The 56,871-nt window shown below is 66.7% G+C and carries 55 protein-coding genes and 1 pseudogene (1 of these 56 cut by a window edge); 21 read left to right on the top strand and 35 right to left on the bottom strand.

Annotation, left to right across the window (positions count from 1 at the left end):
• A protein-coding gene (locus B4U45_RS26705; RefSeq protein ID WP_023373419.1) for a dodecin crosses the window boundary here: on the top strand, window positions 1-130 show its 3' portion. It extends 83 nt beyond the left edge of the window; only the last 130 of its 213 coding nucleotides appear in the window; the start codon falls outside the window, past its left edge; the stop codon is at window positions 128-130.
• Window positions 131-133: 3 nt separating this feature from the next.
• Here the strand turns inward: B4U45_RS26705 and lipL are convergent, their stop codons facing one another.
• The 4 genes from lipL to mutA all read right to left on the bottom strand — a co-directional run bounded on the left by lipL (window position 134) and on the right by mutA (window position 6,683).
• Window positions 134-1,423: an esterase/beta-lactamase LipL gene (gene lipL / locus B4U45_RS26700; RefSeq protein WP_075546106.1), complete on the bottom strand. Its 1,290-nt coding sequence runs from the start codon at window positions 1,421-1,423 to the stop codon at window positions 134-136.
• A 64-nt stretch (window positions 1,424-1,487) separates the two neighbouring features.
• The gene (gene meaB, locus B4U45_RS26695; RefSeq protein ID WP_075546105.1) at window positions 1,488-2,459 is read right to left on the bottom strand and encodes a methylmalonyl Co-A mutase-associated GTPase MeaB; all 972 of its coding nucleotides are present in this window, start codon (window positions 2,457-2,459) and stop codon (window positions 1,488-1,490) included.
• A 100-nt stretch (window positions 2,460-2,559) separates the two neighbouring features.
• The gene (gene scpA, locus B4U45_RS26690) at window positions 2,560-4,812 is read right to left on the bottom strand and encodes a methylmalonyl-CoA mutase (RefSeq protein WP_075546104.1); all 2,253 of its coding nucleotides are present in this window, start codon (window positions 4,810-4,812) and stop codon (window positions 2,560-2,562) included.
• A 5-nt stretch (window positions 4,813-4,817) separates the two neighbouring features.
• Complete coding sequence (gene mutA / locus B4U45_RS26685) at window positions 4,818-6,683, bottom strand: methylmalonyl-CoA mutase small subunit (RefSeq protein ID WP_075546103.1); 1,866 nt, start codon at window positions 6,681-6,683, stop codon at window positions 4,818-4,820.
• A 191-nt stretch (window positions 6,684-6,874) separates the two neighbouring features.
• Between mutA and B4U45_RS26680 the strand changes: the two genes are divergently transcribed.
• Both B4U45_RS26680 and B4U45_RS26675 read left to right on the top strand, forming a co-directional pair.
• Entirely contained in the window at window positions 6,875-7,642 is a 768-nt protein-coding gene (locus B4U45_RS26680; RefSeq protein WP_075546102.1) for a TVP38/TMEM64 family protein, read from the top strand.
• Window positions 7,643-7,785: 143 nt separating this feature from the next.
• Complete coding sequence (locus B4U45_RS26675; RefSeq protein ID WP_219859554.1) at window positions 7,786-9,219, top strand: PE family protein; 1,434 nt, start codon at window positions 7,786-7,788, stop codon at window positions 9,217-9,219.
• Window positions 9,220-9,291: 72 nt separating this feature from the next.
• Here the strand turns inward: B4U45_RS26675 and B4U45_RS26670 are convergent, their stop codons facing one another.
• Window positions 9,292-9,651, bottom strand: coding sequence for an Rv2640c family ArsR-like transcriptional regulator (locus B4U45_RS26670; RefSeq protein WP_083155220.1), 360 nt, complete (start codon window positions 9,649-9,651; stop codon window positions 9,292-9,294).
• Between the two features lie 100 nt (window positions 9,652-9,751).
• Between B4U45_RS26670 and B4U45_RS26665 the strand changes: the two genes are divergently transcribed.
• The 3 genes and pseudogenes from B4U45_RS26665 to arsB all read left to right on the top strand — a co-directional run bounded on the left by B4U45_RS26665 (window position 9,752) and on the right by arsB (window position 12,131).
• Window positions 9,752-10,201, top strand: coding sequence for an ArsI/CadI family heavy metal resistance metalloenzyme (locus B4U45_RS26665; protein ID WP_075546099.1), 450 nt, complete (start codon window positions 9,752-9,754; stop codon window positions 10,199-10,201).
• A gap of 51 nt (window positions 10,202-10,252) precedes the next feature.
• On the top strand, window positions 10,253-10,642 hold the full coding sequence (locus B4U45_RS26660; protein ID WP_075546098.1) for an ArsR/SmtB family transcription factor: 390 nt from the start codon (window positions 10,253-10,255) through the stop codon (window positions 10,640-10,642).
• A pseudogene (gene arsB, locus B4U45_RS26655) lies at window positions 10,639-12,131 on the top strand (ACR3 family arsenite efflux transporter). The gene B4U45_RS26660 and the pseudogene arsB overlap by 4 nt, the downstream one beginning before the upstream one ends.
• Before the next feature lie 107 nt (window positions 12,132-12,238).
• Here the strand turns inward: arsB and B4U45_RS26645 are convergent.
• Together B4U45_RS26645 and B4U45_RS26640 are read right to left on the bottom strand one after the other, a co-directional pair.
• On the bottom strand, window positions 12,239-13,744 hold the full coding sequence (locus B4U45_RS26645) for a sensor histidine kinase (RefSeq protein ID WP_075546095.1): 1,506 nt from the start codon (window positions 13,742-13,744) through the stop codon (window positions 12,239-12,241).
• Window positions 13,741-14,481, bottom strand: a complete 741-nt coding sequence (locus B4U45_RS26640) for a response regulator transcription factor (protein ID WP_075546094.1) — start codon at window positions 14,479-14,481, stop codon at window positions 13,741-13,743. Before B4U45_RS26640 ends, B4U45_RS26645 begins: the two co-directional genes overlap by 4 nt.
• An 84-nt stretch (window positions 14,482-14,565) precedes the next feature.
• Here B4U45_RS26640 and B4U45_RS26635 point away from each other — a divergent pair, with 84 nt between their 5' ends.
• From B4U45_RS26635 to B4U45_RS26620, 4 genes are all read left to right on the top strand, one after another.
• Window positions 14,566-14,892 (top strand): hypothetical protein, encoded by a 327-nt coding sequence (locus B4U45_RS26635; RefSeq protein WP_158006319.1) that lies wholly within the window; start codon window positions 14,566-14,568, stop codon window positions 14,890-14,892.
• Window positions 14,893-14,993: 101 nt separating this feature from the next.
• Window positions 14,994-15,473 carry a hypothetical protein gene (locus B4U45_RS26630; protein WP_082275303.1) on the top strand — a complete coding sequence of 160 codons (480 nt, stop codon included), beginning with the start codon at window positions 14,994-14,996 and terminating at the stop codon, window positions 15,471-15,473.
• A gap of 60 nt (window positions 15,474-15,533) precedes the next feature.
• Window positions 15,534-16,151: a TetR/AcrR family transcriptional regulator gene (locus B4U45_RS26625; RefSeq protein ID WP_075546091.1), complete on the top strand. Its 618-nt coding sequence runs from the start codon at window positions 15,534-15,536 to the stop codon at window positions 16,149-16,151.
• Window positions 16,152-16,171: 20 nt separating this feature from the next.
• Window positions 16,172-16,639, top strand: a complete 468-nt coding sequence (locus B4U45_RS26620; RefSeq protein WP_075546090.1) for a nitroreductase family deazaflavin-dependent oxidoreductase — start codon at window positions 16,172-16,174, stop codon at window positions 16,637-16,639.
• On the opposite strand, the gene B4U45_RS26615 is transcribed toward B4U45_RS26620, so the two are convergent.
• Genes B4U45_RS26615 through B4U45_RS26605 form a run of 3 tightly spaced genes read right to left on the bottom strand, consistent with a single transcriptional unit; the run spans window position 16,636 to window position 18,603 of the window.
• Entirely contained in the window at window positions 16,636-16,992 is a 357-nt protein-coding gene (locus B4U45_RS26615) for a DoxX family protein (protein ID WP_075546089.1), read from the bottom strand. The genes B4U45_RS26620 and B4U45_RS26615 overlap by 4 nt on opposite strands.
• Window positions 16,993-17,001: 9 nt before the next feature.
• Window positions 17,002-18,147, bottom strand: a complete 1,146-nt coding sequence (locus tag B4U45_RS26610) for an SPFH domain-containing protein (RefSeq protein WP_083155225.1) — start codon at window positions 18,145-18,147, stop codon at window positions 17,002-17,004.
• Between the two features lie 21 nt (window positions 18,148-18,168).
• The gene (locus B4U45_RS26605; RefSeq protein ID WP_075546087.1) at window positions 18,169-18,603 is read right to left on the bottom strand and encodes an NfeD family protein; all 435 of its coding nucleotides are present in this window, start codon (window positions 18,601-18,603) and stop codon (window positions 18,169-18,171) included.
• Window positions 18,604-18,660: 57 nt separating this feature from the next.
• On the opposite strand from B4U45_RS26605, the gene B4U45_RS26600 reads away from it, so the two are divergent.
• Window positions 18,661-19,611 carry a hypothetical protein gene (locus B4U45_RS26600; RefSeq protein ID WP_075546226.1) on the top strand — a complete coding sequence of 317 codons (951 nt, stop codon included), beginning with the start codon at window positions 18,661-18,663 and terminating at the stop codon, window positions 19,609-19,611.
• On the opposite strand, the gene B4U45_RS26595 is transcribed toward B4U45_RS26600, so the two are convergent.
• From B4U45_RS26595 to B4U45_RS26555, 9 genes are all read right to left on the bottom strand, one after another.
• Window positions 19,577-20,620: a ferrochelatase gene (locus tag B4U45_RS26595; protein ID WP_075546086.1), complete on the bottom strand. Its 1,044-nt coding sequence runs from the start codon at window positions 20,618-20,620 to the stop codon at window positions 19,577-19,579. The genes B4U45_RS26600 and B4U45_RS26595 overlap by 35 nt on opposite strands.
• Window positions 20,621-20,625: 5 nt before the next feature.
• The gene (gene inhA / locus B4U45_RS26590; RefSeq protein WP_075546085.1) at window positions 20,626-21,435 is read right to left on the bottom strand and encodes an NADH-dependent enoyl-ACP reductase InhA; all 810 of its coding nucleotides are present in this window, start codon (window positions 21,433-21,435) and stop codon (window positions 20,626-20,628) included.
• Between the two features lie 20 nt (window positions 21,436-21,455).
• Complete coding sequence (gene fabG1 / locus B4U45_RS26585; protein WP_075546084.1) at window positions 21,456-22,223, bottom strand: 3-oxoacyl-ACP reductase FabG1; 768 nt, start codon at window positions 22,221-22,223, stop codon at window positions 21,456-21,458.
• A 119-nt stretch (window positions 22,224-22,342) separates the two neighbouring features.
• The gene (locus tag B4U45_RS26580) at window positions 22,343-23,350 is read right to left on the bottom strand and encodes a VWA domain-containing protein (protein WP_075546083.1); all 1,008 of its coding nucleotides are present in this window, start codon (window positions 23,348-23,350) and stop codon (window positions 22,343-22,345) included.
• A 34-nt stretch (window positions 23,351-23,384) separates the two neighbouring features.
• Complete coding sequence (locus B4U45_RS26575) at window positions 23,385-24,338, bottom strand: DUF58 domain-containing protein (protein WP_075546082.1); 954 nt, start codon at window positions 24,336-24,338, stop codon at window positions 23,385-23,387.
• Complete coding sequence (gene moxR1, locus B4U45_RS26570) at window positions 24,335-25,459, bottom strand: chaperone MoxR1 (RefSeq protein WP_075546081.1); 1,125 nt, start codon at window positions 25,457-25,459, stop codon at window positions 24,335-24,337. Before moxR1 ends, B4U45_RS26575 begins: the two co-directional genes overlap by 4 nt.
• A gap of 208 nt (window positions 25,460-25,667) precedes the next feature.
• Window positions 25,668-26,387, bottom strand: coding sequence for an NlpC/P60 family peptidoglycan endopeptidase RipB (ripB, locus tag B4U45_RS26565; RefSeq protein WP_075546080.1), 720 nt, complete (start codon window positions 26,385-26,387; stop codon window positions 25,668-25,670).
• Between the two features lie 10 nt (window positions 26,388-26,397).
• Complete coding sequence (gene ripA / locus B4U45_RS26560; RefSeq protein WP_075546079.1) at window positions 26,398-27,813, bottom strand: NlpC/P60 family peptidoglycan endopeptidase RipA; 1,416 nt, start codon at window positions 27,811-27,813, stop codon at window positions 26,398-26,400.
• 231 nt (window positions 27,814-28,044) lie between these two features.
• Window positions 28,045-28,623, bottom strand: a complete 579-nt coding sequence (locus B4U45_RS26555; RefSeq protein WP_075546078.1) for an Rv1476 family membrane protein — start codon at window positions 28,621-28,623, stop codon at window positions 28,045-28,047.
• A gap of 284 nt (window positions 28,624-28,907) precedes the next feature.
• Here B4U45_RS26555 and B4U45_RS26550 point away from each other — a divergent pair, with 284 nt between their 5' ends.
• Window positions 28,908-31,742, top strand: coding sequence for an aconitate hydratase (locus B4U45_RS26550; protein WP_142995478.1), 2,835 nt, complete (start codon window positions 28,908-28,910; stop codon window positions 31,740-31,742).
• 25 nt (window positions 31,743-31,767) lie between these two features.
• On the top strand, window positions 31,768-32,331 hold the full coding sequence (locus B4U45_RS26545) for a TetR/AcrR family transcriptional regulator (protein WP_075546077.1): 564 nt from the start codon (window positions 31,768-31,770) through the stop codon (window positions 32,329-32,331).
• 51 nt (window positions 32,332-32,382) lie between these two features.
• Here B4U45_RS26545 and B4U45_RS26540 read toward each other — a convergent pair whose 3' ends face one another.
• The 7 genes from B4U45_RS26540 to B4U45_RS26510 all read right to left on the bottom strand — a co-directional run bounded on the left by B4U45_RS26540 (window position 32,383) and on the right by B4U45_RS26510 (window position 38,336).
• The gene (locus B4U45_RS26540) at window positions 32,383-32,607 is read right to left on the bottom strand and encodes a helix-turn-helix domain-containing protein (RefSeq protein ID WP_075510599.1); all 225 of its coding nucleotides are present in this window, start codon (window positions 32,605-32,607) and stop codon (window positions 32,383-32,385) included.
• Window positions 32,608-32,685: 78 nt separating this feature from the next.
• Window positions 32,686-34,314, bottom strand: coding sequence for an ABC-F family ATP-binding cassette domain-containing protein (locus tag B4U45_RS26535; RefSeq protein WP_075546076.1), 1,629 nt, complete (start codon window positions 34,312-34,314; stop codon window positions 32,686-32,688).
• A 35-nt stretch (window positions 34,315-34,349) separates the two neighbouring features.
• A complete protein-coding gene (locus B4U45_RS26530; RefSeq protein ID WP_075546075.1) occupies window positions 34,350-35,159 on the bottom strand; it encodes an enoyl-CoA hydratase in 810 nt (269 codons plus the stop codon).
• Between the two features lie 62 nt (window positions 35,160-35,221).
• Window positions 35,222-35,551 carry a thioredoxin gene (trxA, locus tag B4U45_RS26525; RefSeq protein ID WP_036414816.1) on the bottom strand — a complete coding sequence of 110 codons (330 nt, stop codon included), beginning with the start codon at window positions 35,549-35,551 and terminating at the stop codon, window positions 35,222-35,224.
• Between the two features lie 43 nt (window positions 35,552-35,594).
• Complete coding sequence (locus B4U45_RS26520) at window positions 35,595-35,951, bottom strand: thioredoxin family protein (RefSeq protein WP_075546074.1); 357 nt, start codon at window positions 35,949-35,951, stop codon at window positions 35,595-35,597.
• Window positions 35,952-36,029: 78 nt separating this feature from the next.
• Window positions 36,030-38,012, bottom strand: coding sequence for a heavy metal translocating P-type ATPase (locus tag B4U45_RS26515; RefSeq protein WP_082275301.1), 1,983 nt, complete (start codon window positions 38,010-38,012; stop codon window positions 36,030-36,032).
• A 45-nt stretch (window positions 38,013-38,057) separates the two neighbouring features.
• A complete protein-coding gene (locus tag B4U45_RS26510) occupies window positions 38,058-38,336 on the bottom strand; it encodes a hypothetical protein (RefSeq protein WP_075546072.1) in 279 nt (92 codons plus the stop codon).
• On the opposite strand from B4U45_RS26510, the gene B4U45_RS29985 reads away from it, so the two are divergent.
• Window positions 38,320-39,426: a PE family protein gene (locus tag B4U45_RS29985; RefSeq protein ID WP_075546071.1), complete on the top strand. Its 1,107-nt coding sequence runs from the start codon at window positions 38,320-38,322 to the stop codon at window positions 39,424-39,426. The genes B4U45_RS26510 and B4U45_RS29985 overlap by 17 nt on opposite strands.
• A 123-nt stretch (window positions 39,427-39,549) precedes the next feature.
• Window positions 39,550-41,379 carry an acyl-CoA dehydrogenase gene (locus B4U45_RS26500; protein ID WP_075546224.1) on the top strand — a complete coding sequence of 610 codons (1,830 nt, stop codon included), beginning with the start codon at window positions 39,550-39,552 and terminating at the stop codon, window positions 41,377-41,379.
• A gap of 30 nt (window positions 41,380-41,409) precedes the next feature.
• On the opposite strand, the gene B4U45_RS26495 is transcribed toward B4U45_RS26500, so the two are convergent.
• The gene (locus tag B4U45_RS26495; protein ID WP_075546070.1) at window positions 41,410-41,697 is read right to left on the bottom strand and encodes an FmdB family zinc ribbon protein; all 288 of its coding nucleotides are present in this window, start codon (window positions 41,695-41,697) and stop codon (window positions 41,410-41,412) included.
• Between the two features lie 139 nt (window positions 41,698-41,836).
• On the opposite strand from B4U45_RS26495, the gene fmdA reads away from it, so the two are divergent.
• A complete protein-coding gene (gene fmdA / locus B4U45_RS26490) occupies window positions 41,837-43,114 on the top strand; it encodes a formamidase (protein ID WP_075546069.1) in 1,278 nt (425 codons plus the stop codon).
• Here fmdA and B4U45_RS26485 read toward each other — a convergent pair.
• The 7 genes from B4U45_RS26485 to B4U45_RS26455 are packed head-to-tail and all read right to left on the bottom strand — an operon-like array spanning window position 43,104 to window position 50,464.
• Entirely contained in the window at window positions 43,104-43,451 is a 348-nt protein-coding gene (locus B4U45_RS26485) for a metal-sulfur cluster assembly factor (protein WP_036401045.1), read from the bottom strand. The genes fmdA and B4U45_RS26485 overlap by 11 nt on opposite strands.
• Window positions 43,444-43,914 carry a Fe-S cluster assembly sulfur transfer protein SufU gene (gene sufU, locus B4U45_RS26480; protein WP_075546068.1) on the bottom strand — a complete coding sequence of 157 codons (471 nt, stop codon included), beginning with the start codon at window positions 43,912-43,914 and terminating at the stop codon, window positions 43,444-43,446. The genes B4U45_RS26485 and sufU overlap by 8 nt, the downstream gene beginning before the upstream one ends.
• On the bottom strand, window positions 43,911-45,164 hold the full coding sequence (locus B4U45_RS26475) for a cysteine desulfurase (protein ID WP_075546067.1): 1,254 nt from the start codon (window positions 45,162-45,164) through the stop codon (window positions 43,911-43,913). The genes sufU and B4U45_RS26475 overlap by 4 nt, the downstream gene beginning before the upstream one ends.
• A 2-nt stretch (window positions 45,165-45,166) precedes the next feature.
• Window positions 45,167-45,949, bottom strand: a complete 783-nt coding sequence (sufC, locus tag B4U45_RS26470) for a Fe-S cluster assembly ATPase SufC (protein ID WP_063470159.1) — start codon at window positions 45,947-45,949, stop codon at window positions 45,167-45,169.
• A complete protein-coding gene (sufD, locus tag B4U45_RS26465; protein WP_075546066.1) occupies window positions 45,946-47,109 on the bottom strand; it encodes a Fe-S cluster assembly protein SufD in 1,164 nt (387 codons plus the stop codon). Before sufD ends, sufC begins: the two co-directional genes overlap by 4 nt.
• Window positions 47,106-49,682: a Fe-S cluster assembly protein SufB gene (gene sufB, locus B4U45_RS26460; RefSeq protein ID WP_162877242.1), complete on the bottom strand. Its 2,577-nt coding sequence runs from the start codon at window positions 49,680-49,682 to the stop codon at window positions 47,106-47,108. The genes sufD and sufB overlap by 4 nt, the downstream gene beginning before the upstream one ends.
• Window positions 49,679-50,464 (bottom strand): helix-turn-helix transcriptional regulator, encoded by a 786-nt coding sequence (locus B4U45_RS26455; RefSeq protein ID WP_075546065.1) that lies wholly within the window; start codon window positions 50,462-50,464, stop codon window positions 49,679-49,681. Before B4U45_RS26455 ends, sufB begins: the two co-directional genes overlap by 4 nt.
• 53 nt (window positions 50,465-50,517) lie before the next feature.
• Between B4U45_RS26455 and mptB the strand changes: the two genes are divergently transcribed.
• From mptB to B4U45_RS26435, 4 genes are all read left to right on the top strand, one after another.
• The gene (mptB, locus tag B4U45_RS26450) at window positions 50,518-52,239 is read left to right on the top strand and encodes a polyprenol phosphomannose-dependent alpha 1,6 mannosyltransferase MptB (protein WP_219859553.1); all 1,722 of its coding nucleotides are present in this window, start codon (window positions 50,518-50,520) and stop codon (window positions 52,237-52,239) included.
• Complete coding sequence (locus B4U45_RS26445; protein ID WP_075546063.1) at window positions 52,236-53,186, top strand: ABC transporter ATP-binding protein; 951 nt, start codon at window positions 52,236-52,238, stop codon at window positions 53,184-53,186. The genes mptB and B4U45_RS26445 overlap by 4 nt, the downstream gene beginning before the upstream one ends.
• A gap of 65 nt (window positions 53,187-53,251) precedes the next feature.
• Window positions 53,252-53,962: an ABC transporter permease gene (locus B4U45_RS26440; protein ID WP_241780198.1), complete on the top strand. Its 711-nt coding sequence runs from the start codon at window positions 53,252-53,254 to the stop codon at window positions 53,960-53,962.
• 149 nt (window positions 53,963-54,111) lie between these two features.
• Window positions 54,112-55,047, top strand: coding sequence for a COX15/CtaA family protein (locus B4U45_RS26435; protein ID WP_219859580.1), 936 nt, complete (start codon window positions 54,112-54,114; stop codon window positions 55,045-55,047).
• Here B4U45_RS26435 and B4U45_RS26430 read toward each other — a convergent pair.
• Entirely contained in the window at window positions 54,997-55,851 is an 855-nt protein-coding gene (locus tag B4U45_RS26430) for an ATP-grasp domain-containing protein (protein ID WP_219859552.1), read from the bottom strand. The genes B4U45_RS26435 and B4U45_RS26430 overlap by 51 nt on opposite strands.
• Window positions 55,852-55,870: 19 nt before the next feature.
• Here B4U45_RS26430 and B4U45_RS26425 point away from each other — a divergent pair, with 19 nt between their 5' ends.
• Complete coding sequence (locus B4U45_RS26425) at window positions 55,871-56,848, top strand: quinone oxidoreductase family protein (protein ID WP_023373302.1); 978 nt, start codon at window positions 55,871-55,873, stop codon at window positions 56,846-56,848.
• Window positions 56,849-56,871 lie beyond the last annotated feature (23 nt).

Below are 56,871 nucleotides of genomic sequence, written 5' to 3'. Positions count from 1 at the left end.
TCGAGCGGCACAGACCATGCGCAGCCTGGACTGGTTCGAGGTCGAGTCGGTGCGCGGCCACCTGGTCGACGGCGCCGTCGGCCACTTTCAGGTGACCATGAAAGTCGGCTTCCGCCTGGAAGATTCGTAGCTACTAGCCTGCGACGGCTCCCGGCTCGGGCGAATACGGCGCCCCGAATCCCATCACCGGCTGGTAGCCGTGCTTGCGCGCCTTCTCGACAGCCTGCCTGATCAGGGCGTAGACGGCGACGAAACCGGCGTGGTCGGTCGCTACCAGCGGGGTCAGCAATCGATTGTGCACCAACGCGAATGCCACCCCGGTCGCCGGGTCTGTCCACCCGACCGAGCCGCCCATGCCGACATGCCCGAACCCCGGCATCAGATTGCCGATCGGGAAACTGTGATAGCCCAGGTGGAAGGCCATCGGCACGAACAGATTCCGATCCGGCCGAAGCCGCCGTTCACCTGTCAGCCCGGCGACCAGTTCCCGCGACAGGAATCGGGTGCCGTCGATCTCACCGCCGTTGGCGATCGCGCCGTACATCTTGGCCAGCGCCCGGGCAGTCACCACGCCGTTGGCGGCGGGGATCTCGGCGTCCAGCATGGGGGTGTCGCCCTGGACGGTGGCCAGGACGCCCGGGAAGTACATCGAGCGGAATCCGCCGGAGAACTGGTTGGCGATCTTGTGCATCGCATAGGTCAGCACCGGGTTGGCAGCGACATCCTGCGGCATGATGATCTGGGTCTCGCGGGTGGGTGATCCGGCCGGCGGTCGACCCAGATGGAAGCCGTCGGTGTCGAGTGGCTCGGCAAGTTCCTCGCGGAACAGGGTACGCATGCTCTTTCCGGTGACGGCCCTGGCTAGCCCGGACATCAGCCAGCCGAAGGTCAGGGCGTGATAGGCCGATTTGCCCAGCAGGCGGCCGGGAGCCGCGGCCGCCAGCCGCTCTTCCATCACGACGTGATCCATCAAATCGTCCAGGGTGGCGCCGCGCAGACCTGACAGACCGGCCTGGTGCCTCATCACGTCGCGGACGGTGAGCTTCTCCTTGCCGTTGGCCGCGAACTCCGGCCAATACGCGGCGACCGGGGCGTCGTAGTCGATCAGCCCGCGATCGGCCAGCCGGTGAATGACCGTGGCGGCCATGCCTTTGGTTGCCGAGAACACCATCGGCGCGCTGTCAGCCGACCACGGCACCTCGCCGCGCCGGTCGGCCCACCCTTTCCAGACGTCGACGACCGGCTGGCCGTCCAGATACACCGTCAGCGCCCCGCCGCCGGTCCGGCGGGACGGGAACATGCTGGAAAAGAAGCGAACGACGCACGCAAAGTGGGAGTCCGCCGCGCCGGACAGTCGATGACCTGCGTCAGGGTCATCGCGCTGAGGAACCGCGCGTCGATTGACTCCGATGTCTACCGTCACACCTTTGAATTTACTTGGATTTCACAGAGGGCAATGTCAAACCGGAATTATATTTACCGTTCCGTTAGGACGATGCTGCCTGGAGTATTTGCTGGGCAGCCAACGCCGGGGTCAACTCCCCGGCTCGGACCTGGCATTCCACAGCCGTGCGAATCTTGCGCACCTCCGGGTGCGACAGCACCCGGTCCAGCACCGCGTCGCGGACCAGCTGCCACGTCCAGTCGACCTGTTGCTCGCGTCGCCGGGCTTCGAACTCTCCCGCCTCGGTCAGCACCCGGCGATGTCGCTCGATGGTTTCCCATAGTTCGGTCAGACCCGTCCCCTCCACTGCGCTCATCGTGAGAACCGGTGGGCGCCAGAGTGTTTCATGGGGGTGGATCAATCTCATCGCCCCGGACAACTCTCGGGCAGCGATCCGCGCATCGCGCAGGTGCTCGCCGTCGGCCTTGTTCACCACCACGACGTCGGCGAGTTCCAGCACACCCTTTTTGATGCCCTGCAACTGGTCGCCGGCACGCGCCAGGGTCAGCAGCACGAAGGTGTCGACCATGTTGGCGACCGCGACCTCGGACTGGCCGACGCCGACGGTTTCGATCAGGATCACGTCGAAACCGGCAGCTTCCAACAGCACGACCGTTTCCCTGGTGGCCTTTGCTACTCCACCCAACGTGCCCGAGGTTGGTGAGGGCCGGATATAGGCATCCGGATGCATGGCCAGCCGCGCCATCCGCGTCTTGTCTCCCAGGATCGACCCACCGGTGCGCGTCGACGACGGGTCGACCGCGAGCACCGCCACCCTGTGCCCCCGCTCGATCAGGTACATCCCGAGCGCCTCGATGGCGGTCGACTTGCCCACGCCGGGAACGCCGGTGATGCCGACGCGATGCGCCTTGCCGGAATCCGGCAGCAACGCCAGCAGCAGCTGTTGCGCCCGCTCACGGTGGTCCGTGCGGGTGGACTCCAGCAGGGTGATGGCCCGTGGCAGCGCGGCGCGGTCGCCGCGCCGGATGGCCTCCGCGAGTTGTTCGGTGGTCACCGGGCCCGCCTCGTCGCAGGCGCCGAACGTAACGCCACTGCGAAAAAATGAGCCAAATTTCGCCGTGACGTCACGCTCGCGGGAAGGATTTGGCCGGCCACTAGTCCAGGTCGTATCCCAGACGTTCGGCCAACTTGTGCAGCAGGCCGATGGCGGCGTCGGCGATCACCGTCCCGGGCGGGTAGATGGCGGTCGCCCCGGCGGCGTAGAGCTCGTCGAAGTCACCGGGCGGGATGACGCCGCCGACCACGATCATGATGTCGGGCCGACCCACCTTGGCCAGCGCGTCGCGCAGCGCGGGCACCAGCGTCAGGTGGCCGGCAGCCAGCGAGGACACGCCGACGACGTGGACGTCGTTGTCGGCGGCTTGGCGGGCCACCTCCTCCGGCGTCGAGAACAGCGATCCGACGTCGACGTCGAACCCGATATCGGCGAATGCGGTGGCAATCACCTTCTGACCGCGGTCGTGGCCGTCCTGGCCCATCTTTGCCACCAGGATCCGCGGCCGGCGGCCGTCGGCATCGGCAAACTTCTCTACGAGTTCGGTTGCGGCAGCGATATTAGGGGCCCTTCCGACTTCGTCACGGTAGACGCCGGCGATGGTACGGATCTCGGCCTGGTGACGGCCGTACACCTTCTCCAGCGCGTCGGAGATCTCGCCGACGGTGGCCTTCGCGCGAGCGGCGTTGATGGCCAACGCCAGCAGATTATTGGCCAGCCCGTCTTCTCCGGCACGGCCGTGGGCGGACGCGGCGCGAGTCAGCTCGGCCAGGGCAGCCGCGACCACGGCGTGGTCGCGGCCGGCCCGCAGCTCCTGCAGCTTGGCCAACTGCTCGGCGCGCACCCGGCTGTTGTCGACCTTGAGCACCTCGATCTGTTGCTCCTCGTCGACCCGGTACTTGTTCACCCCGATCACCGGCTGCTGGCCGGAGTCGATGCGAGCCTGGGTGCGGGCGGCCGCCTCCTCGATGCGCAGCTTGGGAATGCCGTCACTGATGGCCTGCGCCATGCCCCCGTGCTCGGCGACCTCCTCGATGTGGGCCCGCGCCCGCTGGGCGAGCTGATGGGTCAGCCACTCCACGTAATACGAACCGCCCCAGGGGTCGATGGGCCTGGTGGTACCCGACTCTTGTTGCAGCAGCAGTTGGGTGTTGCGGGCGATGCGCGCCGAGAAGTCGGTGGGCAGTGCCAACGCCTCGTCGAGAGCATTCGTGTGCAACGACTGGGTGTGGCCCTGGGTTGCGGCCATCGCCTCGATGCAGGTGCGGGCCACGTTGTTGAACACGTCCTGTGCCGTCAGCGACCACCCCGAGGTCTGCGAATGAGTGCGCAGCGAGAGCGATTTCGGGCTTTGGGGCTCGAATTTGGCCACCAGCTCGCTCCACAGCAGTCGGCCGGCACGCAGCTTGGCGACTTCCATGAAGAAGTTCATCCCGATGCCCCAGAAGAAGGACAGCCGGGGCGCGAACGTGTCGATGTCCAAGCCGGCATCCAGGCCGGCCTTGATGTAGTCGACACCGTCGGCCAGGGTGTAGGCCAGCTCCAAATCTGCTGTGGCACCGGCCTCCTGGATGTGGTATCCGGAAATCGAGATGGAGTTGAACTTCGGCATTTTCGCGCTGGTGTAAGCGAAGATGTCGGAGATGATCCGCATCGACGGCTTGGGCGGATAGATGTAGGTGTTGCGGACCATGAACTCTTTGAGGATGTCGTTCTGGATGGTGCCGGCCAGCTTCTCCGGCGGCACGCCCTGCTCCTCGGCCGCGACCACATACAGCGCCAAAATGGGCAGCACCGCGCCATTCATCGTCATTGACACACTGACTGCGGACAGGTCGATTCCGTCGAACAACTGCCGCATGTCGAGGATGGAATCGATTGCCACGCCAGCCATTCCGACGTCGCCCTGCACTCGTGGGTGATCCGAGTCGTAGCCGCGGTGGGTGGCCAGGTCGAAGGCCACCGACAGGCCCTTCTGGCCGGCGGCCAGGTTACGGCGATAGAACGCGTTGGAGTCGGCGGCGGTGGAGAAGCCCGCGTATTGCCGGATGGTCCAGGGCTGGTTGACATACATCGTCGGATAAGGGCCACGCACAAAGGGGGGCTGGCCGGGAAAGCTGTGCAGCGGGTACCCCTGCGCGGCGGCGGCACGGCGATCGGCGGCGATGTAGACCGGTTTGACGTCGATGCCTTCCGGGGTGTGCCAGTGCAGTTGGTCGGGCTGGTAGGAGTGGGCGGCCGCGGCGGCGGCGACGAGCTCGTCCACCGCCTGTTCGGTGGCGGGATGCATGGCGCGATCGCCGTGCAGCGGGACATCGGCGAAACTGCCGATAGCGGGTACGGTCGTCGTCATCGTGGCTACGCTCCCAACCGGGTGAGCAAGTTCGACAAAGCTTCCAGCGCATTGATTTTCGCGGTAAGGAACTCATCGGGCCGATGAGTCGCCGGGTCCCCCAGCGCCGTTTCGGGGCCGGCCAGGCAGACGCGCTCTATGCCGGCGTTCCTCGCGGCCTGGGTCACGTCGACGGCCTCGTCTCGGTAGCGCCTGTCGGTACCGCAGATCACCGCCACTGTCGGCGACCCCCACTCCGCCACAACCTTTGCCACACCGGCCGCGTCGACTGTTCCGGGGTTGAGCGCCTCGATGCCGCCGGAGGCCAACAGGTTCGCCGCGAACGTCGTCCGGATGTTGTGCTCGGCCAGCGGACCCAACGGCAGCAACAGCGCTCGCGGTCGTGACCCGGTGCGGGCCAAGAAGCTATCCGAGCGATCGCGCAATGCTTCGAACCCGGCGGCATAGCGCACCACGGTTCCGCCGTTGCCCCGCGAATCACCTTGTAGCAGCGGGGGTTCCTCGAGATTCGCAAATTCGTTGACGCCGGTGATCGCGAGACGGCGATGCGCAATGTCGTCGGTGCGGCGGGCCGCAAGCTCGGCGATCCGGCCGGCGAGATAGTCGTGGGCGGCGACGAAACCGCCGTGCGCCTCGATGGATTGGAAATGTCGCCAAGCCTGCTGTGCCAGTTCCTCGGTGAGATCCTCGACGAACCACGACCCCCCGGCCGGATCCAGCACCCGGCCCACGTGTGATTCCTCCAGCAGCAATAGCTGAGTATTGCGGGCGATGCGGCGCGCGAAGCTGTTCGGGGTGCCGGGAAAGCCGCCGGGAATCGCCACATCGAACGGATACACCAGCACCGTGTCGGCGCCGCCGACACCCGCGCCGAAGGCTGCCAGGGTGCAACGCAGCATGTTCACCCACGGGTCTCGCTGGGTCATCATCGGCAGCGACGTCTCCGCGTGCACCCTGACCGCGCCGCCGTCCGGGTCCCCGGCGACCTCGGCGACGCGGGCCCACAACTGGCGGGCGGCCCGCATCTTGGCCAGCGTCATGAACTGGTCGTCGTCGGCGGCCAGCCGCAGGCTGATCTGCCGCAATGCCTCGCCGACCGGAATCCCGGATTCGGTGAGCAGCCGGAGATAGGCCACCCCCGCGGCGACGGTGGCGGCCAGTTCCCAGGCCGCGGTCGCGCCCAGGTTGTGAAAGGCAGGCCCGTCGACGGTGATGGCTCGCATACCCCGGTCACCCGCGACCCGCGCGGCGACCGCGACGATGTCCTCGACAGTCGGTACGGAACGGTCACTGAAAGAGGCTGTCAGCGGGTCGCCGCCCAGGTCGATCGACACGGTGGCGCGCTGGTCGGGCTCGAGTTCGGCCACCAGCGCGAGCATGGCATCGCAGGCCGCCGGGTAGTCGGCGCCGGCATCGAGGATGACCGGTGCCAGGTTCAGGTAAACACCGGCGAATAGCCGCTCGAGCTTGTCCGGTGCCACACCACCAGTACCCACCTTGATCAGCAGCGCGCTCACACCCTCGCCGAGTGCGGCCAGCACCGCCGCGTTGGCGTCTTCGGTGTCCGGGGCGTGCGCGTCCGGAAACGTCTCGGCGACCTTCCAGCCGGAATTGACGTCGCGCAGCACGTCGCTGCCGCGCACATAGGGCCATCGGCCGGGCAGGGAGGGCTCCGGCAGCTCGTCGAAAGCGGTGTAAAGCGCCCGAATGGCGAACCCGTCATAGGTCGGGGTGTCCAGCAAATGCTCGGGGTGGTCCCCGAGTTCTGTCGGGTCACGGCGAGTGGTCTTGGACAGCACACCGGAGACCGCAGTGCGCCAACGCTCGCGAACCTGTTCTAGGCCGGCGAGCCCGGGTACATCAATGGACACCGACTGCTCCTATTTATGCAGCAACTGACAACTTTGTTTCTGGTTGCTTCAGGACCGCCACTAACTAACAAGGCTAATTGATTGCGGCCGCCGCATAGGTGTCAAGGTCTGGCGACCGAGGCCGGAGCGTGACAAGAAACGCCAGCCAGGGGAAACGAGATATTCATGTTGACCCCGTACGCTTGGACAGCGTGACGGCTGCCGCCATGTGCAAAACCACCGATACGGTGCGCGGTATAGCGATCGCGCTCGGTGCGGCTGCACGCCAGGTGTCGTTAACGCGGATGGTGGGCACCGTGGTGGGAATCACAACATTGGTTGCGGTGGCGCTACTGGTTCCGCTCCCCACAGCGGTGCAGATGCGGGACTGGGCAGCATCGGTAGGCCCGTGGTTCCCGCTGGCGTTTCTGCTGGTGCACATCGTCGTCACGGTGCCGCCATTCCCGCGCACCGCATTCACAGTGGCCGCCGGCCTGTTATTCGGGCCGGCGTGGGGCATATTGATCGCGATCACCGCCAGCACAGCCAGCGCGGTCATCTCGATGCTGCTGGTGCGCGCGGCCGGATGGCGGCTCAACCGCCTGGTGCGCCACCGGGCGGTCGACCGGCTCGACGCGCGGCTGCGGGAGCGGGGCTGGCTGGCGATATTGTCGTTGCGGTTGATTCCGGCGGTACCGTTCGCGGCGCTGAACTACGGCGCCGGCGCATCGGCCGTGCGGGTGGGGCCGTACACGCTGTCCACGCTCGCCGGTCTACTCCCCGGCACTGCCGCGGTGGTGATTTTGGGCAATGCGCTCGCCGGGGACGGCAACCCGCTGGTGGTCCTGGTGTCGGTGTGCACGGCGGCGCTGGGCATGGCCGGGCTGATCTTCGAGGTACGCCACTATCGGCGCCAGCACTGCCGCGGCGTACCCCGCTACGACGACGAGCCCATACGCGAGCCGGCCGTCGCCCGCTGAACCGGCGACTGCATCAGAGCGTTCCGAACGCGCTGTAACCAGCGCATTTCATACCTGGATCACCTTCTCCGAATACCCGCGCCCCAACATTGGTGGCGTCAACAAGACGGTCCTCGACTGTGTCAGCGCTGAGGTAGCTCCGGATGTCATTGGTGATCACATCACCGGAAATGCTGGCGACGGCCAGCGCGCAGCTGGTGAGAATCGGTTCAGCCATTAGCGAGGCCAACGCGGCGGCCGCACCACCGATAACGGCAGTGCTGGCCGCGGGCGCCGATGAGGTGTCGGCGGCGATCGCAGCGATGTTTACCGCGCACGGTCAGGCATATCAAGTAATCAGCGCTCAAGCGCAGGCATTTCACGACCAGTTTGTGCAGACCATGGCTGCCACTGCGGCCGCCTACGCGAACACCGAAGCTGCAAATGTCGCGCAGACCCTCCTGAACGTGGTGAACGCGCCCTCGGAAGCCCTCACGGGGCGCGTATTGATTGGCAACGGCGTCGACGGAACCTCGCCAGGCCAGTCCGGCGGGAACGGCGGGTGGCTGTGGGGCAACGGGGGCGACGGGGCGCCGGGTGCCCCGGGCCAAGCGGGAGGTCGCGGCGGCGATGCCGGACTGTTCGGCAACGGAGGAAACGGCGGGGCCGGAGGGGCGGGGCGTAACGGAGGATCCGGCGGCGCGGGCGGAACAGGCGGCTTGATCGCCGGCAATGGCGGTCATGGCGGAGCCGGCGGAGCCGGAGTCAACGGCGGAAACGGCGGTCAAGGCGGCAATGGCGGCGCCGCCGCCGGACTGTTCGGCCACGGCGGCGACGGCGGCGGTGGCGGCGTCGGCGGCACCGGAACCGCCGGGACCAACCCGCCCAGCAACGCGGCCCCCAGCGGTGCCGACGGTGGCCAAGGTTCGCCGATTCCGTTCGGAACGGACGGCGGATCCGGCAGCGATGGCACCAGCTACGGGCAGGCCGGCGGCTCCGGGGGCCGAGGCGGGGACGGGGTCGGGCTGCCGGGTGGCGACCCAGGCCCCCACGGAACGATCGACGGACTGGCGGGGGGCAATGGTGGCGCCGGAGGTGACGGCGCCATGGGCGCGCCCGGCGGCATGGGCGGAATGGGCGGCAATGGCGGTGCCGGTGGCCACGGCGGGTGGCTCGTCGGCAACGGCGGCTTCGGCGGGCGAGGCGGTGCCGGCGGTACCGGCGGCGACGGCGCTGTCGGCGGTCAGGGCGGCATGGGCGGCAATGGCGGTGCCGGCGCCCAATTCGACACCGCAGGAGCAAACGGTAACGGCGGAGACGCCGGTGATGGTGGGCAAGGCGGTGCCGGGGGCGACGGCGGCCACGGCGGAAATGGCGGCGCCGGCGGCGCCGGCGGGATCTTCGGCCACTCCGGTGATGCCGGCGAAGCCGGTGGCGGCGGTACCGGAGGTTCCGGTGGCGCCGGCGGGGCCGCCGGCCAGGCCGGGGCGGGTGGCCATAGCGGCAATGGGATCCCCGACGGGAAGGCGGGCGCGGATGGCAAAGCCGGTGGCCTCGGTCCTAACGGCACCGCCGGTCAACCCGGAATGACCGGCTGATCCGGCTAACGCCGCCCATCGCGACATGGCAATAGCCACCCGCTAGCCCGCGTTCGGGTCCAGCCGACCGGTTCAGCTACAGCAGCGCGGGTCCAGAACCGCGCACAGTGCCTGCAGGCCCTGCGGGCGTGCGCGGTGGAAGACATACATGCCGCGACGGTCGGAGATCACCAGGCCCGCATTGCGCAACTGGGCCAGGTGATGGCTAACCGTGCCGTCGGACAGGCTGAGGGCCGCGGCCAACGCGCCGCTGGTCTCCTCCCCCGCGCTGGAGCTGAACAGGTACGACATGATCTTGACCCGGGCCGGGTCGGCCAAGGCCTTAAGCCGCAATGCCACCTCGAGGGCGTCGTCGTCGCTCATCGGCCCCGCGGCCACGGGAGCGCAGCACACCGGTTGGGAGATATCGATCACGGGCAAAGCTTTAGGCATGATCCCACCATGCCAGATTTCTTGACATATATCAAAAAGGTGGCATCATGGGCACCGGCATCAGTTCGATATATGTCTAACCCATTGGAGGTTGTTTCCGATGTCCCGTGTGCAACTGGCTCTCAACGTCGATGACCTGCAGAGCGCGATCACGTTCTACTCCAAGCTGTTTGGCGCGCAACCGGCGAAAGTGAAGCCGGGTTACGCCAACTTTGCGATCGCCGATCCGCCGCTGAAACTGGTGCTGCTGGAAAACCCCGGCTCCGGTGGCAGCCTGAACCATCTCGGCGTGGAGGTCGACTCCAGCGCAACGGTGCATGCCGAAATCGGCCGGTTGACCGAGGCCGGCATGTTCACCGAGGAGGAGATCGGAACCACCTGTTGTTTTGCCACCCAGGACAAGGTCTGGGTCACCGGCCCCGGCGGGGAACGCTGGGAGGTCTACACCGTGCTGGCCGACTCCGAAACCTTCGGCGCCAGCCCCGCTCACCCCGGCGACGAGGACGCTACGTGCTGCGGCGCCGAGGCCGCGGCGACGTCGTGCTGCTGACTTCCCGACTGCCCGGTTGCGCCTTGATTCGATAACTGTCAATATCGACGTATGTCGAAGCAGGCTGAGCCGTCTGGCGTTGGCGATCCCTGTTGTGAGGTCAGCCCGCTGGTGGCCGAACCGCTGAGCGCCCCGGCGGCAGCGGTAATGGCGGCCCGGTTCAAGGCCCTGTCCGATCCGGTACGGCTGCGGCTGCTCTCGGCGGTAGCCAGCCACGCCGGCGGGCAGGCCTGCGTGTGCGATATCACCGATGGTCTCGACGCGCTCGGGGTTGGTCAACCGACCATCTCCCATCACCTCAAGGTGCTGCGCGGAGCCGGGCTGTTGACCTCGCAGCGCCGCGGCACCTGGGTTTACTACGCCGTGGTGCCCGAGGTGCTCGCCGAGCTTTCGGAGCTGCTGGCCGGTGTCCCCGCGACCGCAGTGGCGACAGCCCGGTGACTGATACAGCCCGGCTTTCCACGCTGGATCGATTTCTGCCGGTGTGGATCGGGTTGGCGATGGCCGCCGGGCTGGCACTGGGCCGGCTGATCCCCGGCCTGGGCGGGCTGCTCAGCACTGTGCAAGTCGATGGCATCTCGCTGCCCATTGCCGCCGGGCTGCTGATCATGATGTATCCGGTGCTGGCCAAGGTCCGCTACGACCGGCTCGACGCCGTTACCGCCGACCGTCGGCTGTTGGCCGGTTCACTGCTGCTGAACTGGGTGGTCGGCCCGGCGGTCATGTTCGCCCTAGCCTGGCTGCTGCTGCCGGACCTGCCGCACTACCGGACCGGGTTGATCATCGTCGGGCTCGCCCGCTGTATCGCCATGGTCATCGTCTGGAACGACCTGGCTTGCGGTGACCGCGAAGCCGCCGCCGTCCTGGTCGCACTGAACTCGATGTTCCAGGTCGTCATGTTCGCCGTGCTGGGGTGGTTCTACCTTTCGGTGTTGCCCAGCTGGCTCGGCCTGCCGCAAACCGGCATCGATGTCTCGGCGTGGCAGATCGTCAAATCCGTGCTCATATTCCTCGGTATCCCCCTGGCCGCCGGATACCTGACCCGTCGGCTCGGAGAACGCGCCAAGGGCCGGAAGTGGTATGAGACCCGGCTGCTGCCCCGACTTGGGCCCTGGGCTCTGTACGGACTGTTGTTCACGATCGTGATTCTCTTTGCCCTGCAAGGTGATCAGATCACCACCCGGCCATGGGACGTCGCCCGGATCGCGGTACCCCTGCTGGCCTACTTCGCCGTCATGTGGGCCGGGGGCTACGGGCTGGGACTGGCGTTGCGGCTTGGCTATGCCCGAACTACCGCGCAGGCATTTACCGCCGCCGGCAACAACTTTGAGCTCGCCATCGCGGTGGCGATCGTCACCTTCGGCGCCTCGTCCGGTGAGGCGCTGGCCGGGGTGGTCGGACCGCTGATCGAAGTGCCCGTGCTGGTCGCCCTGGTGTACGTCTCTTTGGCGCTGCGGCCGCGGCTCTTCCCGTCACCGCCGGCCCCGACCCGTCCGGCGGAAAGCTTGCCCTCATGACCGACCCGCCTAGCGTGTTGTTCGTCTGCGTACACAACGCCGGCCGCTCCCAGATGGCCGCCGCCCTGTTGACCCGGCTGTCCGAGGGCCGCATCGAAGTCCGTTCGGCCGGAACCGAACCCGCTGACCGGATCAACCCGGTCGCTGTGGTCGCGATGGCCGAACTGGGCATCGACCTGACCTCGGCAACCCCGAAGGCGCTCACCCCTCAGGCCGTGCAGACCAGCGATGTGGTGATCACCATGGGCTGCGGCGACGCGTGCCCGTACTTCCCCGGGGTGTCCTACCGCGACTGGAAACTCGAAGACCCCGCCGGCCAGCCCCTCGACGTCGTGCGGGCGATCCGCGACGACATCACCGCACGTGTTCGTGCACTGATCGCCGAACTACTGCCGGCACCCACAACCGGGTGACGACCCAGACCGCCGGTGTGCCAATCGGTTTCACGCCGACGCCGGCACGGCCCGTAGTACCGAGCCAAACGCCGCCCTGATATCGCCGGTCGACGCCCCTCGCCCGTCTAAAGGTCGGCGACCGCAGCCAACGTGAGCCGGAATTGCGCGCCGCCATCATGCGGCAAGCACACCAGGTCGCCGCCGTGTGCCCGAGCCAGCGCCCGCGCGATCGGCAGGCCCAACCCGGCGCCACCGTGGTCTCGGGCGCGTCCAGCGTCCAGACGCACCAGGCGTTCGAAGATGCGGTAGCGCTCGTCATCGGGGATGCCGGGGCCGGTGTCGGTGACGGTAACCTCGGCCACTTTGCCGCCGGCGCTCAACTCAACGGTGATGGACCCGCCCGCCGGGGTATACCTGCGGGCATTGTCAAGCAGATTGGACAGTATCTGCGCCACCCGCGTCGGATCCGCCGCGATCGTCAGCGAGCTGAGCCCGGTCCGGCTCACCGTGAGGTTCGGCGCCAGCATGGCGGCCCGGTGAACTTCGGCGTCGACAATGCCACCCAGGTCGGTGTCGTGCACATCCAGCGATAGTCCGGCGTCGATACGGCTCAGATCCAGCATGTCGGCGACCAACCGACCGGCCCGGCGGGCCTCCGACAACAACAGGGTGGCGCGGCGGTACTGACCGCGCGCCACGGCGTCGGACTCGTGCCGGCTGGCGCTGGCGGCCAGTTGTTCGGCGGCGGCCTGGATTCCGGCGATCGGGGTGCGCAGTTCATGAGCGGCGTCGACGAGGAATTGCCGGGTCGCGCTCTCGGCTCGCTGCGCCGATACCGCGGCTTGCCGGGCCCGCAGTTCGGAAGCTTCCAATGCGTCCAGCATGCCGTCGAAAGCGCTTGCGGCCCGGCCGAGTTCGGTATCGGTGCGATCCGGGCGCAGTCGACGACCGCGGTCGCCGGTGCTGATGTCCTGGGCGAGCGCAGCGAGTCGGTCCAACGGCCGCAGCGCCGCCCGGCTGACCACGACCAGCAGCAGCGCCGCCACCACCAGGGTTCCCAGACCGGCAGCGATCATCAGCTGACGCAGCTGGCGGGTCACCTGGGTGGTCTGCGTGGTGTCGGCAACCAGGATCAGCCGGGAACCGTCCGGCAACGGGTGGACCACCGCCGTTGCGGTGGCGTCGGGTGGCAGGCCGGGCGGCGGCCCTATCGGGTGAGGCGGCGGCGGGCCGGGCGGCGGGGGATGCGGGCCCGGCCGAAGGGGCGGCGGGTAGCCGGGCGGCGCCGGAACCACCGGGCCCGCGGTGGTCGCGGGGCTGATGCTGCGATCACCGTAGGCGCTGCCGTCGGCGGTCACCAGCAGGGCCCGCACGCTACCCCCGTTGAGCTGGGCGGCAAGCAGTTCGGGTGACGTGTGCGCGGCCACCAGCGCATCGGCGCGTGAGGTGGCCGCCACGAGCCGGTCGTGCAGATTTCGTCGAGCCTGCAGCCCCAGGCTGACGTCGATGGTGACACCCAGCACCACCAGCAGCCCCGCCAGCAGCGCCACCACCAGCAGCACCACCCGGCCCTGCAACGACGGCGTCGGGGTAGCCGGATCGACCGCGGGTCCCGTCGGGGTGGCCGTCATGACCGTGGTTGTTGGAGCCGGTATCCGATGCCGCGAACCGTGTGCAGCATCCGCGGGCCATGGGCCTCGAGCTTTCGCCGCAAACTGCTGACGTGGACTTGCACCAAATTGGTGTCGTAGGCGTCGTAACCCCACACCGCGTTGAGGATCTGACGGGCGCTGACAATCCGACCCCGTTGCTGCACGAGAAAGTCGAGCAGCCGAAGCTCGGTGGCGGTCAGTTCCAGCTGATGGCCGTCGCGTACGACGACTCCGGCGTCGACGTCGACTATCAGATCGCCGACCTGGACCACGCGCGGTAACCGGCCCCGCCGCCGCAGCACCGCGCCCACCCGTGACACCAGTTCGGCGAGTTCGAAAGGTTTGACCACATAGTCGTCGGCGCCGCCGTCAAGACCGCGCAACCGGTCGGACAGGCCGTCGCGGGCGGTGATCAACACGATGCTGATGTCGCCCCACGCCTGGATGACGTTGATGAGGTCGAAGCCGTCGCGGCCCGGCAACATCACGTCGAGCACCACCAGATCCGGCCGCAGGCCCTCCAGGACCTCTTCTAAACCTTCACCGTCGCAACGGGTTTCGGTGTGGTAACCGACATCTGCCAATGCCTCACCGACCATTTCCCGGATGGTCTCGGAGTCCTCGACCACGAGCACTCGTGGTGCGCCGACACTGAACCGACCGATGCGCCTCGCCGGACGACCTGCGACGCGGTTCGGGCGCGAACGATCGGTCATGGCTCCATTGTTAACGTGCGGTGCTGAGATCAATCCGAAGCACGCACGTTTGTCCCAACCAATTTCACCGACATGGGAGCCAGCATGACCGCCCACCACACCAACCCGCCACCGCCACCGGCGACCGGAGCCGCAGCCGGGCGGCGCCATTCCACCGGCGTGGTGATCGGCGCCACGGTCGCGGGTTTGGCGATCGGCGCACTCGCCGTCTTCGCGGTAACCGGCGTCACCTGGAAAATTCGGGTCGAGCTGCCTGCTCCGCTATATCCGCCCGGGCTGTCGTCGACGCCACCGGTGAGTAATCCCCCGGCACCGCCGGCAGCGCCGACCACGGCGGCGACGGCTACGCCGAGCAGCTCCCCTGCAGCGCCGCCGGCGCCGCCCTTGCCGCCGTTGCCGCCCGGTCAGTAAACCGCTCGAGCAAACACGTTTCTTCAGGTCCACTTCAAGTACGGCCGTTACCGTCGCGATTACCGAGCACACCGATAGAAATCGACGACGTGAGGAGCCGTATGACCGCCGACGAAAACACCAGCACGACCGGCCCTGTCGCAACTCCCGCACCTGTCGCACCCCCGCCGGCGGTGCTCGCCGACCCCGGACGCGAGCGCCGCCGCTTCTCGCTGGCCGCGCTGATCGGCGCCGGGGTTGCGGGCCTGATCCTGGGCGCAGCCGGCAGCGTGGCTGCGATCGCATTTGCCTGGCTGATCAGCGTCGGGCCACCGCCCCCTCCCCCGGGGTCGGGGCCCATGCCAATGCCGGGGCAAGCATTCAGCCACGGCCAACCGCCTCCTCCCGGTCCCGGCGGCCCACCTGGACCGGTCGCGGGAGGTTTCCGGCCGATGCCCGGGCCATTGGGCGTGCCGCGGGGTCCACGACCGCCGGCGCCACCCCAGGCGGGGCCTTTCGGCCCCGGCCAACCGCCGGGAGCGCCGGGCCAGCCACCCGGACCGCCGCCGTCCACGCAAACCTCGCCGACACCCCGCCCCTGAGCGGTCGCCAAGCAGCACCCCAAGAATCGTCGGCGTAAACGATCGTTTATAATTGTAAACGTGCGTTTACCTCAGCCGGACGACCGCACGGCGCGAGCCCGAATCCGTGACGAGGCGCTGCGACTGTTCGCCGCGCGCGGCCCCGCCGCGGTCACGATGCGCGACATCGCGACCGCGGCGGGAGTGTCGGCGGCCTTGGTCATCCGCCACTACGGCTCGAAGGACGGTCTGATCGAGGCCGTCGACACTCAGGTCGTCGCGACCTTCGACGTGCTGCTGACCGAAATCACCGACCAGACCGGGGCATCGGACCTCGGCCCCGCGGCGGTGCCCGGTCTGCTCGACGGCCTGGCCCGCCACCTGCCACCCGATTCGGCCATACCGGGATACCTGAGCCGGATGCTGATCGACGGGGGTCCGGCCGGGTCGACGCTGTTCGAACGCCTTTTTCTGCTCAGCAAAGCCGCTTTGGACGCCATGGTGGCCGCCGGCACCGCCAGTCCTGGCACCGATCCCGAGATACGGGCCGCCTTCCTACTGGTCAACGACCTGGCACTGCTGACCCTACGACCACGGCTGATCGAGGTGCTCGGCGTGGACCCGCTCGCCGCTTCGGGGATGCAGCGCTGGGCGGGGGAGGTGCTTTCGATTTACCGCGACGGACTACGCGGTACCTGATGGAGGAATGGAGGGGAACAATGTCCCTATTAGCCAGGGCCGGCGCACGGCTGTTGCGCTCCCGCAGGCTCATGCGCGCGCCCATCTGGATTTATCGCGCACGCGCAGGCGCCCTGTTCGGATCGCGGATCCTGATGCTCGAACACATCGGCCGAAAGTCCGGTGCCCGCCGCAATGTGGTGCTCGAGGTGGTCAATCATCCCGATCCGCACACCTACGTCGTCGCGTCCGGCTTCGGCCGGAAAGCCCAGTGGTTCCGCAACATCGAGGCCAATCCGCACGTGCGGGTCTACGCCGGTAGCCGCGCCCCCGCTGCGGCCACGGCGCGTGTACTCGACCAGGCGCAGGCCGACCGGGCGCTGGCCTCCTACCGCAACCACCATCCGCGGGCCTGGCGACGTCTGAAGCCGGCACTCGAGCAGACTCTCGGCACGGCGATCACCGACACCGGCACTCCGCTGCCGCTGGTCGAGCTGCGCCTCGGCTAAACCCGGTCCGGCCCCTTGGCCGTCATCACCGCGAACACCGCCAGAAACATGGCCGCCGGAATCGCGGTGACACTGAAGTCGCGCGCCCGAACATGGGCGCCCAGCGCCAAGACGAAGTACACCGTCAGCATCGCCGTGGTCAATCGCGCCAGCGCGGGAAACCGGGTGGCCGAGAGCAGTCCGACGGCCGCGGCAGCCTTGGCCGCGGGCAGGACCGGACGAACGCCGGCCGGCACACCCAGGTCGTCGAGCAACTTCTCGATCGGTGCCAGTGGGATCGCGCATGCCACCGCATCGCCGGCCTGAAACACCGCCAGCGCCGCATAGGTTTTCGGTGAGGTCACAATGCCCATCAGCTGCTCCTAACGCCGCAGCTCCGGCGGCGGACCCAACGGATTTTCCACCGGTGTGCGAGCTATCGCCTCGGCCTTGGCCACGGCTTGGGCGATCGTCGGGTCGGGCTGGGTGGAGAACCACTCGGCGACCTCGTCGTCGTCGCCGTCGGCAGCGTGCTTGGGCAGGTCCTCGATTGGAGACGGCTCGAACCGGAACACCCCGTCCTCCCCCGGCGTCCCCAACAACCTGGTGAAGCCCTGCAGCGCCGCGCTGAAATCGCTGGGCACCACCCATACCTTGTTCGCGTCGCCGCGGGCCATCTCCGGCAGCGTCTGCAAGTACTGGTAGGCCAGCATCTCGGGGGTCGGCCGGCCAGCCTTGATCGCCGCGAACGTCTTCTCGATGGCCTTGGCCTGCCCCTGCGCCTGCAGATAGGCCGCGGCTCGCTCACCCTGGGCACGCAATATCCGCGACTGCCGGTCGGCCTCGGCGGCCAGGATCGCGGCCTGTTTGGCACCCTCGGCCGCAAGAATCTGCGCCTGCTTCTGCCCCTCCGCCTGCTTGATCGCCGCTTCCCGGGTGCCCTCGGCGGTCAAGATCATCGCCCGCTTTTCCCGGTCGGCCTTCATCTGCTTTTCCATGGATGCCTGAATGGACGGCGGCGGGTCGATGCTGCGCAGCTCTACCCGAGCCACCCGCAGGCCCCACCGGTTGGTCGCCTCGTCGAGCACACCGCGCAACTGGCCATTGATCATGTCGCGGGAAGTCAGCGTCTGCTCCAGCGTCATGCCGCCGACGACGTTGCGCAGCGTAGTGGTGGTGAGCTGCTCGACGCCGACGATGTAATTGCTGATCTCGTACACCGCGGCCTGGGGAACGGTGACCTGGAAGTACACCACGGTGTCGATGTTGAGGGTCAGGTTGTCCTCGGTGATGACGGGCTGCGGCGGAAACGACACCACCCGCTCACGCAGGTCCACCCGGGCGCGGACGCGGTCGATGAACGGCACCAACAACGTCAGCTGCCCACTGACCGTGCGACTGTAACGACCCAACCGCTCGATCACCGCGGCCTCGGCCTGCGGGATCAGCGCAACCGACTTGGCCACCACAATGATGGCGAATATCACCAAAACGGCCAGAAACACCAGGCCGGCAACGGCACCTTCCACCGGGATTCCTTTCTCCAGTTGCTACGCGTCTTTGAAGACGACCGCGGTGGCTCCCTCGATATGCACCACGGTCACCGAATCACCCGGTTCGAACACGTCGCCCTCGTTCAGGGGACGTGCCGTCCACACCTGGCCGTCGATTTTGACCTGGCCTTCATCACGGGCGACCCGATCCAGCACCAGAGCGCTCTTGCCCTCCAGCGCCTTGACGCCCATCGGCACGCCTTTGCCGGGGGTCAGCCGCCGCCGCAGCCCGGGCCGAACCAGCACCAGCAACAGAACCGACACGATCAGAAACACCGCGCCGTCGGCCCACACCGGCCAGTCCATCAGCCAGCTGCTTCCCGCTGCCGCCAGCGCGCCACCGCCGAGCATCAGCAAGAACATGTCGCCGGTCAGCGCCTCCGCGCTGGCGAGCACCAACGCTGCGATCAGCCAGATCAGGGCGACGGGCATGCGCACAGAATACGCGTGATCCCCGACAACCGTGCCCAACAACTACACTGCGAGATCATGTGGTGTCCCAGCGCAACGCTTTCGATGTGGGCCAACGCCTGGCTCGCCGGCAAGGCTGCGCCCGACGATCTTCTCGATGCGTTATCTCTCTGGGCGCCAACGCAATCGGTAGCGGCATATGACGCGGTCGCGGCCGGCCATACCGGTCTGCCATGGCCGGACGTCGATAGCGCGGGAACGGTGTCGCTGTTGTCAACGCTGCGCGCCGCCGCAGGCCGGGGACGGACGTCGGCGCCGGGCCCGCCGGATCGGTTACGCGCGACGATCAACGTGGTGTTGCCGGTGCCGGGCGATGTGCGCGGGCTATCCGCCGGAACACAATTCGAGCGGGACGCGCTGGCCGCCGGTGAAGCCATCATCATCACCAATCCCGATGATCCCGGCACGGCTATCGGGCTGGTCCCCGAGTTCTCTTACCGCGACACCGAACAGACTGCCGACGACGATGCGGCCCTACCCGAGTTGGGTGCGTTGTCGTGGATGGTGTATTCGCTGCCCGGTACCCCGGTGTTGGACCCCTACGAACTGGGCGACGCCGAATACGCCCTGCGGACCGCGGTGCGCTCGGCTGCCGACGCGTTGGGCGCTATCGGCACGGGCCCTAGCGCCGCCGGCATCGCCAACCCGCGCGGCCTGGTCGAGCAGTTGCTGGAATCCGCACGGCAACACCGCATTCCCGACCATGCGCCGTCGCGCGCACTGCGGGTGCTAGAGAACGCCGCACACGTCGACGCGATCATCGCGGTCAGCGCCGGCCTCAGCCGATTGCCCGATTCCGCCGCGGACCGCTTCACCCCGCGCCTGACGGCCGGTCTCGAGCCGATCCAAGCGCAGTCGTCATCCGAAGTACAGACTGCGTTCGACGCGCTGCGGCCGCTGACCGCGGTGGTGCGCTCCGCGCGGATCGCGGCCGTCAGCGCGATCCTGCATTCGGCTTGGTCGGACTGAGCTCCAGTTCGCGCGCAACGCAATGCGGCGGCCGGCAGGGCTCACCGTTGATGCCGGCCAGGCAGCCGGGCACCGGATCGGGGCCGCTGACCCGCGACGGCGCGCGACCATAGCGAAGTTCGTCGATCAAATCCGCAGCCAGCCGGGCGAACCGCCGATCGGCGTTGGGAGTGCCGGCCCGGGCGAACTCGATGCCCAATGCCTGTGCCTGTAAACGCAATTCATGGTCGAGATCCCACACCACCTCGATGTGGTCGGCGACGAATCCGAGGGGACAGACGATCACCGCGGTGGTACCCGCGTTCGCCAGCGCGGTGAGGTGGTCGCCGACGTCGGGCTCCAGCCAGGGAACCTGCGGCGGACCGGAGCGCGACTGCCAGACCAGGTGATAGTCGCCATATCCGGCGGCATTTGCGACAAGGGTTGCGGCATAAGCGACTTGGCGGCTGTAGAGACGAGGCCCCCAGCGCTGGTCGGCGGCCACCGGGATGGAATGCGCAGTGAACACCAGTCTTGCGTCAGCGGGCACGGTCGCCGCAGCCGAAGCAATGGCAGCGGCGAACATCTCGACGAACAGCGGATGGTCGAAGTAGGGCCGCAGCTTGACCAGCTCGGGCGCATTTGGGCCGGCCGCCCGGCGTGCCCGGGCTACGTCCTCGGCATACTGCGCGCAGCTCGAATAGCCGCTCCACGCCGATGTCGCGAATACGGCGGCACGACGAATCCCGTTGTCGCGCATGGCTTTCACGGTGTCTTCGACGTAAGGTTCCCAGTTGCGGTTGCCGAAATACACCGGCAGGTCCAGTTCGGCTTGTAGCTGGGCGATCAGCGCTCGGTTGATGCCGTTGATCGGTGAGACGCCACCGAAATGCAGGTAGTGCTCGGCCACCGCATCGAGGCGTTCGGGCGGCACACCGCGGCCCCGGGTGACGTTCTCCAGGAACGGCCGCACCTGCTCGGGCCCCTCCGGCCCACCAAAGGACAGCAGCAGGACAGCGTCAAATTCCATGCGGGCTAGAGCAACTGGGTGTGTGCGCCGCCGTCGGCGAAGATGATGTCACCCGTGGTCGCGGGCAGCCACTCCGACAGCAGCGCGCAGACGGTCTTGGCGACCGGCGTCGGGTCCTTCATGTTCCAGCCGATGGGAGCGCGCTGGTCCCAGCCCTCCTCGAGCAGCTGGATCTGCGCGCCGGCCTCCTCGCCCAGCGCACCGCCGACGATTGCCGCCATCGCCAGCGTCCGGATCGGCCCGGCGGCAACGAGGTTCGAGCGCACACCGTACTTACCGGCCTCGCGGGCCACGAAGCGGTTGACCGACTCCAGTGCGCTCTTGGCGACCGTCATCCAGTTGTAGGCCGGCATCGCCCGGCTCGGGTCGAAGTCCATGCCGACGATGGAGCCACCGCGATTCATGATGGGCAGCAGCGCCTTTGCCATCGAAGCGTAGGAGTACGCGGAGATGTGGATACCCTTGGACACGTCCTCGTAGGGCGCGTCGAAGAACGGGTTGATACCCATCCCGCTTTGCGGCATGAAGCCGATCGAGTGGACCACGCCGTCGAGCTTGTTGCCGGCACCGATCACCTCGACAACCCGATCCGCGAGCGTCGCGAGGTGCTCGTCGTTTTGCACGTCGAGTTCCAGCAGCGGCGCCTTCTGCGGCAACCGGTCGGTGATCCGCTGGATCAACCGCAACCTGTCGAAACCGGTCAGCACCAGCTGCGCGCCCTGCTCCTGGGCCACCCGGGCGATATGAAACGCGATCGAGGAGTCGGTGATGATCCCGGACACCAGGATCCGTTTGCCCTCCAGCAGTCCTGCCATTGTTTCGTCCCCTCTTGCTCTTAGTGACCCATGCCCATGCCGCCGTCCACCGGGATGACCGCACCGGAGACGTAACTCGCGTCCTCCGACGCCAGGAAGCTGACCACGCCGGCGACCTCGGCGGCGGTGCCGACCCGCTTCGCCGGGATGAATTGCAGTGCCCCCTCCTGGATCCGCTCGTCCAGGGCTCGGGTCATATCGGTGTCGATGTAACCCGGGGCGACCACATTCGCGGTCACGTTGACCTTGGACAGCTCTCGGGCGATCGAGCGGGCCATGCCGATCACACCGGCCTTGGAGGCCGCGTAGTTCGCCTGGTTGCCGATGCCCCAACTGCCGGAGACTGAACCGATGTAGATCAGCCGGCCGAACTTCTTCCGCTGCATGCTGCGAGCTGCCCGCTGAGTCACCCGGAACGCCCCGGTGAGGTTGGCGTCAATGACCTTCTCGAACCGCTCCTCGGTCATGCGAATCAGGAACGCATCCGCGGACACGCCGGCGTTGGAAACCAGCACCTCAACCGGACCCTGGTGCTCCTCGACCTCTGTGAAGGCGCGATCGACGGCGTCGCTGTCGGTGACGTCGCACTCGACGGCGAACAGCCCCTCGGGCGCCCCGGATCCGCGGTGCGTCACCGCCACCTTGTGGCCGTCGGCGGCCAGCCGTTGCGCGATCGCCAGTCCAATCCCCCGGTTTCCGCCGGTGACCAGGACTGACCGGGATACGAAAGGGGGTTTGCCGCCGTCGGTGGCGGCCTCGCTTGTGGTGTCGGTGGCTGCGTCAGTCACCCCGTCAACCTAGCGCCTCGTTGAGGCAACACCGAAATCGGCTCATCGCATGTCGCGAACGTGACGCCAGGGCGAGATCCGGCGCGATTTTTCGCCGTGGCGTTACGGTCGGCGTGACGTCAGGTCGGCAGCCGGCGGTTGATCAGCAACGCGGCCAGGCCGGCCAGCGCCAGCACCAGCGCACCCAGCCGCAGCCAGCCCGCGCTGGCGTCACCTTTGATGGTCTCGTAGCCGATCTGCTGCTGCAGCGACGTGTACACCGCCTTCAGCTCGGCCAATGTTGCTGCGTTGTAGGCGTTTCCGCCGGAGAGTTGGGCCACCTTCTTCAGGGTCTCGTCATCGACCGGTACCGGCTGGCGCTGGCCGTTGATCTCCACGAACCCGTATGGGGTGCCGAACGAGATCGTCGAGATCGGCACGCCCTGGTCCTTGGCGGTGCGAGCGGCGGTAAAGGCGCCCTTGGGGTTGTCCGGATTGGTCGGCATCGTCTCCTTGCCGTCGGAGAACAACACGATGCGCGCCGGCGGCGGCGTGTCGCCTCCACCGATCACCGCGCCGACGGTGGCGATGGCCTGCAAGGCGGTGAAGATCGCCTCCCCGGTGGCCGTGCGATCGGCGAACTGCAGCTTGTCCAACGCGTTCTTGGTCGCGTCGCGGTTGGTCGTCGGCGACACCAGCACCGTCGCCGTGCCCGCGTACGCGATCAGTCCGAGATTGATGCCGGGGGTGAGCTCGTCGGCGAACTGCTTGGCGGCCTCCTGCGCGGCGACCATGCGGTTGGGTTCGACGTCGGTCGCGCGCATCGACTGCGAGACGTCGATCACCAGCATCACGACCGCCCGGTTGCGCGGAATCCTGACGTCATGCGTCGGTCCGGCCATCGCGGTGGTCAACAGCACCAGCGACAACGCCAGCAGGATCGCCGGAACATGCCGCCAGCGGGAGGGCCGCTTGGGCGCCACACTCTCCAGCAACGCCATGTTGGCGAACCGCAACATCCGCTTCTGGCGCGCCAGCTGCAGCACGATGTACAGCGCCACCAGCCCGACGACGACAAATAGGAACAGGAAGAACCACGAGTGTTCGAAGCCGGACAGCGTCATCGGCCCGAGCAACGGCAGTGTCATATCAGACCCGTCATAAAAGATGCGAGCAGGTGTGTCACTGAACCCCCGCCATGGCACCACGTCGCCGGGAGGCGACGAAGCGGACGATGTCTGCCAGCCAGTCGCGGTCGGTGCGAAGCGTCAGCACCGGTGCGCCACAACCGCGGAGGGTCCGGGCCACGTCCGCGCGGTGCGCCGCCGCGGCCCTGGCGAAATCGTTCTGCAGCTGGGTGTCGATGGTGAATTCGCGGGTGACGCCGCTTTCGGCGTCCTGCAGGATCACGTCGCCGATATCGGGCAGCTCGACATCGCGCGGATCCAGGACTTCGATGGCCAGCACCTCGTGGCGGGCCGCGATCGCCCGCAGCGGCCGCATCCAGTTGATCGGCCCCAGGAAGTCGCTGATGACCACCGCCATCCCGCGCCGGCGTTCCGGTCGGCGCAGCGCGTCGATGGCCACCGCCAGGTCCCCGCGCACCCCGGCCGGAGCCTTGGGCATGGTGGCGATGGTGCGCAACATGGTGTGTTGATGCTGGCGGCCGGTGCGGGCCGGCACCCGAGTCATCGTGGCGCCGTTGGCGACCAGGGCGCCGATTCGGTTGCCGCCACCGCTGTTGAGGAAGGTGATGGCGGCGGCGGCCGCCACCGCGAGGTCACGTTTCTCACAGACCGCGGTACCGAAGTCCAGGCTGGCCGACATGTCCACCACCAGCCAGGTTTCCAGTTCGCGGTCGGCGATCATCTGCCGCACGTGGGGGTGCGTGGTCCGGGCGGTGACCGCCCAGTCCATCCGGCGCACGTCGTCACCGGGCTGGTACAGACGCGACTCGCCCGGCTCCGTGCCCGGCCCGGGAATCAAGCCGAGGTGATCGCCGTGCAAGACACCGTCGAGCTTGTGCTTGACGGTCAGCTCCAGAGTGCGCAGCGCCGCCGACAGCTTGGGGTCGTCGATGTCGCCACGTAGCAACGACGGCGGATGGACGACCGCCGGCGCCTTGCTTTCGGTCACCGGCCGCTAGCCGCAGCCGCCGCCTGCATTACCGGCGGTACCGAATGGCCTTGTTGCGGAACGGCATTCACTTGCGGCAAGGCGACGGTCTGCAACACCCGGTTGATGATGATCTCCGGGGTGATCTCGTCGGCCAGCGCGTCATAGGTGAGCACCAGCCGGTGCCGCAGCACGTCGGGGATGACTTCGATGACATCCTGCGGGATCACATAGTCACGCCCGCGCACCAGCGCCAGCGACCGGGCCGCGGCGATGATGCCCAGCGAAGCTCGCGGGGATGCGCCGAACGCGATCCAGCTCTTGACGTCGTTCATCCCGAGTTGTTCGGGCGCCCGGGTGGCGAAGACGACCCGCACCACGTAGTCGACGAGCGCGTGGTGCACGAAGTTGTTGGCCGCGATTCCCTGTAGCCGCACCAGGTCGCCGGTGTTCAGGATCTGTTTGGGCTGCGGCGGGGTGACGCCCATCCGGTAGATGATCTCGCGCTCTTCCTCGGCCGAGGGGTAGCCGACGTTGATCTTGAACAGGAATCGGTCGCGCTGCGCCTCGGGCAACGGGTAGACGCCCTCGTGTTCGATCGGGTTCTGCGTCGCCATCACCAGGAACGGGTTGGGCAGCGGGAAGGTCTTACCACCGATGGACACGTGACGTTCCTGCATCACCTCCAGCAGCGCCGATTGCACCTTGGCAGGGGCACGGTTGATCTCGTCGGCGAGCAGGAAATTGACCACCACCGGGCCGAGCTCGGTGTCGAATTCCTCCTTGCCCTGCCGGTAGATGCGGGTTCCGACGATGTCGGTGGGCACCAGGTCGGGGGTGAACTGGATGCGGGCGAACGTCCCGCCGACGACCCGCGCGAAGGTCTCCACCGCCAGCGTCTTGGCGACCCCGGGCACGCCTTCGAGCAATACGTGGCCCTTGGAGAGCAGGCCGACCAGCATCCGCTCCACCAACTGGTCCTGGCCCACGATGATCCGCTTGACCTCGAAGATGGCCCGCTCGAGCGTGTGTACCTCGGCGGCCAGCCCGTCAGAACCACCGGGAGCACCCGGGGATGCCTCATGGGCCGGCGGGCCGGATTGCCCGCCCGGACCCGGGTAACCGCCACCTGCTGCTGTCATCGACAACCCTCCACCGCTCGATCAGACACGACTGCTGACACGACCAACGCCGCGGGGCAGCGACGTGCCCGCGTTCAACTATTCCAGGCGCCGTGGATTCCGTCGACGCCGCGGTTCCTGCCCGGCCACCCTAGACCCTCCGGGCAGGACGCAACCGTCCGGGGGAAGCCGGACGAGGCGCCCCGACAGTCGCCGGAGCCGCACCGGCTCAGTACTCGATGATCCTGGTCACGAATGGTGTCATGCCGGCCTTGCGCACCGGACTCACCGTGACTTTGCCGGCAAGGCTGGACGCTTCCAGCATCTGACCGTTGCCCAGGTACATGGTGACGTGCTGGCTACCGCCCGGGCCGTAGAAGATCAGGTCGCCGCGCCTGGCCTCGTTGGGCGGGATGTGGCGCCCCGCGTTGTACTGGTCACCGGAAAACCGCGGGATCAGCACGCCCACACCCGCGAAGGCGTAGCGCATCAACCCCGAGCAGTCGAAGCCGACGGTCCCGGCGCCGGAGTCCACGCCCTTACTCGGACCCTCCAGAGTGCCGCCGCCCCAGGAATAGGGGACTCCCATCTGTGATCCGGCCCGGCGGATCACGTACTCGATGGCTTGCCGGCCGTTGGCACGCGGAATCCGGCTGGGGCTGGTGTTGGCGGCACCGGCGGCGGGACTGCCGCCGAGGTTGATGCCCAGTCCGCCCAGAAACTGGCGGCCCAGATCGAGGGTGGTCTGGGTGGCCTGGGCGGTGGCTTGCAGCGACGCGTTGGCGACGGCGAGCGCATCTCCGGGTGCCCCCGCGCTGGCGGTTGCCGGCAAAGTCGGGTCCCACGGACCGGGATCGGCGTCGGCCGGCGCCGCTACAGCAACCAAGAGCCCGGTCACCATCGCGGTGATCCAGGCCAGGTTGATCAGGCGAAATCGCTTGTGCCGCATAAATCCCCGTTCACCACTCGATGTAGCGCACCACGAAGGGCGTCATGCCGCTGGTGCGCACGGGCGCAACTCGGACTTTCAGGCCGATGTCGGGCGCCTCGAGCATCTGACCGTCGCCCAGGTAGATCGTCACGTGCTGGCTGCCGCCGGGGCCGTAGAAGATGACGTCGCCGCGACGCATCTGGGAAGACGGGATCTTGCGGCCCAGGTTGTATTGCGAACCCGAGTAGTGCGGCAGCTTGATGCCGACCCCGGCGAACGAATACAGGACCAGCCCGGAACAGTCGAAGCCGGTGATGCCCGCCCCGGAGTCGATGCCCTTACTGGGGCCCGCGGCGTTGCCGCCACCCCAGGAATACGGCACCCCGATTTGTGACATGCCCCGACGGATCACGTACTCGCTGGCCTGACGTCCGTAGACCCGCGGAATCCGGCCGGCATGCGTCGAACCCGCCGGGGCATTGGTGATCCCGGTATCGGTGGGTTTGAGGATGCCCAGCTGCTGCAGGAAATTTCGTCCCATCTGTGCGGTGACCTGTGCCGAGGTCGCCGAATAACCCAACACCTGGTTGACCACCGCGATCGGGTCGCCGGGGATGTTGGCGCTGGGAATCTGCGGCAACGAGGGGTCCCACCCGTCCCAGCGGCGGCCGCCGCCGGGTCCTGCACCCGGGTCCCACATCTCAGCGGGCGTGCCCTGGCCGCCGGCCGAGGACCAGGCGACCAGCCTGGCCGCCTGGAGCCTGGCCTGCGCCTCGTCTCGTTCTGTGGCCAAACGGTTGACTTCCTCGCGCTGTTCGTCGAACTTGCGCTGGGTGTCGGTGAGGGCGGCCACCGCCGCGTCCTGGCTGGCTTTCGCCTCGGCAGCGGCCTTGTCGGCCTTCTGCTTGGCCAGCCGGGCCGCCGATTCTTTGTTCACCTGTTCGGTTCGGGCCCGCTGCAGGTTGGCCATCACCGTCTGGGCGCTGGCGGTCATCGCCCTGGTCGCGGTCGCCGCGGCGATGATGTCGTCGGGGCTCTTGGCTGTCAGGTAGCTGTCGGACGGGCCATTCATATAGGTGGCCGCCGCGAAGCTGTCGAATCGGCGTTGGGCTGCAGAGATCGCCGCGTTGGCGTCCTTGACTGCCTGCTGACTGAGCTCGAGCTCATGTTCGGCAGCGGTGGCCTCGTCACGAGCGGTCTCCACGGCGACCATCGCCTTGTTGACGCCCTCCTGCTCCATCTCCACGGCGGCGCTGAGATCCTCCAGCCGCTGGTTGGCCTTGGCGACCTCCGCGATCAGCGCGGCGATGGGGTCAGTGCCGGGAGCGGCGGACGCCAGTCCAGGAGTCGATACCAGCAACAGCACACTCAAGACCGACGGAATGGCCGGCCGCACCAACCGTGCTGCCGATCGTGAAGCAGAGCCACCTCGGATCCGTCTCATCGACTCTGATCTCCTATGGCTCAAACCGGACGGACGGCAGTCAGCGCCGAAAGCGCTAATGGCATCACAATCATCATTTGCACCGTACGTCACACCTGACGCTAAAGAAACGTATGTCACAAAGTGCACCCTGGACGTGCAATTAATGTGACCGAATGGTGATGTGAAGCGTTTGCCACCGGCCAGCCACATGGCCGGCGAACTACCCTCTGTCGAGCCTCACCAAGCTGGCTAGATACCCTGGCCGGCTTGATCCGACGTCGTCCCAGCACTGTCACCCGAGGTTGCTGACCGCCGGGCGCGCAGCTGCATGAACCGGGTGCCAACGGCCGCGGCAAGCACCGCAATCAGCAAAAAAATGGTCAATCCGGCCCAGGGAAACTCAGGTGTGTCCAGCTCGTGCAAGAAATTCTGCGCGGACTGCACCGGGTTGCCCGTCTTGGAATGGTCCTCCCCCGCCTCCAGGGTGACCCGCGGATATTGCGTGCTGTAGCTGCCGACGTAGCTGGGACTGAGCACCAACACCGTCGCGTCCTGGTAGTCGGCGCCCACGACGGTCGCGATATCCCGCAACGGGGTGTCATTGGGCGGGTTGTGGTCCAGCAGGACGATCTTGAGGTTAATGCCCTCGTCGTGTGCGTGGTTGACCACCTCGAGCAATCCCGGCACGGCTGCCGGTGGCGCGCTGACGCCGACCGCGGCGACTTGTGCCTTGACCGCCGTCATGTCGACGTCTTGTGGAATGTAGGCCGGCAGGAACGGGATCGTCTGGGGTGACGGCAGCTGGCCTGCGGTGTCGTGCCCGGTCATGGTCTCGCTCCTCTCACACCTCCCGCGGTGCTACAGGCACCGTACGCGCTGAGGATGCGTCCGCGCCGATCAGTGTGCCCGTAGGGACGGCAGTTTCGCCGAGCGTCGATATCCCCGCCAGTCCAATCGGCGAGGGGCTTTTCAACTCGCGCCCGCCACGACAAGACTGAAGGGTACGGGTACCAACCGTAATGCAGGACAAACGTACTGTTAAAGTTGGCTGAGTATGCGAAGCCCCGTCGACACGGCCCGTCGGCGGCAGAACTGAATCCTCGGGAGTTGATGTGACCAGCAAAGATTCTGTGAACTCGTTCGGAGCCCACGACACGCTCAAGGTCGGCGACCGGAGTTACCAGATCTATCGCCTCGACGCGGTCCCCAACACCAAGAGACTCCCGTACAGCCTCAAGGTCCTCGCGGAGAACCTGCTGCGTAACGAAGACGGCAGCAACATCACCAAGGATCACATCGACGCCATCGCGAACTGGGACCCCGAAGCAGAGCCCAGCGTCGAAATCCAGTACACGCCCGCCCGGGTCGTCATGCAGGACTTCACCGGCGTGCCCTGCATCGTCGACTTGGCCACCATGCGGGAGGCCATCGCCGACCTGGGCGGCAAGCCCGACAAGGTCAACCCGCTGGCGCCGGCGGACCTGGTGATCGACCACTCGGTGATCGCCGACCTGTTCGGACGGGCCGACGCGTTCGAGCGCAACGTGGAGATCGAGTACCAGCGCAACGGCGAGCGCTATCAGTTCTTGCGTTGGGGCCAGGGCGCTTTCCGCGACTTCAAGGTGGTGCCGCCGGGCACCGGCATCGTGCACCAGGTCAATATCGAATACCTGGCGAGCGTCGTCATGGCCCGCAGCGACGACGCGGGAAATATCACTGCATACCCCGACACCTGTGTGGGCACCGACTCGCACACCACGATGGTCAACGGCCTGGGGGTGCTCGGCTGGGGCGTGGGCGGCATCGAAGCCGAGGCGGCCATGCTGGGTCAGCCGGTGTCGATGCTGATACCGCGGGTGGTCGGCTTCAAGCTGACCGGTGAGATCCAGCCCGGCGTCACGGCCACCGACGTCGTGCTGACCGTGACCGAGATGCTGCGCAAGCACGGCGTAGTGGGCAAATTCGTCGAGTTCTACGGCGAGGGCGTCGCCGAGGTGCCGCTGGCCAACCGCGCCACCCTGGGCAACATGAGCCCCGAATTCGGTTCTACCGCAGCCATTTTCCCGATCGACGAAGAGACTATCAGCTACCTGCGGTTCACCGGCCGCAACGACGAACAGTTGGCGTTGGTCGAGGCTTACGCCAAAGAACAGGGCATGTGGCACGACCCGAAACACGAGCCCGCGTACTCGGAATACATCGAACTCGACCTGTCCGACGTGGTGCCGTCGATCGCCGGACCCAAGCGCCCGCAGGACCGCATCGCGTTGTCGGCCGCCAAATCCACGTTCCGCGAGCAGATTCCGAACTACGTCGGCGACGACCCCGACAAGAAGGACTACTCGAAGCTGGACGAGATGGTCGACGAGACGTTTCCGGCCAGCGACCCGGGGGCACTGAGCAACGGCCACGCCGACGACCACACTCCGGTGGAGTCCGCCGCCAAACACGCCAAGGGCAGGGTGAGCAACCCGGTGACGGTGAAGTCCGACGAACTCGGCGAATTCGTGCTCGACCACGGCGCGGTGGTGATCGCCGCGGTCACCTCGTGCACCAACACCTCCAACCCGGAGGTGATGCTGGGCGCGGCGCTGCTGGCGAAAAACGCCGTCGAAAAGGGGCTGGCCGCCAAGCCGTGGGTGAAGACCACCATGGCCCCGGGCTCCCAAGTGGTCAGCGACTACTACGACAAGGGCGGCCTGTGGCCGTATCTGGAGAAACTCGGCTTCTATCTGGTCGGCTACGGGTGCACCACGTGCATCGGCAATTCGGGCCCACTGCCCGAGGAGATCTCGAAGGCGATCAACGACAACGACCTTTCGGTGGCGGCGGTGCTGTCGGGCAATCGCAACTTCGAGGGCCGCATCAATCCCGACGTGAAGATGAACTACCTCGCCTCACCACCGTTGGTGGTTGCCTACGCGTTGGCCGGGACCATGGACTTCGACTTCGAGTCACAGGCGTTGGGCACCGATAAAGACGGCAACAACGTCTACTTGAAAGACATCTGGCCGTCGCAGAAAGACGTCTCCGACACCATCGCGTCGGCGATCAACCAGGAGATGTTCACCAAGAACTATGCCGACGTGTTCAAAGGTGACGAGCGCTGGCGTAACCTGCCGACCCCGAGCGGCAATACCTTTGAGTGGGACCAGGATTCGACGTACGTCCGCAAGCCGCCGTATTTCGAGGGAATGTCGGCCGAACCAGAGCCGGTGGGCAACATCACCGGGGCCCGGGTGCTTGCGCTGCTCGGCGACTCGGTGACCACCGACCACATCTCCCCCGCCGGCAGCATCAAACCGGGCACCCCCGCCGCGCAATACCTCGACGAGCACGGCGTCGAGCGCAAGGACTACAACTCCTTCGGCTCGCGGCGCGGCAACCACGAGGTGATGATCCGCGGCACGTTCGCCAACATCCGGCTTCGCAACCAACTGCTCGACGACGTTTCCGGCGGTTACACCCGCGACTTCACCCAGCAGGGCGGGCCGCAGGCGTTCATCTACGACGCTGCGCAAAACTATGCGGCACAAAACATTCCGCTGGTGGTGCTCGGCGGTAAAGAGTATGGTTCCGGCTCCTCACGCGACTGGGCGGCCAAGGGCACGTTGTTACTGGGCGTGCGGGCGGTGATCGCCGAGTCGTTCGAGCGCATTCACCGCTCCAACCTGATCGGCATGGGGGTGATTCCGCTGCAGTTCCCCGCGGGGGAGTCGGCTTCGTCGCTGGGACTGGACGGCACCGAGGTCTTCGACATCACCGGAATCGAGGCGCTCAACGACGGCAAGACGCCGAAAACGGTGCATGTGAAGGCCAGCAAGGACGGTCACGACGCAGTCGAGTTCGACGCGGTGGTACGCATCGACACACCCGGCGAGGCCGACTACTACCGCAACGGCGGCATCCTGCAGTTCGTGCTGCGCAACATGCTCAAATCGGGTTAACGCCAAGGCGACCACAGCCCTGGCCATGCCAAAAGTCAGCGAGGACCATCTGGCGGCTCGCCGCCGCCAGATCCTCGACGGCGCGCGCCGCTGCTTTGCCGAATACGGCTACGACAAAGCCACGGTCCGGCGTCTAGAACAGGCGATCGGTATGTCGCGGGGTGCGATCTTCCACCACTTCCGGGACAAGGACGCGCTGTTTTTTGCGCTGGCGCACGAGGACGCCGAGCGCATGGCCGATGTCGCGTCGCGCGAAGGCCTCATCCAGGTGATGCGTGACATGCTCGCCGCGCCCGAGCAGTTCGACTGGCTGGCCACCCGGTTGGAGATCGCGCGCAAGCTACGCACTGACCCGGCGTTCAACCGCGGCTGGGCGGAGCGCTCCCTGGAACTGGCCGCCGCGACGACCGAACGACTGCGCCGGCAGAAGCAAGCCAAACGAGTGCGCGACGACGTTCCCAGTGACGTGTTGCAGTGCTACCTGGATCTGGTCCTCGACGGATTGGTGGCCAGGCTTGCCTCCGGCGAGGACCCCCAGCGGCTCTCCGCCGTACTGGACCTGGTGGAAAATTCGGTGCGCCGCGGCTGATTTGGACCGTGCGGCGTCATGCCACGGCGAAATCCGAATCCGGCCGTGGTGTTACGTTCGCGCCGGCCGGGCGCGATGATTTGGTCCTCCGCGGCTGCGCATCGTGGTACCGGATTCGAGCAGCATGCTGTGAACCGATCCGTACGATCGCCCGACGCTGGCCGCCAAGTTGCGGATGCTGGCTCCGCCCTCATAAGCGTTGCGCAACTCGTGCAACAACTGATCGCGCGTCTTCTTCGACTTCCGCTGGGTTCTCACCGGCTGCCTCCCACGCATGGTCACGATCCCCGGCTTCCAGGGTAAGAACCGGCCGGCGATGGCGGGACCGCTTTGGCCGAAAACGCTTGCGATTTCTCAGGCCAGCTCGATGAGGTCGCGATACTCCTCGGACCAATAGTCCTCGGTGCCGTCCGGCAACAGCACGACACGTTGCGGGTCGAGCGCCTCGGCGGCACCGGGGTCGTGGGTCACCAGCACCACCGCGCCGCGGTAGCTGCGCAGCGCGTCAAGGACCTGTTCGCGCGAGGCGGGATCGAGGTTGTTGGTCGGTTCGTCGAGCAGCAGCACGTTGGCCGTGGAGGCCACCAGCCCGGCCAGCGCGAGGCGCGTCTTTTCGCCGCCGGACAGTGTGCCGGCCGGTTGCTCGAGCTGTGGACCGCTGAACATGAACGCGCCCAACAGGCCGCGCAACTCCTGGTCACCGGTTTCCGGTGCGGCGTGCCGGACGTTCTGCCAGACAGTCGCATCGTTGTCCAGCGTGTCGTGCTCCTGCGCGAAATAGCCGATGCGCACCCCATGTCCGGGCTCCAGCGCCCCGGTGTCGGGTGTTTCGACACCGGCCAGCAGCCGCAGCAGCGTGGTCTTGCCGGCACCGTTGAGTCCGAGCACGACGACGCGCGAGCCCCGGTCGATGGCCAGGTCGACACCGCTGAACACTTCCAGCGATCCGTAGTTCTTACTGAGCCCCTTGGCCACCAGCGGGACGCGGCCGCAGGCGGCCGGGGTGGGGAACTTGATCCGGGCCACCTTGTCGGCCACCCGTTCCTCGTCGAGTGCCGCCATCATCCGATCGGCCCGACGCAACATGTTCTGTGCCGCAACGGCCTTGGTGGCCTTGGCGCCCAGCTTGGCGGCCTGGGTTCGCAGCGCGGCGGCCTTGCGTTCGGCATTGGCGCGTTCCCGACGACGACGTTGCTCGTCGGTGGCACGGGCATCGAGATATTTCTGCCAGCCCATGTTGTAGACGTCCATCTCGCCGCGCACCGCATCCAAGAACCACACCCGGTTGACCACGTCGGCGATCAGGTCGACGTTGTGGCTGATCATCACCAGCCCCCCGGTGTGCGACCGCAGGAAGTCCCGAAGCCAGCCAATCGAATCCGCGTCCAGGTGGTTGGTCGGCTCGTCGAGCAGCAGCGTGGTCCCCGAACCGGCGCCGCTGTCGGAAGCGGCGAAGAGAATCCGCGCCAGCTCCACCCGGCGGCGCTGGCCTCCGGACAGGGTGCGCAGCTGTTGGGTCAGCACCCGTTCGGGCAAGCCGAGACTCGCGCAGATCCGGCCCGCCTCGCTTTCGGCGCCGTAGCCGCCCAGCGCGACGAAGCGCTCCTCGAGCTGACCGTAGCGGCGGATCGCGCGATCGCGCGCTTCGTCGTCGGCGACCTCGGCCATCAACGCCTGCTGCTTCTCCAGATCGGTGAGCAACACGTCGAGACCGCGAGCCGACAACACCCGGTCCCGAGCCAGCACGTCAAGGTCTCCCTCTTTGGGATCCTGTGGCAGATAACCTATTTCGCCGTTGCGACTAACCGATCCAGCATACGGTTCGCTCTCCCCAGCCAGGATGCGCAGCGTGGTGGTCTTGCCGGCACCGTTGCGGCCCACCAACCCGATGCGGTCGCCCGGCTGCACGCGCAAGTCCGGGCCCTCGGGCGAGAGCAGGATGCGCGCACCAGCTCGGACCTCGAGGTCCGTTGCCGTGATCACAATCGCTCTCCTTGGTGGCCTGCTTGGTTGTGCCGCTACTTGTCGTCGGTGAAGACCGGGGGCCGCTTCTCGGCGCGCGCGGCAACCGCCTCTTCGAAATTGGCTGTCAGCAGCCGGACGAAAAGCTGTCCCAGACCCTCGGCTTGCATGTGCCCTTCCAGGCTGGCGGCGTCTAGTCCACTCCACAGTGTACGTTTGGTCAACTCAATTCCCGGCCGGGAGAATGCCGCCATCCGCGCCGCGATCGCATAACAGGTGTCCAGCAGCTGGCCGTCGGGCACCCTGCAGGACACCAGCCCGATGCGCTCGGCTTCCTCGGCGCTGATGTCGCGCCCGGTCAGCATGATCTCGAAAGCACGCGAGGATCCGATGGCCCTGGGCAACAGGTAGCTCAGCCCCAGTTCGCTGGCCGTCAGCCCGTTGTTGATGCCGGCCGCCCGGAAATATGCGCTGGTGCAGGCCACCCGGATGTCCGCGGCGAGCGCCAGGCACAGCCCACCGCCGATGGCCGGGCCGTTGACCGCGGCGATCACCGGTTGGTGCAGCCGGCGCAGCTTCAGGATGACCTCGTCGAGCAGCTCCATCGAGCGCAGCGCATAGGTCGGCCGGGTCAGGCCCTCGACATTCGGCACCGCACCTGCGGACTTGTGATCCGCACCGGAGGAGAAGCCGCGCCCCGCCCCGGTCAGCACCACCACCCGCACCGAGTTGTCGTAGCTCACCGTCTCCAGGGCCTCCTTGAGCGGCACCATGACGTCGAAAGCCATGGAGTTCATCCGCTCCGGCCAGTTGAGGGTGATCAGCGCAATATCTGGGCGCGGGTGTTCCAGCAGGACCAAACTCACCCGTGCACGGTATCGCGTAGGACGGTGCGCCCGGTTGTCAGCGCCGCCGGATTTCCGAAGGTCTAGGCGACCTCATAAGCCTTGAGCTGCTGTACCAGGTCTTCCAGAGCAGCCGGGGGCAGGGCACCGGGTTGGTTGAACAACAGTTGGCCCTTCTTGAATGCCATCAGCGTGGGAATCGACCGGATCTGGGCCGCTGCCGCCAGTTCTTGCTCTTCTTCGGTGTTGACCTTTGCGTACACCACGTCGGGGTGTTTCTCCGACGACGCCTGGAACGTGGGCGCGAAGGCGCGACACGGACCGCACCAGGAGGCCCAGAAATCGACCAACACCATGTCGTTGTCATTGACGGTTTCGTTGAACTGCGCAGCAGTGAGGTCTTTGGTTGCCATGACTGCCCTAACGCCTCGGGCCGGCGAGTTTGTTCCAGGATGTCTAGAGCAGGCCCCGCTGCCGGGGTGGCGAGTCGACCCGGTAGGCCTGCAGCTGGCGCACCAGGTCATCCATGGTCGCGGAATTAGCGACACCGGCCTGCTTGAACACCCGCTTGCCCTTCTTGAGCGCCATCAACGTGGGCAATAGCTTGACCCCGGCGATCGAGACCAACTCCTGCTCGGTTTCGAAGTTGACCTCGCCGTGCACGATGTCGGGATGCTTGTCCGACGAGCCCTCATACGTCGGCGTCAACACCGCACACGGGGCGCACAACGGCGCCCAGACGTAGACGAGCACGTTGTCGTTGCCGTAGACGGTCTGTGTGAAGGTCTCGGCGGTGAGATCTCGAGTCGCCACGTGTCCCCTTGTTAGCTCCGGGCCCGGTGGGTCCGGCGACGTCGAGCGTACGTCGAGCACAGCCGGAGCCGCTGCGGATCAGGCCGTTGGTGCGCCCATCGATGCCGCCGCACGCCAGGACCGGTTGGTCAGCAGCCGCATACCGTTGAGGGCAACCAGCACCGTGGATCCTTCATGGCCGGCCACACCCAGCGGTAACGGCAAGTGCCCCAACAGATCCCACAACACCAGGACGCTGATGAAGGTGCCGGCGATGATCAGGTTGACGGTCACCACGTGGCGGGCTTGTCTGGCGAGCCCGATGATCGTCGGGATGACCCGCAGTTCGTCCCGTACGGTGACGCCGTCGGCGGTCTGCAAGGTCAGGTCGGCGCCGGCGCCCATCGCGACGGACGTGCGGGCCGCGGCCATCGCGGGAGCATCGTTGACACCGTCGCCGACGACGAGAACCCGATGACCGCTGGCTTGCAGATCGCGGACCGCCTCGACCTTCTGCTCGGGCAACAGCGCGGCCCGTACATCGCTGATCCCGGCGCGCCGGGCCGCCCACCGGGCCGCGCACCCGTTGTCCCCGGTCAGCAGGACCGGCGGCGCCGAGGTCAGTGCGGTCAAGGACGCCACGGACTCCGCGGCATCGGGGCGCACCTGGTCGGTGAGCCCCAGCACGCCGGCCGCGACACCGTTGAGCATCACGATCGCCGCCGTGGCGCCCGCGTCGTGGATCGGCGCGAGCTCGAGTAGCGGCGGCCCCTGATAGCTTTGCGGACTGCACACCTCGACGAAATCGCGACCCACGGTGGCCCGCACTCCGCGGCCGGGCACTGCACGGAAATCCTCGGCCGCGGGGATGGTGATACCGCGCCGGCGAACTTCCTCGACAATGGCCCTGCCCAGGGGATGTTCACTGGGTTGCTCTGCAGCAGCAGCTAATTGGAGCAACTTTCGGACACCCACCACATCCGGGCGCAGCGGCTCGACGGTGGTCAATTGCGGCGTGCCACAGGTCAATGTGCCGGTCTTGTCCAAGGCGACGATGCTGGTGTCGGCCAGATGTTCCACGACCACAGCCGATTTGACCAGAACCCCGTGTCGACCGGCATTCGCGATCGCCGAAAGCAGCGGCGGCATGGTCGCCAGCACCACCGCGCACGGCGAGGCCACAATCATAAATGTCATGGCGCGCAATAGAACTGGTTGCAGTGATGCGCCCAGCAGCAACGGAATGACGATCAGCGCGAGGGTTGCCACCACCATGGCCACCGAGTACCGCTGCTCGATCTTTTCAATGAACAACTGGGTTTTGGCTTTGGTGGCCGACGCCTCGGCGACCAACTCGACGATGCGGGCCACCACTGTCTGCGACGGGTCCCGGGTGACCAGCAGTTGTAACACCCCGGACCCGTTGACTGTACCCGCGAACACCTCGTCACCACGGCCCTTGGCCACCGGGATGGACTCGCCGGTGATCGAGCATTGGTCGACTTCGGAGCAGCCCGACAGCACGGCGCCGTCGGCGGGTATGCGCTCGCCCGGGCGCACCAGTACCCGGTCACCGACGACCAGGTCGCCCGCCGCAACCACCCGCTCGTGACCGTCGCCGTCGACGACCACGGCCTGATCCGGCGCGAGGTCCAGTAACCCCTTGACCGAATCGGCAGTGTGTTTGGTGGCCACGTCGTCCAGGGCGCCCGATGTCGCAAAGATCACGATCAACAGGGCACCGTCGAAGATCTGCCCGATTGCGACCGCTCCGATCGCCGCCACCACCATCAGCAGGTCTACGTCGAGTGCCTTGTTCCAAAGCGCTTGTGCCCCAGCCCATGCCGAACCCCAGCCGCCGGCGAGGTAACAGGCCAGATACAACGTCCACCACACGGACTGCGGTGCGCCGTTCAGCTGAGCCGCCAGCCCCGCAAGGAATAAGGCCAACGCGATGGCGGCCCAGCGAACCGACATGACCGACCACAGCGCCGCACGCCAACTCAGCGGCCGCGCGACGGCGACGGGCATGTGGTCGAAAGAAACCTCGGAGGTGCACGCTTCAGCAGCGGTCAAGGTCATTCCGGCGGCCTCACAGAGGGGGGAGTTCGTCAGGATGAACCGAGTCTAGGGACGCCGGCGATCGCCGAGTATCTCGATTGCATTGCGGTATGCGATTGAATTGGTCACTGGCACAAGGTAAGCGGTTTCGTCGCCCTCGACGCCGACAGTGCCGTGGACTGCGGTGGCGGGTAATCCGCAGGTGGGTGAAATTTGCATCCCCGCGGAAAAATTCGTGTGATGAAATTGCTCGGGAAATGGCCAATCACAGCTGCCGAAATCGCGATAGGATTCGTCAGTCGCTGACGCTTTACTGTGGAGGTGCGGGATGTCGTTCTTGGTCACTAATACGGAGTATGTGTCGGGGGCAGCCGGGAATCTGGCGCGCCTCGGTTCGGTGATCAGCGAGGCCAACTCGGCGGCGGTGGCCCAGACGACCGCCGTGGCGGCCGCGGGCGCCGACGAGGTGTCAGCCGCCATCGCGGCGTTCTTTCGAGCACACGGGCTGAGCTATCAGACGCTCAGCGCACAGGCCGCGGCGTTCCATGACCAGTTCGTGCAAAACCTGTTTGGCGGCGCGCAGGCCTACGCCAGCGCTGAGGCCGCCGCGGCGAACCCGTTGCAGCCGCTGCTCGACGTGATCAACGCGCCCGCCCGGGCGCTGCTCGGGCGTCCGCTGATCGGTGACGGCGTCGACGGCGGGGCGGGAAAGGCCGGCGAGGACGGCGGACTCTTGTTCGGCAACGGCGGTAGAGGCGGAGATGGAGTGGCTGGCCAGGCCGGTGGCCGGGGCGGTTCCGCGGGCCTGCTCGGTTTCGGCGGCGCCGGCGGCGTGGGCGGAGCGGGCGCGAACGGCGGCGCCGGCGGCACCGGTGGGCTGTTCTTCGGCAACGGCGGCGCGGGCGGCAACAGTGGCGGCGGCGGCGGTGCGGGCGGTGTCGGCGGCTCCGCCTTACTGTTCGGACATGGCGGCGCCGGCGGTATCAGCCCCAACGGCGCGGGGGCCGGCGGCGTGGGCGGCAACGGCGGTGTGCTGTACGGAAACGGCGGTGGTGGCGGCAGTAGCTTCCTCGGCGGCGGCGGCAACGGTGGCAGGGCCTTCCTCCTCGGCGACGGCGGCACCGGCGGGGACGCTCTCTCCGCCGGGACCGGCGGGGCCGGCGGCAGCGCCGGGTTCTTCGCCGGTAACGGCGGTGCCGGCGGCAACGGATTCAGCAATGCCAGCGGCGGGGTCGGCGGCCAGGCCGGGTTGATCGGCAACGGTGGTACCGGCGGCAATGGCGGAACCTTTCCGCCAGGCAACGGCGGCAACGGCGGCAACGCGCTGCTCATCGGCAACGGCGGCAATGGCGGCCACGCCACGGCCATCGGCAGCACCCCTGGCACCGGCGGCCTGCGGGGGCTGCTGTTCGGCCAAAACGGCGCGAACGGCTAGCCGTAGCGGCAGGGCAGCGCACCGTGCCGGTGGGTACGGGTGCGTACGTTTTCCTCACTCGGGGAAACTGGGCCCGGTCAAAACCCGGCCAAGGATCGAGCCGCCGAAGTGAAGGGAACCGCATTGGGCCACTACATCGCCAACGTCCGCGATCTCGAATTCAACCTCTTCGAGGTTCTCGATGTCGGCGCCGTCCTCGGCACCGGGCGTTATAGCGAGCTCGACGCCGACACGGTGCGCACCATCCTGGCCGAGGCGGCCCGCTTGGCCGAAGGTCCGGTCGCCGAGACCTTCGCCTACGCCGACCGCAACCCACCCGTCTTCGACCCGGCCACCCACTCCATCAGCGTGCCCGACGAGTTGGTCAAGACGGTGCAAGCGATCAAAGACGCCGAGTGGTGGCGCCTGGGTTTGGCCGAAGAGATCGGCGGCATGCCCGCACCCGCACCACTGGTCTGGGCCGTCAATGAAATGATCTACTGCGCCAACCCTTCTGCGGCCTTCTACAACCTGGGTCCGACGCTGTCCCAGTCCCTGTACGTCGAGGGCACCGATCAGCAACGACAGTGGGCGGCAATGGGTGTCGAACGCGGTTGGCAGGCCACCATGGTGCTCACCGAACCCGACGCGGGCTCCGACGTCGGTGCCGGCCGGACCAAGGCCGTCGAACAACCCGACGGCAGCTGGCACATCGAGGGCGTCAAGCGGTTCATCTCCGGCGGCGACGTGGGCGACACGGCCGAAAACATCTTCCACCTAGTGCTGGCCCGGCCGGAGGGCGCAGGTCCGGGGACCAAAGGTTTGAGCCTGTTCTACGTGCCCAACTACCTTTTCGACCCGGACACCGGTGAACTCGGCCCGCGCAACGGGGTCTACGTCACCGGCCTGGAACACAAGATGGGACTGAAGTCCTCCCCGACGTGCGAGTTGACCTTCGGCGCCACCGACGTGCCCGCGGTCGGCTACCTGGTCGGCGGAGTGCACAACGGGATCGCGCAGATGTTCACCGTGATCGAGCACGCCCGTATGACCATCGGCGTCAAATCCACGGGCACGCTGTCCACCGGCTACCTCAATGCGCTCGCCTACGCCAAAGAACGGGTGCAGGGCGCGGACCTGACCCAGATGACCGACAAGACCGCGCCGCGCGTCACGATCATGCGCCACCCCGACATTCGCCGCAGCCTGATGACCCAGAAGGCCTACGCCGAGGGCCTGCGGGCGCTGTATCTGTATGCCGCCGCACACCAGGACAACGCTGTGGCGCAACATGTTTCGGGCGCCGACCCAGACATGGCGCACCGCGTGGACGATCTGCTGCTGCCGGTTGTCAAAGGCGTCGGCTCAGAGCGGGCCTACGAGGTCCTGACCGAGTCGCTGCAGACCCTGGGTGGTTCGGGCTTCTTGACGGACTATCCCATCGAGCAATACATCCGCGACGCGAAGATCGATTCGCTCTATGAGGGCACCACCGCCATCCAGGCGCTGGACTTCTTCTTCCGCAAGGTCGTCCGCGACCACGGCCAGGCGCTGCAGTTTGTGACGGCTCAGATAACGCAGACCATCGACAACATCGATGAAGCGCTGAAACCGCAAGCCGCGCTGCTGCAGACCGCGCTCGACGAGGTCACCGCAATGACGGGCGCGCTGACCACCTACCTGATGTCCGCCGCGCAGCACCCGACCGACATCTACAAGGTCGGGCTCGCATCGGTGCGATACTTGCTGGCCGTCGGCGACCTGATCATCGGCTGGCGGCTGTTAGTGCAAGCCGGAGTCGCCCATGCGGCGTTGGCCAACGGACCGTCCAAGGACGACGAGGCGTTCTACCGAGGCAAGGTCGCGGTTTCGGGTTTCTTCGCCAAGAACATTCTGCCCAAGCTGTCCGGAGTCCGGGCCGTCATCGAATCCGTCGACGACGAGATCATGCGCATACCCGAAGCTGCCTTCTGACGGGCCGTGGGCGCCGAAGCCCGCGTGCGGCTATGACCGGGGCAGCGCGCGGTGCAGTGCGTTCATGGTGATGTTGGCCCTGCCACGGCGGGCAGGAGGCAGGCCGCTGACCACCTGCGGTGAGTCAGCGGTGGCCCGGGTGCGGTCGTGGAGTCGCATCGCGGCGCTGCGACCGATACCGACCATCGGCGCAGCGGGAATTCTTCTGGCCAGGCAAGCGCACTGCGGACAGGCGGCGCTGTCGGGCACTGAGGCCATCGGATGCTGCTCGACAAATTTCGGACAGCCCCGCGCGCAGCGGAATAGGTAGGTCGGCACCCCGCCGACTATAAGTCGTCGGCGGCGACATGTAGACCGCCGCCGGCGTTGTCGTGGGCGGTTTGCAGAAGATCATCAGCACCATCACAGTTACCAGTCATCTTGGGCTGCAAGAGTCGTCATGTGCAGAGAGTGCGACGTGCCTGAATTACTGTTCCCGCTGGATTCCACCAAAAAATTCCATCAGCAACAGATAATCGGCCACAATCGCTGGCATCCGGATATCCCCCCGGCCGTCACCGTCAAGCGCGGTGCCACGTTCCGCGCACACTGCCGCGAATGGTTTGACGGCGCCATACACAACGACGATTCGGCCGAGGACATCCTCACCGCTCCCCTGCAGAATGTGCACTGCCTGTCCGGACCGTTCGCGGTCGACGGCGCCGAACCGGGCGACCTGCTGATCGTGGATATCCTGGACCTCGGTCCCATTCCGCAGGAGGACTCGGGCCCCCTGGCCGGACAGGGCTGGGGCTATACCGGGATATTCGCCAGACACAACGGCGGCGGCTTCCTCACCGATCAATTCCCCGACGCCTACAAGGCGATCTGGGACTTCGCCGGACAAACGGCGACCTCGCGACACATTCCCGGCGTCAAATACACCGGCATCGTGCATCCGGGCCTCATGGGAACGGCCCCGTCCGCGCAACTGTTGGCGACCTGGAACAGACGCGAGGGGGCTCTCATAGCGACGGATCCCAATCGGGTGCCGCCCCTTGCCCTGCCACCGGAACCAGACGGCGCCATTCTGGGTGCGCTGACCGGCGACGAGTTCAACCGCGTCGCGGCCGAGGCCGCCCGCACCGCTCCGCCCCGCGAGAACGGCGGCAACCAGGACATCAAAAATCTCACCAAAGGTACCCGGGTGTTTTATCCGGTGTTCGTGCCCGGCGCGAACTTGTCGTTCGGCGATTTGCACTTTTCTCAAGGCGATGGCGAGATCACCTTCTGCGGCGCCATCGAAATGGGTGGCTTCATCGACGTCCATGTGGACGTGATCAAAGGAGGCATGCAGACCTACGGCGTCCATGAAAATGCCATCTTCGTCCCGGGCAATACCGCCCCGCAGTATTCGGAGTGGATCGCTTTCTCGGGCACGTCGGTGACCTTGGACGGCGAACAGAAATACCTCGATTCGGATCTCGCCTACCAGCGCGCCTGCCTGCATGCGATCGACTACCTGACAAAGTTCGGCTATAGCCCCGAGCAGGCTTATCTGCTACTCGGGTCGGCCCCTATCGAGGGACGCCTGTCCGGAGTGGTCGATATTCCCAATTCGTGTGCCACCGTATACATTCCGACTGCGATCTTTGACTTTCCGGTGACGCCGTCAGCATCTGGACCGCATCGGATCGACCCCGGTATGGGGGCGCCCCGGGCCAGCTTCACCGGCACCCTGGAAATCAGACGGTGAAGCCGAGCGCGCGCAGTTGCTCGCGGCCGTCGTCGGTGATCTTGTCCGGACCCCACGGCGGGTTCCACACCCAGTTGATCCGTATCTCGTCGACCAGACCGCTGCCGACCAGCGCGCTGCGCGACTGATCCTCGATGACATCGGTGAGCGGGCAGGCCGCCGAGGTCAAGGTCATGTCGATCAGCGCGACGGTTCCTTCGTCGCCGTCCGCCACGTCCAGCCCGTAGACCAGGCCCAGGTCGACGACGTTGATCCCCAACTCCGGGTCGACGACGTCGCGCATCGCCTCCTCGAGATCGGCGAGCAATTCTTCGTTGGGAGCGGCGGTTTCACTCATTGCTGACCTCCTCCAGGGCATGACTGGCCTGAGCCAGCGCATCTTTGCAAGCCATCCATCCGAGCAACGCGCATTTCACCCGTGCGGGGTATTTCGCCACGCCGGCGAACGCGATTCCGTCTCCGAGAACGTCCTCGTCACCGTGCACCGTTCCACGTGAGGACACCATCTCGGTGAACGCGTCGATGATCTGCAACGCTTCGGCCACGCTGCGGCCGATCACCTGCTGGGTGAGCACCGACGTCGACGCCTGGGAGATGGAACAACCTTGGCCGTCATAGGAGACGTCGGTGACGGTCGTGCCGTCGTCGGACAGCGCGACCCGTAGGGTGACCTCGTCGCCGCAGACGGGGTTGACATGGTAGACCTGCGCGCCGAACGGTTCCCGCAGCCCGCGGTGCTGCGGATGCTTGTAGTGATCCAGGATGACGTCCTGATACATCTGCTCTAGTCGCAACGTCAGGCTCTCCCAAAGAACTTCAACGACCGTCGCACCCCGGCCAGCAGCCGGTCGACTTCGTCGAGCGTGTTATACACCGCGTAGGATGCTCGTGCGGTGGCGGCCACGCCGAACCGTCGGTGCAGTGGCATGGCGCAGTGGTGTCCGACCCGCACCGCCACACCTTCGTCGTCGAGAATCTGGCCGACATCGTGGGCGTGCACCCCGTCGACGACGAATGCGACCGGGGAGCCGCGGTTTTCCATCGTTGTGGGCCCGATGATGCGGACACCTTCGATAGCGGACAGCCCCTCGATGCTCGCCGCGACCAGCTCACGTTCGTGAGCCTCGACGGCGTTCATGCCGATAGCGCCCAGATAGCTTGCGGCGGCGGCCAATCCGACCACCTGGGAGGTCATCGGGGTGCCGGCCTCGAAGCGTTGCGGCGACGGCGCATAGGTGGACGCTTCCATGGTCACCGTCTCGATCATCGAACCGCCGGTAAGAAACGGGGGCATCGCGGCCAGCAGCTCGCGACGGCCATATAGCACGCCGATCCCAGTGGGACCCAACATCTTATGCCCGGAGAAGGCGGCGAAGTCCACGCCCAGCGCGTGAAGATCCACCGGCTGGTGCGGCACCGACTGGCAGGCGTCCAGCACGGTCAGCGCGCCGACTTCTCTTGCTCGGGACACTAATTCGGTTACCGGCGCCAGCGCACCGCTCACGTTGGAATGATGACTGAACGCGACCACTTTCACGCGCTCGTCGAGTCGCAGCGAATCCAGGTCGATACGCCCGTCGTCAGTCACGCCATACCAGCGCAGGCTGGCCCCGGTGCGCCGGGTGAGCTCCTGCCATGGCACCAGGTTCGCGTGGTGCTCGAGCTCCGTCGTGACGATGACGTCACCGGGACCGACGGCGCGCTCGAACCGCTTGTCGCCCAAGACATATGGCACCAGATTGAGCGCTTCGGTGGCGTTCTTGGTGAATACCAGCTCATCGGCACGGGCACCGACGAACGCCGCGATGTCGGCTCGGCCCTGCTCGTAAGCGTCGGTGGCCTCTTCCATCAGCTGGTGCGCACCACGGTGCACCGCGCCGTTGGAGGTGATGAGAAACTCCCGTTCGGCGTCGAGTACTTGCAGCGGCCGCTGCGACGTCGCGCCGGAATCCAAGTATGCCAACTGGTTTCCGCCCCGCATGACACGCTGCAGGATCGGGAAATCGGCACGGATCGCGGCGAGATCCAATGGCGTCGCGGAGATGGTCATGCCTACGCTCCAGCGGCCGCCGCTTGGGTAAAACGCACGTAGCCGTTTTCCTCGAGTTCGTCGGCCAGTTCGGGGCCGCCGGATTCGACGATGCGGCCGCCGACGAATACGTGCACGTGTTGCGGATGGATGTAGCGCAGGATTCGGGTGTAGTGGGTGATCAGCAGGACGCCGCCGTGCTCGGTTTCGGCGTAACGGTTCACCCCCTCGCTGACTACCCGCAACGCGTCCACGTCCAAGCCCGAATCAGTTTCGTCGAGGATGGCGATCTTGGGTTTGAGCAGCTCGAGTTGCAGGATTTCGTGACGCTTCTTCTCGCCACCGGAGAAGCCTTCGTTGACGTTACGTTCGGCGAAGGCCGGGTCGATGTCGAGTGCGGCCATCGCCGCCTTGACCTCTTTGACCCAGTGTCGCAGCTTCGGCGGCTCGCCGCGGATGGCGGTTGCCGCCGAGCGCAGGAAGTTCGACATCGAGACGCCGGGCACCTCGACGGGATACTGCATGGCCAGGAATATCCCCGCTCGTGCTCGCTCGTCGACGCTCATGGCCAACACGTCGGCGCCGTCCAGCGTGATGGAGCCCGAGGTCACCTGATACTTGGGGTGGCCGGCGATGGCGTAGGACAGCGTGGACTTCCCCGAGCCGTTGGGACCCATCAAGGCATGTGTCTCACCGGAATTCACGGTCAGGTCGACACCGTTGAGAATGGGGATTTCTCGCTCCCCGTCGGCGGCGTTGGGATTTTCGACACTGACATGCAGGTCTTTGATTTCCAGGGTCGTCATGAGGCTGTTGATCTCGATTCCGTAATTTCCAGTTCGTGTTCGATGGCTGTGATCAGTCGTTCGCGTATCTCGGGCACTGCGATCTTGGAGATGATCTCGCCGAAGAAGCCGCGGATCACCAGCCGGCGGGCCTGCTCTTCCGGGATGCCTCGAGAGCGCAGGTAGAACAGTTGCTCGTCGTCGAAACGTCCAGTGGCGCTCGCGTGTCCGGCCCCGGCGATCTCGCCGGTTTCGATTTCCAGGTTGGGCACCGAGTCCGCGCGCGCCCCGTCGGTGAGCACCAGGTTGCGGTTGACCTCGAAGGTGTCGGTGCCGGTAGCCGCGGCGCGGATCAGCACGTCGCCCACCCACACGGTGTGCGCGTCGGGCCGCGACGATTCCGGATCTCCTTGCAGCGCACCCTTGTACAGCACGTTCGACTTACAGTCAGGGTGCGCGTGGTCGACCAGCAGCCGCGATTCCAGGTGCTGGCCGTCGTCGGCGAAGTACAGCCCGAGCAGTTCGGCATCACCGCCGGGAGCATCGAAGCGCACATTCGCCGCCAGCCGCACCACCTCCCCACCCAGCATGACGGCGACGTGCCGCAGCACGGCGTCCTTGCCGAGCCGGGCGTGGTGGGCGCTGAGGTGAACAGTGTCGTCGGCCCAGTCGGCGATCCACACAACCGTCAGCCGAGCGGCGTCATCGACAACGAATTCGACATTGTCGGCGTAGGTTCCGCTCCCCCGGTTGTCGATGATGACGACGGCTTCGGCAAGCTCCTCGACCCGGATCTGTAGGTGCCCGTAAGCGGTTGCGCCCTCGCCCGGGCCGGTGACGCTGACATTCACCGGCTCGGCGATGTGCGTGTCCCGCCCGATGGTAACCAGCGTCGCCGAGTTGAACGACGAAAACGCTTGCGCCGCAACCCGGTCGGCCGGAACACCGGCTTGACCGAGCCGCTCGTCACCACGGCGCACGGTTTCCACGCCGATGCCGGGGTGCTCGCTGACGCTGATCTGGGCAACGCCGGTGGCCGGCGCGGAGCCGTCGTGCAGGCCGCGCAGCCGCTTCAGCGGCGTAAACCGCCAGAGCTCGTCGCGGCCGTGCGGAACCTCGAAAGCGTCGACGTCGAAGGACGCGAACAGCTCACCCTTGTTCAATACGGGAGCGGACGTCATCCGACCGCGCCCTCCATCTGCAGCTCGATCAGCCGGTTCAGCTCGAGCGCGTACTCCATCGGCAGTTCCTTGGCGATCGGCTCGACGAAGCCGCGCACCACCATCGCCATGGCCTCGTCCTCGGTCAGCCCGCGGCTCATCAGGTAGAACAGCTGGTTTTCGCTGACCTTGGACACGGTGGCCTCGTGGCCCATGGTGACGTCGTCCTCGCGGATGTCAACGTAGGGGTAGGTGTCGCTGCGGCTGATCGTATCGACCAGCAGCGCATCGCATTTCACGCTGGACTTGGATCCATGCGCGCCCTTGTTGACTTGGACGAGTCCGCGGTAGGAGGTGCGGCCGCCGCCGCGGGCCACCGACTTGGACACGATGTTGCTCTTCGTGTTGGGAGCCAGGTGCAGCATCTTGGCGCCGGTGTCCTGGTGCTGGTCTTCGCCGGCGAATGCCACCGACAGCACTTCACCTTTGGCGTGCTCGCCGGTCATCCAGACCGCCGGGTATTTCATGGTCACCTTGGACCCGATGTTGCCGTCGATCCACTCCATGGTGGCGCCGGCTTCGGCGCGCGCCCGCTTGGTGACCAGGTTGTAGACGTTGTTCGACCAGTTCTGGATGGTCGTGTAACGGCAACGGCCACCGGGCTTCACGATGATCTCGACTACCGCGGAGTGCAGTGAGTCCGACTTGTAAACGGGCGCAGTGCAGCCCTCAACGTAGTGGACGTAAGCGTTCTCTCCGACGATGATCAACGTTCGCTCGAACTGTCCCATGTTCTCGGTGTTGATCCGGAAATAGGCCTGCAACGGGATGTCGACGTGCACGCCGGGCGGAACCATGATGAAGCTGCCGCCCGACCATACGGCCGAGTTCAAAGCGGAGAACTTGTTGTCCCCGGCCGGAATGACCGTGCCGAAGTACTGCTTGAAAATCTCGGGATGCTCGCGCAAACCGGTGTCGGTGTCGAGGAAGACGACTCCTTGCTTTTCAAGGTCTTCCCGGATCTGGTGGTACACCACTTCTGAGTTATGCACCACCAGACCTTCGGCAACGAAGTTGTGCGGCCCGTCGACTTCGATGTCGTACACCGGTTCCACCGCATAGGGTTCAACCGACTTGACTCGCTCGAAACCGAGCCAATCGTTGCAGTGCACCCGGATCGTCGTCCCATGCGAATTGTTGGACGAATGCATGTAGCGACGACGGCCAAAGCGATCGGTTCGCTTGGGGTTCCGGCATCCGAGCCGCTCAAAGTCACCCGAAATGCGCAGCCGCCAAGCGATTTGCATCCGCTCCGGCGCGTGCCGATAGGGCTGCGTGAACGACCAGGGTCCGTCTGCCCGCAATCCGGCCAATTCCACTAGTTCACGCGCTTGACCGATCAGGCTTTGATTGGCGCACGTCAGTAAGAGCGAACCGCTCTTGTCCGGCGTCATGTAACCGTCGGCGTCGACCCAACCGCCGAGGAATGCCAGTCGCTGGTCGACCGGCAAGCCGTAGACCCAGTCGGGCACTCGCTTAGTCAGAGACAGGCCCCCGAAGCCTAAGGCAACGATCCACTCGGTCAGCGCTTTCGAGTTCACCACGATGCGGTACTCATCAGCTTCGATGCACCGCAGGCCGAACAAGTCCTTCACGACGCGGGTCAATTCGGCCCGCAGTTCCACATCGGTTGCCGCGATAGCGAACTGAACGCGGTGGGTCCTAGTCGACAGATGCAGGTTGCCGTCGCCGATGTAAAGCCCTAACAACCACATGAGGTCAAGCGAGCTCGCTTGTGGTGAATTCAACCCGACAACACTCGGAAGTTGAGCTGCGACACCAACATCGGGGATGCGGCGCGGCACCGCGATCAAGTCACCCGGCTTGATCGCACCGACGGTGACCCAACGCCGGGCATACCGGGCGCATTGGCTACCCTCCTTGCGTTCGTCACGTAGTACCAGCATCGGGTGGTTGTCGGTCGCGCGGATGCTGCGCCGGGTCGTCTTGACCGCATAGGTAAGGCGGGTGTCCGTCTGCGCCGATGCCTTAACCGGCGCAACGACGAATCGCTCAGCACCTTCGTCGTAGGCGAACACACGATCGCCGAACTCGATCTCTTTGATCGGGATCTGCCCGCGGTTGGCGGTCCACACCAAGGTGTCACCGGCCAGACATTCATACTGGGCGGCTACACCAGCAACCAATCTTTGCTTTTCTGCTTCGGGAATTCCGAGCCGGTCATAAGTGTTTTTGATGTCCTCGGGCAAATCATCCCAGGTCGCGGCCTGCTTCTCGGTGGAGCGCACGAAGTACTTGATGTTGTCGAAGTCGATGCCGTCGAGGTTGGAGCCCCAGCGCGGCATGGGCTTGCGCTCGAAGATGCGCAGCGCCTTGAGCCGGTTCTGCAGCATCCACTCGGGCTCGTTCTTCTTCGCGGAGATGTCGCGAACCACCGCCTCGGACAGCCCGCGCTGAGCGCTGGCGCCGGCGACATCGGAGTCGACCCAGCCGTAGCCGTAGCGGCTCAGCGAAGCAATTGCCTCCGCCTGGGTCAGCGGCTCGGCAGCGGTCTTGCTGGCCTCGATGGTCATACGGACGCTCCTTTGATGCTCGTAGTGTCGCGGCGCGGGCTGGGCGCCGGGGTTAAAGGCACATGGGTGGTGCAAGCGCAGTCGCCGTTGACGATGGTCGCCAACCGCTGCACGTGGGTTCCCAGCACTTCGGCCATGGCCTGCTGCTCGGCTTCGCACAACTCCGGGAATTCCTCGGCAACATGGGACACCGGACAGTGATGCTGGCAGATTTGCACACCATGGATGGGCCCACCCACCCGGGTGGTGGTGGCGACGTAACCGGCTGTGGTCAACGCGTCGGCGATCCGCTCCGCGGCCGCTTCCACCGCGGCGTCGCCGGGCCCGTCGGCTCGGGCGACATCGGCCAGAATCGCGTCGATGCGTCGCCGCGCGAATGTCCGCACCGCGTCGTCGCCGCCGATCTCCCGCAGTTGCCGCATGGCCGCCGACGCCAAGTCGTCATACGAGTGGTCCAGCTTGGCCCGGCCGGCCGAGGTCAGCCGGTAACGCTTCGCCGGCCGTCCGCGTCCCGCCTGCTGCCACGGCGCGGCCGGTACGGACTCCGCATCGCCCGCCTCGATGAGCGCATCAAGATGACGCCGCACACCGGCGGCCGACAGCCCCAACCGGTCGCCGATCTCACCGGCGGTGATCGACCCGGATTCCACCAGCAAGCGCACAATGGCGCGACGGGTATGACCGTCGGGGACCGCGGCTGGGACAGCAGGAGTAGCTGCCGAGATTTTCACAACACAAGTGTGACGTAATTCCAGGGAGCTGTCTAGCGAGGGTGCCCTCACGCCGCAACGCGGCGCGCCAAGCCATCCCAAGTCGCCGGGGCTAGGCTGCTCTGATGGCAGCCCGCCACCACACGCTGAGCTCGTCGATCGCCAGCCTCCACGGTGACGAGCAGGCGGTGGGGTCGCCGCTGAACGCTGCCGAACTGACTGCGCTCGCACGCACCCGGCTGTTCGGCGCCACCGGCACGGTCTTGATGGGCATCGGGGCCCTGGGCGCCGGCGCCAGGCCGGTCGTGCAGGATCCCACCTTCGGGGTCCGGCTGCTCAACCTGCCGTCGCGAATCCAGACCGTGTCGTTGACCATGACCACCACCGGTGCGGTCATGATGGCGCTGGCCTGGCTGATGCTCGGCCGGTTCGCGCTGGACAAGCGGAAGATGTCGCGCGGCGACCTGGACCGCACCCTGCTGTTGTGGATGCTGCCGCTGCTCATCGCCCCGCCGATGTACAGCAAGGACGTCTACTCCTACCTGGCCCAAAGCCAGATCTCCCGCGACGGACTCGACCCCTACCGAGTGGGCCCGGCGTCCGGCCTGGGTCTGGGCCACGTGTTCACGCTGTCGGTTCCCAGCCTGTGGCGGGGGACGCCGGCCCCCCACGGTCCGCTGTTCCTGTGGATCGGCCGCGGGATCTCCGCGCTGACGGGGGGAAACATTGTCGCCGCGGTGCTCTGCCACCGGTTGGTGGTGTTGATCGGCGTGGCGCTGATCGTGTGGGCCACGCCGCGGCTGGCCCGGCGCTGTGGTGTTGCCGAGGTCAGCGCGCTGTGGCTGGGCGCGGCCAATCCCCTGCTGTTCATGCACCTGGTCGCCGGTATCCACAACGAGGCACTGATGCTCGGGTTGATGCTGACCGGCGCCGAAATCGCGCTTCGTGGCATCGATTTGGCCGACTCGGGGGAAACCCCGCGCCTGATGCCCGCATCATGGCGCCCGGGCGCGGACTGGGAACCACTGGTCCTGTTGCTGGGCGGATCGATCCTGATCACGCTGTCGTCGCAGGTGAAGCTGCCTTCGCTGCTGGCGCTGGGCTTCATCACGATGGCCTTGGCTTACCGCTACGGCGGCACGATCAAAGCGCTGCTGCTGACCGGCGGCGGCATGGCGACACTGTCGACGTCGGTGATGGCCATCGTCGGATGGGCAAGCGGGCTGGGCTTCGGCTGGGTCTACACGCTGGGCACCGCCAACGTGGTGCGCAGCTGGATGTCGCCGCCGACACTGCTGGCGCTGGGCACCGGGCAGGTGGGCATTCTGCTGCGCTTGGGAGATCACACCACCGCGGTGTTGTCGCTGACGCGTGCCATGGGCGTGCTGATCATCATGGTGATGGTCTGCTGGTTGCTGCTGGCGGTGTTCCGCGGCCGGCTGCACCCGATCGGCGGCCTCGGGGTCGCGCTGGGCATCACAGTGTTGCTGTTCCCCGTCGTGCAGCCCTGGTATCTGCTCTGGGCCATCATTCCGATGGCGGCGTGGGCGACCCGCACCGGATTTCGGGTGGCCGCCATCGTCATCACGCTCATCGTCGGCATCTTCGGGCCGACGGCCAACGGGGACCGCTTCGCGTTGTTTCAGATCATCGATGCCACCCTGGCCAGCGCGATCATCGTGTTGGTCCTGATTGCGCTGACCTACCACCGGTTACCGTGGCAAGGACTGCCGACGGGGAACGGCGAAGCGAAACACCAGATGCTCGTCGACCCGGTGCCCGCAGCTGAGGCTTCGGTGACCCCACAGACGACGTCGGCGCCGGGCGCCTACGCTGACTCCACGTGAGCTCGGCCCCCCACGCATCCCCAGGAGACTCCGTCGTAGTCCGGCTATGTGGAGTGACCAAGCGGTACGGATCCCTGACGGCCGTCTCCAGCCTCGACCTCGAGGTGCGGGCCTCCGAGGTACTGGCGCTGCTGGGCCCCAACGGTGCCGGCAAGACGACAACCGTCGAGATGTGCGAGGGCTTCGTACGCCCGGACACCGGAGCCATCGAGGTGCTCGGGCTGGACCCGATCGCCGACAACGCGCGACTGCGCCCCCGCATTGGCGTGATGCTGCAGGGCGGCGGCGGATATCCAGCCGCACGCGCCGGGGAAATGCTGAACCTGGTCGCCGCCTATGCGGCCGACCCGATTGATCCGCGGTGGTTGCTGGACACCCTGGGGCTCACCGAGGTTGCCCAGACCACTTATCGGCGGCTCTCCGGAGGGCAGCAGCAGCGACTTGCGCTGGCCTGTGCGCTGGTGGGGCGTCCCGAGCTGGTTTTTCTCGACGAGCCCACTGCCGGCATGGACGCCCACGCCCGGCTAGTGGTATGGGAGTTGATCGACGCTTTGCGCCGCGACGGCGTGACGGTCGTACTGACCACCCATCAACTCAAAGAAGCTGAGGAACTCGCGGATCGGCTGGTCATCATCGACCACGGCGTCACGGTGGCCGCGGGGACCCCGACCGAGCTGACACGAACCGGCGCCAAAGACCAGTTGCGGTTTACCGCACCACCGCGGCTTGAGCTGTCGCTGCTGGCCTCCGCGCTGCCGGAGGACTATCAAGCCTCCGAGTTGACGCCCGGCGAGTACCTCGTCGAGGGCCCGGTCAACCCGCAGGTACTGGCAACCGTCACCGCCTGGTGCGCGCAGATCGACGTGCTGGCCACCGATATGCGGGTCGAACAACGCAGCCTCGAGGACGTGTTCCTGGATCTCACCGGCAGGAAGTTGCGACCGTGACCGACAACACGCTGTTCCCCCCGGGAACCTTCACCCCGAACCCGCGCCCCAATGCCGTATCCCGGATGCTGGCCGCACAGTTCGGGCTGGAACTCAAACTGCTGTTGCGCAACGGCGAGCAGCTGCTGCTGACCATGTTCATCCCCATCACCTTGCTGGTCGGGCTCACGCTGCTGCCGCTCGGCTCGTTCGGGCAGCACCGCGCGGCCACGTTCGTACCGGTGATCATGGCGCTCGCCGTGGTCTCCACCGCGTTCACCGGCCAGGCCATCGCGGTCGCGTTCGACCGCCGCTACGGCGCACTCAAACGACTCGGTGCGACGCCGCTACCGGTCTGGGGAATCATCGCCGGCAAGTCACTGGCCGTGGTCGCCGTGGTATTTCTGCAAGCAATCATCTTGGGCGCAATCGGCTTTGCGCTGGGCTGGCGACCGGCACCGGCCGCACTGGCCTTGGGGGCGGCCGTCATCGCGCTGGGCACCGCGGGCTTCGCCGCGCTCGGGCTGCTGCTGGGCGGCACGTTGCGGGCCGAGATCGTGCTCGCGGTTGCCAACCTGATGTGGTTCGTGTTCGCCGGGTTCGGCGCACTCACCCTCGAAACCACGATGATCCCGATGGCGATCAAGTGGGCGGCCCGGCTCACCCCGTCCGGCGCGCTCACCGAGGCGCTGTCGCAGGCGATGATCCTGTCGGTGGACTGGTTCGGGCTGATCGTCCTGGCGACGTGGGGAACGCTGGCGGCGCTGGCGGCGCGTCGCTGGTTCCGCTTCACCTGATCGGGCCCCGGTCAGCCCGTCGATATTGCCGCCATGGTCGCCGGCCTAGCTGAAACCACAGCCATAGCGGCAATCTCGGCGCGACGCCCGCTTCTACTACGTGACGTAGTTGTCGTTACGATCGGGCGGTGGCCGTCGGACGAACGCTGATGCGGTTGGTGGACCTGCTCCCCGACCCGAGTCTGCGGGTGCAGCGCGCAATTGCCGCCGCCGTCATCGTGACCCAGGGCGGTATCGCGGTCACGGGCACGATCGTGCGGGTCACGGCGTCGGGCCTGGGTTGTCCGACCTGGCCGCAGTGCTTCCCCGGCAGCTTCACCCCGGTAGCGGTTGCCGAAGTGCCGCGGATCCACCAGGCGGTGGAGTTCGGCAACCGGATGATCACCTTCGCGGTCGTGATCGCCGCGGCGGCTGCCGTGCTGGCGGTCACCAGGGCGCGCCGGCGTCCCGAGGTGCTGGTCTACGCATGGCTGATGCCCGCGTCGACGGTGGTGCAGGCGGTGATCGGCGGCATCACGGTACGCACCGGGCTGCTGTGGTGGACAGTGTCTGTTCACCTGTTGGCATCCATGACGATGGTGTGGCTGTCGGTGTTGCTCTACGTCAAGATCGGCGAGCCCGACGACGGGATTGTTCGCCGGCTCGTGGTCCGACCGCTGCGCGCGCTCACGGTGTTGAGCGCGGTGAATCTGGCCGCGGTCCTGGTCACCGGCACGCTGGTGACAGCCGCCGGGCCGCATGCCGGTGACAAGAGCCCCACCCGCACGGTGCCGCGGCTGAAAGTCGAGATCAACACCCTGGTGCACCTGCATTCGTCGCTGCTGGTTTCCTACCTGGCGTTGCTGGTCGGCCTCGGATTCGGGTTGTTGGCTGTCGGTGCGGGACGGCCGATCCTGCGGCGCCTCGCCGTGCTGCTCGCCCTGGTTTTCGCGCAGGCGCTGGTGGGCATCGTGCAGTACCACATCGGGGTTCCGCCGGCGCTGGTCGCCACCCACGTCGCCGGGGCCGCAGCGTGCACCGCAGCCACCGCGGCGCTATGGGCGTCGATGCGAGAACGGGCCCAGCCCCACCCGCTCCAGAGCTGACTCCACGCACCCCGCGAACCGCCGCTGGCCCCGATCGCGGGCCGATGCGTCCAATCGCCGCCACCCCAACGACGGGTCCACCAGCTGCAGTTCCAGCAGCCGCGCACCGACCAGGTGGGCCCGCGCGCAGAGCAACTCACCGATGCCGACGCCGCATGCGGCCGCGGCGGCGCCCAGCGCGGCGGCGCCGATCTCCCAGGTTTCGAAATCGGGCTCACCCTGGCGCAACACGTCATCGTGCGAAGTGAAGGCGTGCGACGGCTGGCCCCCAAGGAAGATCAGCACCGTTTCAACGTCCGGGCCGGCCGTCTGCACCACCACCGAATGGCCGCCTTGCCGGCGTTCGGCGATATAGGCCGCGGCCGGCGAGGGATCACTGAACCGGCGGGCGCCGGTGCCGACCGTCGGGCTGATGAAGACCCGTCCGGCATACGGCAGCCGGATCTGCTGGCCCGGCGCGGATACCTCACCGGGCACGGTCGGCACTCCCCGACTGTCCAGGTCTTCCAGATAGCCACGGTCGGCGTTCCAGGCGACCACCGAAGGGGCATTCAGCAGATTGGCCACGCTGCTGGTCCAGGGCAGGAACTCGTCGAGGCGCTCGGCGTAATCGCGGGTGGCCCGCAATATCACCAGATGCGCGCGCGCCACGTCGGGATCGTCCCAAGGTAACCAATGGGCGTGTAACCCACGGTGGCGCAACGCCGCAACCAGCCCGACGTCGTCGCCGTCACCGGCGGGCTGCCGCGGCCAACCCGCCAGCACGACGCGCGGATGGAAGATATCCGGCCGGGCAAGCTTCATTGCCGGGCATGATAACCAGATGCACGCAATCGAAGTCAGTGAAACCGGCGACCCCGAGGTGTTGCGCTACGTCGAGACGGCACAGCCCGAGGCGGGCGACGGCCAACTGTTGGTCAAGGCCGAGGCGATCGGTGTCAACTTCATCGACACCTATTTCCGTTCGGGGCAGTACCCACGACCACTGCCGTTCATCATCGGCTCCGAGGTGTGCGGCACCGTGGTGGCCATCGGTGAAGGAGTCGAGAGCGCCATCACGGTGGGCGACCGGGTGGTCAGCGCTTCCGCCAATGGTGGCTACGCCGAATTCTGCACGGCGCCAGCGTTTTTGAGCGCCAAGGTACCGGACGGCGTCAGCTCCGAGGTGGCGGCGTCGGCGTTGCTGAAGGGCCTGACCGCCCATTACCTGCTGAAGTCGGTGTACCCGGTGCAATCCGGCGAAACGATCTTGGTGCATGCCGGCGCCGGCGGTGTCGGGCTGATCTTGACGCAGTGGGCCACTCACCTGGGAGTGCGGGTGATCAGCACCGTCTCGACCCCGGAGAAAGCCAAGCTGTCCCGGGAAGCCGGTGCGGCCGAGGTTCTCGACTACCCCACCGATGCCGGGCAGTTCGCCGATCGGATCCGGGCACTGACCGACGGAGCCGGTGTGGCGGCCGTATACGACGGCGTGGGCGCCACCACGTTCGACGCCAGCCTGGCCAGCCTGGCCGTCCGCGGGACGCTGGCGCTGTTCGGCGCCGCCTCCGGTCCGGTTCCGCCGGTCGACCCGCAGCGCCTCAACGCGGCCGGGTCGGTGTATCTGACCCGCCCATCACTGGTCCACTTCCTGCGCACCGGCGAGGAATTCGGCTGGCGCGCCGCCGAGCTGTTCGACGTCATCGGCGGCGGGGTGGTCAACGTGGAGATCAGCGGTCGGTATCCGCTGGCCGAAGCTGCCCGGGCACATCAGGACTTGCAGGGCCGCAAGACCACCGGCTCAATAGTGTTGCTGCCGTAAGTCGCTGACCCGCTGCGTGAATC

This window comes from Mycobacterium persicum (genome assembly GCF_002086915.1).
GTDB lineage: Bacteria > Actinomycetota > Actinomycetes > Mycobacteriales > Mycobacteriaceae > Mycobacterium > Mycobacterium persicum.
Note: the sequence above shows the minus strand (reverse complement) of the source record. Positions and strands in the feature narration are given on the sequence as shown.

Bases quoted from the DNA above. Each gene is read 5' to 3' on its own strand.
- B4U45_RS26540 (WP_075510599.1), bottom strand. From the start codon at position 32,607: ATGCGTGGGAGGCAGCCGGTGAGAACCCAGCGGAAGTCGAAGAAGACG.
- B4U45_RS26515 (WP_082275301.1), bottom strand. From the start codon at position 38,012: ATGACCTTGACCGCTGCTGAAGCGTGCACCTCCGAGGTTTCTTTCGAC.
- B4U45_RS26660 (WP_075546098.1), top strand. From the start codon at position 10,253: ATGTCGAAGCAGGCTGAGCCGTCTGGCGTTGGCGATCCCTGTTGTGAG.
- sufB (WP_162877242.1), bottom strand. From the start codon at position 49,682: ATGACCATCGAGGCCAGCAAGACCGCTGCCGAGCCGCTGACCCAGGCG.
- B4U45_RS26665 (WP_075546099.1), top strand. From the start codon at position 9,752: ATGTCCCGTGTGCAACTGGCTCTCAACGTCGATGACCTGCAGAGCGCG.
- B4U45_RS26555 (WP_075546078.1), bottom strand. From the start codon at position 28,623: ATGACCGGGCACGACACCGCAGGCCAGCTGCCGTCACCCCAGACGATC.
- B4U45_RS26645 (WP_075546095.1), bottom strand. From the start codon at position 13,744: ATGACGGCCACCCCGACGGGACCCGCGGTCGATCCGGCTACCCCGACG.
- B4U45_RS26595 (WP_075546086.1), bottom strand. From the start codon at position 20,620: ATGGAATTTGACGCTGTCCTGCTGCTGTCCTTTGGTGGGCCGGAGGGG.
- B4U45_RS26620 (WP_075546090.1), top strand. From the start codon at position 16,172: ATGTCCCTATTAGCCAGGGCCGGCGCACGGCTGTTGCGCTCCCGCAGG.
- B4U45_RS26600 (WP_075546226.1), top strand. From the start codon at position 18,661: ATGTGGTGTCCCAGCGCAACGCTTTCGATGTGGGCCAACGCCTGGCTC.
- sufD (WP_075546066.1), bottom strand. From the start codon at position 47,109: ATGACGTCCGCTCCCGTATTGAACAAGGGTGAGCTGTTCGCGTCCTTC.
- B4U45_RS26640 (WP_075546094.1), bottom strand. From the start codon at position 14,481: ATGACCGATCGTTCGCGCCCGAACCGCGTCGCAGGTCGTCCGGCGAGG.
- scpA (WP_075546104.1), bottom strand. From the start codon at position 4,812: ATGACGACGACCGTACCCGCTATCGGCAGTTTCGCCGATGTCCCGCTG.
- B4U45_RS26435 (WP_219859580.1), top strand. From the start codon at position 54,112: ATGCGGTTGGTGGACCTGCTCCCCGACCCGAGTCTGCGGGTGCAGCGC.
- inhA (WP_075546085.1), bottom strand. From the start codon at position 21,435: ATGGCAGGACTGCTGGAGGGCAAACGGATCCTGGTGTCCGGGATCATC.
- B4U45_RS26630 (WP_082275303.1), top strand. From the start codon at position 14,994: ATGACCGCCGACGAAAACACCAGCACGACCGGCCCTGTCGCAACTCCC.
- B4U45_RS26485 (WP_036401045.1), bottom strand. From the start codon at position 43,451: ATGAGTGAAACCGCCGCTCCCAACGAAGAATTGCTCGCCGATCTCGAG.
- ripB (WP_075546080.1), bottom strand. From the start codon at position 26,387: ATGCGGCACAAGCGATTTCGCCTGATCAACCTGGCCTGGATCACCGCG.
- mptB (WP_219859553.1), top strand. From the start codon at position 50,518: ATGGCAGCCCGCCACCACACGCTGAGCTCGTCGATCGCCAGCCTCCAC.
- trxA (WP_036414816.1), bottom strand. From the start codon at position 35,551: ATGGCAACCAAAGACCTCACTGCTGCGCAGTTCAACGAAACCGTCAAT.
- B4U45_RS26425 (WP_023373302.1), top strand. From the start codon at position 55,871: ATGCACGCAATCGAAGTCAGTGAAACCGGCGACCCCGAGGTGTTGCGC.
- B4U45_RS26430 (WP_219859552.1), bottom strand. From the start codon at position 55,851: ATGAAGCTTGCCCGGCCGGATATCTTCCATCCGCGCGTCGTGCTGGCG.
- B4U45_RS26440 (WP_241780198.1), top strand. From the start codon at position 53,252: ATGCTGGCCGCACAGTTCGGGCTGGAACTCAAACTGCTGTTGCGCAAC.
- moxR1 (WP_075546081.1), bottom strand. From the start codon at position 25,459: ATGACAGCAGCAGGTGGCGGTTACCCGGGTCCGGGCGGGCAATCCGGC.
- ripA (WP_075546079.1), bottom strand. From the start codon at position 27,813: ATGAGACGGATCCGAGGTGGCTCTGCTTCACGATCGGCAGCACGGTTG.
- B4U45_RS29985 (WP_075546071.1), top strand. From the start codon at position 38,320: ATGTCGTTCTTGGTCACTAATACGGAGTATGTGTCGGGGGCAGCCGGG.
- B4U45_RS26615 (WP_075546089.1), bottom strand. From the start codon at position 16,992: ATGGGCATTGTGACCTCACCGAAAACCTATGCGGCGCTGGCGGTGTTT.
- sufC (WP_063470159.1), bottom strand. From the start codon at position 45,949: ATGACGACCCTGGAAATCAAAGACCTGCATGTCAGTGTCGAAAATCCC.
- B4U45_RS26675 (WP_219859554.1), top strand. From the start codon at position 7,786: ATGTCATTGGTGATCACATCACCGGAAATGCTGGCGACGGCCAGCGCG.
- B4U45_RS26605 (WP_075546087.1), bottom strand. From the start codon at position 18,603: ATGCCCGTCGCCCTGATCTGGCTGATCGCAGCGTTGGTGCTCGCCAGC.
- B4U45_RS26475 (WP_075546067.1), bottom strand. From the start codon at position 45,164: ATGACCATCTCCGCGACGCCATTGGATCTCGCCGCGATCCGTGCCGAT.
- B4U45_RS26670 (WP_083155220.1), bottom strand. From the start codon at position 9,651: ATGCCTAAAGCTTTGCCCGTGATCGATATCTCCCAACCGGTGTGCTGC.
- B4U45_RS26545 (WP_075546077.1), top strand. From the start codon at position 31,768: ATGCCAAAAGTCAGCGAGGACCATCTGGCGGCTCGCCGCCGCCAGATC.
- B4U45_RS26580 (WP_075546083.1), bottom strand. From the start codon at position 23,350: ATGACACTGCCGTTGCTCGGGCCGATGACGCTGTCCGGCTTCGAACAC.
- B4U45_RS26635 (WP_158006319.1), top strand. From the start codon at position 14,566: ATGACCGCCCACCACACCAACCCGCCACCGCCACCGGCGACCGGAGCC.